The organism is Streptomyces sp. NPDC048257, assembly GCF_043201855.1.
Lineage (GTDB): Bacteria > Actinomycetota > Actinomycetes > Streptomycetales > Streptomycetaceae > Streptomyces.
In genome coordinates, this window is sequence record NZ_JBICZI010000033.1 from 1 (window position 1) to 56,810 (window position 56,810).

The window sequence follows — 56,810 nt, forward strand, 5'->3', positions numbered from 1 at the left end:
CGCAACCCAGGCCGCACGGCTGGACCACCGCCAAGTGCGCGAGCCGAGGAGACCCTCGTGCGGGGCCCCGACCCACCCATCGAGCCCCGCCGGCGTTTGAGGCGCCCGCTCAGGGAAGGGGAAGCCGCGCCGGGCACCGCCGAGCCGCCCGCAGGGCACCCGGCCCCGCCGGCGTTTGAGGCGCCCACCCAGCGAAGGGGAAGCCGCGCCGGGCACCGCCGAGCCGCCCGCAGGGCACACCCCGAGCCGGGAACGGCTGAGCACGTAGGGGACCGCACCGCACACCGCCGAGCCGTCCGCAGGGATCAGGGCCGGTGGACCACCTCGCCCGCCACCACGACCGTCTCGGCGACCGTGCCCGGGATCTCGTCCGCCGGGACGGTGAGGATGTCCCGGGACAGGATCACGAAGTCCGCCGCCTTGCCCACCGTGAGGGAACCGCGCTCCCGTTCCAGGAAGTTGGCGTGGGCGGAGCCCATCGTGTAGCCGTACACGGCCGTCTCCACGTCCACCGTCTCGGCGGGCTGCCAGGCCGGGCCGTCGCCGGACAGCGGGCGGCGCGTCACCGCCGTGTAGATGCCGACCATCGGGTCCATCTCCGCCACGTTCCAGTCGCTGGAGAACGCCAGCACCGCCCCCGCCTCGTGCAGGCTCCGCATCGGCCAGGCCTTGTGCCAGCGGCCCTCGCCCACGTTCTCCGCCCAGTCCTGGCCGGGGCCCGCGATCTCCGGCGCGCAGTGCCGCGGCTGCATGCACGCGATCACCCCGAGTTCCGCGAAGCGCGGTACGTCCGCCGGGTCCAGGCACTCCACGTGGACCACCTGGTGGCGGGCGTCGCGCGGGCCGTTCAGCGTCCGCGCGTGTTCCACCGCGTCCAGGACGGTCCGGATGCCCCGGTCGCCGGTCGCGTGCACGAAGCACTGGAAGCCGCGCGCGTCCAGCTTCGCCAGCAGCTCCGCGAACTCCTCCGCCGGGTAGAAGGTCTCGCCCCGGTGCGCGCCGCATCCGGTGTACGGCTCCAGCAGCGCGGCCGTACGCGGTTCCACCACGTCGTCGATGTACAGCTTGAGCGGGCCGACGCGCAGCCGGTCACCGGCGAACCTCCTTGCGGCGTCGGCGAATTCGTCCAGATCGGCGTCGCCGGTGCCGCGCGGGTGGAACAGCGCCGCGACGATCCGCGAGCGCAACCGCCCTTCCGAGCGGGCCCGTTCGAAGAGCTCGAGGTCGTCGAGGGAGTTCTGCGGCTCGACCACCGTGGTGATGCCGAAGCCGATGGCGGCGTCGAGGCTCTTGGCGAGCCGCCCGTACTGCCGGTCCGGCGAGGCCCACGGTACGCCCAGCTCGTGCAGCGCCCGGTGGCCGTCGCGGGAGAGTCCCTTGATGGCGAAGTCCTTGACGAATCCGGTGGGTTCGCCGGTCTCCGGGTCCACCGCCGCCGTCCCGAAGGGGAGGTCGGTGCGGTCCCGCGAGACCCCGAGCCGCCGCATGGCGGCCGTGTTCAGCCAGGCCGTGTGGACGTCGTACGAGAGGACGATCGCCGGGGTGTGCCCGGTGACCGGGTCCAGGTCGGCGGCGCACGGCATCCGCCCGCCGGGGATGGCGGAGTAGTCGAAGGCCTCGGCCTCGATCCACCCGGCGTCCGGGTTGGCCTCCCGCCAGGCCAGGATCCGCTCGTGGATGCCCTCGATGCTGCGCACCCCGGCCAGCTGGACGCAGTCCGCGTCGGAGCCGAGCCGGACGTGGTTGTGGGCGTCGATGAAGCCGGGCAGGACCAGCCTGCCGCCCGCGTCGATCCGCTCGGTGTCCGGTCCGGCCCAGGCGGCGGCCCCGTCGTCCGGGCCGACCCAGACGATCCGCCCGTCGTGGACGGCGAGGGCCTCGGCCTCGGGCAGGTCGGGGTCGACGGTGTGGATCCGGGCTCCGGTGAGCAGCAGGTCGGCGGGGAAGGGGTGGCGTGCCATGTGAGGGGGCTCCATTACGTGTGGCGGTGTCGTTCAGGCGGCCGGGGCGTACGCCGCGACCCGGCGGCGGGTGAGGGCCCAGTAGGTGAGGCCGGAGACGACCGAGCCGAGCAGGGTGAGGTCGGCGCCGCCGAGCGGGGCGACCAGCGGCCCGGTCCACAGCTCGGAGTCGCAGGTCAGGGCGGCGAAGGCCATTCCGGCGAGGAGGGCGGTGACGCCTGCGCAGTGGTAGCCCGAGCGGTACCAGTAGGCGCCCGCGCTCCCGGCGTGCAGCGCGTCGGCGTCGTAGTGGCAGCGACGCAGCAGCATGTCGGCCAGGAAGACCCCGCCCCAGGGGGCGAACACGATGATCAGCAGGGAGAGGAAGGAGAGCAGGGAGGTGGTGAAGTCGGTGAGGAAGAGCGCGGCGAGCGAGCCGAGGGCGGTGACGGCGGCGCTGATGACGATGGCCCGGGCGCGGCTCCACGGGATGCCGAGGACCTGGAGGTTCAGGCTGGAGGAGTAGAGCGTGATGATCGAGTTGGTGACCGAGCCGCCGAGTACGAGGGCCAGGAAGAGCGGCTGGAACCAGCCGGGCAGCAGGCTCTCGGCCCCGGCGACCGCGTCGGTCATGTCGGTCTGGGTGGCGGCGGCCACGCCCGCGACGCCGAGGGCCACGGAGGAGACGAATCCGCCGAGGGCTCCCATCCAGGTGATGGACTTCAGCGAGGTGGTCCGGGGCAGGTAGCGGGTGTAGTCGGCGGGCATCGGCAGGTACGAGAACGGTCCGGCGAACATGACGACGAAGGCCAGGCTCCAGCCGGAGAGCCCGGGCCCGGCGGCCGCGGCGGCGGTGTCGGTGTCGGTGCCGGGCAGGACGAAGAGCAGCAGGACGCCGAAGCCGGCGGCGAGGACGTAGGCCATCCAGCGCTCGGCGAACTGCACGGTGGCGTGCCCCCACATGGCGACGGCGAAGGTCAGCGCGAGGGTGACCAGCAAGGCAACGGCGCGGCCGGCCGTGCCGCTCTGCCAGCCGATCTCGGCGAAGAAGACCTCCAGCGCGAGGGTGCCCACCACGGTGTTGACGATGGTGTAGCCGATGCTCACGACCCAGTTGAGGACGCCGGCCGGGAAGTTCCCGCGTACGCCGAAGGCGGCGCGGGAGATGACCAGGGTGGCGGTGCCGGTGCGGATGCCGCTGAGTCCGGCGGCGCTGATGGCGAAGAAGGACAGCCCGCCGATGACGACCACGGCGGTGGCCTGCCAGAAGGAGAGCCCGAAGGCGACGGCGAGGGCGCCGTTGATCACGTAGGTGAAGGTGAGGTTGGAGCCGAACCAGAGCCAGAAGAGATCCTTGGCGCCGCCGTGGCGTTCGGCGTCGGGAATGGGGTCGATCCCATGGGTTTCGACCCGGAACACCTCGTCGACGTCGGCTGTCTCCTGCTGCCCCATGGTGGACCCCTGACCTTGAACGATCTTGAATGACGTTCTAATTTCTTGAATGGCATTCAAGATGAAGGCTGGACCTCGACCTCGTCAAGACCCTGTCCGGGATAAGGTCGGCCCGCGAAGATCCGGAGGGCGGGAGCGGTGGCGGGAGCAGCACGGCGGCGCGATGGGCAGATCGCCCAGGAGCGGATGCTGGAAGAGGCCATGACGGCCATCGCCCAGGACGGACTGGCCGCACTCACCATGTCCGCGCTGGCCGAGCGGCTGGGCACCAGCGGCGGCCACATCCTGTACTACTTCGGCAGCAAGGACCGGCTTCTGCTGGAGGCCCTGCGCTGGAGCGAGGACCAGCTCACCGGGGAGCGCCGGGCGCTGCTGGGCCGCCGGGTGACGGCGGCGCGCAAGCTGGACCAGTTCCTGGAGCTCTACCTCCCCGAGGGGCCCCGCGACCCGCGCTGGACGCTGTGGATCGAGCTGTGGGCCCGTACCGCCTCCAACCAGCCGCTCAAGGCCGCCCAGGAGGAGATCGACGACAGCTGGCAGCGGGACCTGGAGGCGCTCCTGGCCAAGGGCGTGGACCAGGGCCGCTTCGCGCCCATGGACGTGTCCGCGCGGGCCTCGGAGCTGCTCGCCCTGCTGGACGGCCTGAGCACCCGGGTCGTCCTGGGCCAGCGCGGCGCGGACCGGGCCCGGGCTCTGGAGCAGGCCCGCTCGGCGGCGGCGCTGCTCGTCCCCCGCGCGGTGCCGTAGCGGACCCGGCGCCCGGACTGCCCGGCCCGCCCGGACTGCCCGAGCAGCCGGAGCAGCCGGAGCAGCCCGAGCAGCCGGAACTTCTCCCTTTCACACCCGGCCCGAACCGCCGGCCGGCCTTTTCCCCACGGCCCGGTCCGCCGCCCCAATTCGCCGCCCGAAAACGGAAGCCACCGCGCCTAAATCCCCTCCGAGGCGCCGCGAAGGGCCGTTCACACCTGTTCACGCCCCCCAGTGCGCCCCCTTGACCAGGGCATATGCAGAGACATCGAAGGCGTTCTCATTCTTGTGAAGCCATTCACAAGAATTCCGCTCGAAGTGCGCCCTACCGCGCTCCTCCCCCAGCGAGCACAATCGCCGTGACGACTCGCATCGATCGTGAAGGAGGGAGCGCGTGCGCCATCAGGTGCGCACAGCGGACGGGCGCGCTCTGACCGTGGAGCGCTGGGGAGACCCCGACGGCAAACCCGTCTTCCTGCTGCACGGCATGCCCGGCAGCCGCCTCGGCCCGGCCCCCCGGGGCATGGTCCTCTACCAGCGCCGAATGCAGCTCATCGCCTACGACAGACCCGGCTACGGCGGCTCCGACCGCCATGTCGGCCGCACCGTCGCCGACGTGGCCGAAGACGTGGCCGCCGTCGCCGACGCCCTCGGACTGGACACCTTCGCGGTCGCCGGACGCTCCGGCGGCGCCGCCGGAGCACTGGCCTGCGCCGCCCTCCTCCCGGACCGGGTCACCCGGACGGCGGCCATGGTGGGCCTCGCCCCCCGGGACGCGGAGGACCTGGACTGGTTCGCCGGGATGGCCGCGTCGAACGTACGGGAGTACACCACCGCCACCGCCGACCCGGAGGAGCTGGCGGCCCGGCTGATCCCGCGCGCCGACGGCATCCGCAAGGACCCCGGACGGCTCCTGGACGAACTGCGCCGGGAGCTCACCGCCAACGACCGCATGATCGTCTCGGACGCCGGCCTGCGGTCGATGCTCCTGCGCAACTACCGCGAGGGGCTGCGCCATTCGGCGTACGGATGGATCGACGACGTCCTCGCCTTCAGCCGGCCCTGGGGCTTCGACCCGGCCGGCATCCGCTGCCCGGTGCTGATCTGGCACGGGGAGCTCGACGTGTTCTCCCCCGTGGGCCACTCCCGCTGGCTCGCCCGCCGCATCCCGGGGGCCACCACCAACATCGTCCCCGCCGCCGCGCACTTCGCCGCCCTGCGCGCGCTGCCCGACGTACTGAACTGGCTGCTGCGCGACCTCCCGGCACCGGATCTCAACGAACAACAGCCCGCGTAGGGGGCGTTGACCCGATCCACCTTCGAAACCGACCTGAAAGGACGTCTCCCGCACTCCGGTTGCCGACGGCGTTCAGCCGAGTAAAGTCCCGGCGCTGAGCCCGCGTCCACTCGACGGAGCGGGCCCCGGAGCCGTGGAGGCCGTCCCATGACCCTGCACATCGACGACGTCGGCCTGGTGATCCTCGCCGTCGGGCTCCTCGTCGGCCACGCCGTCTACAAGCACACCAAGTCCACCGCCGGTGCGGCCTCCAAGGGGGACGTCGTGGGCGCGATCGGCGCCGCCGCCGCGGTGATCACCGCACTGTTCCTGCTCTTCGGCGGGGGCGGCTCGCCGCCGGCCGCGCCGGACTCCCGGCCGGCGGGACACGGCCTCGCATCGACCCAGGTCAGCGAGGTGCGGCCGACGTAGGGCCGGTCCGGCCGGGCAAACGCCGGACCACTGCCCGGACCACCGCCCGGAATGCCGCCCGGACCGCCGTCGGGGCGGCCTCGATGAAATGGATCTTTCCGTCCGGCAAACGGCCGAATCCACCGCCTCGGGAAATCCGCCACCCTTCACATAGAACGCTTGACCAGGCGTCATGTCTCGGTTGCCATTGGGGTGTGGCCGAGTAAAGTCCTCGCTTGACAGCAGCGCGCCGCTGGTGTCATTCACATGCCCATTCCACATGGCTTCCCCAAGGACGGTGCCGTGAACACATCAGCATCCCCCGCGACCAGCCCGGTCAAGGCCCACCGGGTCCCGCTCACCAAGATCGACGTCCACACCGCGTCCGCGGCGTCGACGCTCGGTCGCGTGCTGCCGGCCGAATCCGCTCGTCCGGTTCAGGCACCGATCTTCAACTCCGCGCTCTGACACCGAACCAAGCGCTCTAGACTGGTGGAATGACCGGCCTGATCGCATTTCGTGAGATCGTCCTGAAAGTCCACAGCAGATGCGATCTCGCTTGTGATCATTGCTATGTCTACGAACACGCAGATCAGAGCTGGCGGGCCCGGCCGAAAGTGATCTCCCCCGAGGTTATTTCGCTTACGGCCTCACGACTCGCCGAACATGCCCGTGACCATGCACTCCCCTCCGTCACGGTGATTCTCCATGGAGGGGAACCCCTGTTGGCGGGCACCGCCCGGCTCCGCCTCGTGTGCGAGGAGTTCAGCCGGGCCCTCAGCGGGATCGCCTCCCTCGACCTGCGGATCCACACCAACGGGCTCCAGCTCAGCACCCGTTACCTCGACCTCTTCGACGAGTTCGGCGTCCGGGTCGGCATCTCCCTCGACGGGGACCGCGCCGCCAACGACCGCCACCGCCGCTTCGCGGACGGCCGTACGAGCCACCCGCTGGTCCTGGCCGCCGTCGCGCTGCTCCGCTCGGAGCCGTACCGCCACCTGTACCAGGGTCTGCTCTGCACCGTGGACGTGGCCAACGACCCCGTCGCCGTACTCGACGCGCTGGTCGAACTCGAGCCCCCGCGCGTGGACTTCCTCCTCCCGCACGCCACCTGGGAGACGCCCCCGGCCCGCCCCGACGGCGCCCCCGACGCGTACGCGCGCTGGCTCCTGCGGATCTTCGACCACTGGGACCGGCTGGGGCGCCCGGTGCCCGTGCGGCTCTTCGAGTCCCTGCTCTCCACCCTGCGCGGCGGACCCAGCCTCACCGAGTCGCTCGGCCTCGCGCCCACCGACCTCGTCGTCGTCGAGACCGACGGGAGCCTGGAACAGGTGGACTCGCTCAAGAGCGCCTTCGAGGGGGCCGCCGCCACCGGGTTCAACGTCTTCGACCACGCCTTCGACCAGGTCGCCGCCCACCCCGGGGTCCGCGCCCGGCAGCTGGGCCTCGCGGGCGTCAGCGACTCGTGCCGGCGCTGCCCCGTCGTACGTTCGTGCGGCGGCGGCCTCTACACCCATCGCTACCGCGACCGGAACGGCTTCGACAACCCTTCCGTCTACTGCACCGACCTGCGCGAGCTCGTGGACGGGGTCGAGGGCCGCACCGCGCCGCGGGAGACCGCGCCGCAGCTCTCCGACCCGGCCGAACTCGCCCGGTCCCAGGAGGAGCTGACCCGGATCCTGCTGGCCCGGCTGCACGTGGACCTCGCCGCCGACCCCGCCTGGGCGAGCGCCTGGGAGGTGCTCTCCGCCGTGGAACGGGCCGGGGAGGCGGGTGCGGACGCCCTGGACGCCGTACTCGACCACCCCTTCACCCGGACCTGGGTACTGGCGGCCCTGGACGCCGCCCGCGACGGCAGGCAGGACGCCCCGGAGGCGGCCCGCAGGCTGACCGCGCTGGCCGCCGCGGCCGTACTGCGCGGCGGGCTGGACCTGCCCGCCGAGGTGGCCTACCGGGACGGCGAGGTGTACCTGCCGACGCTGGGGCTGCTGCGGCTGGGCGAGCCCGGTACGGAGGGCCGGGCCGCACTGCACGTCACCGACGAGGGGTACGCGGTACGGGACGGCCGCGCCGAGCACCGCTTCGGGCCCGCGGCGGGTGACGCCCGCTGGCAGCCCGTACGCACCTGGTCGCCCGGGCCGGACGCGGCTCCGGTGGCCCTGGAGGACCTCGACCCGTACCGCAACTGCTTCGCCCGCCCGCCCAGGCTCCGCCTCGGCACGGGCGAGGCCGAGGAGTGGCGGGGCAGGCTGGACCGGGCGTGGGCGCTGCTGCACCAGGCGGTGCCGGAGTTCGCGCGGGCGGCGGCCACCGGCCTGACCACGCTGACCCCGCTCGCGGGCGGCCCGCGGGCGGGCGGCTGGGGCGAGGCCGGCCGGCACGGGCCGGGGGCGCTCGGCGTGCCGTACGCGGCGGGGGTGCGGGAGACCGCGCTCGCGCTGCTGACCGGGCGGCGGCGGACCCGGCTGCGGGCGCTGACCGAGGTGGCCGACCTGTACGCGCTGGACGGGGAGTGGCAGCACCGCTCGCCGTGGCGGGAGCGGCCCGTCCCGGTCTCCCGGCTGCTGGCCGACGTGCACGAGCGGGTGGCGGTGGAGGCGTACCGGAGGGCCACGGCGGCGCCCGAGCCGGGTGGCTCGGACCGTATCCACCAGGCCCTTGACCGCCTGTCGGAGGCGGCGGAACTGACGGTCACCGGCAAGCGGCTGGTCGCGGAGCTCCGCTACGAACTGAAGACGGTCGACGCGTGACCGCCGCCGCACCCTCCCCCGCCTCACCCACCGCCGGGAGGCTCCGGCTGGCCCTGCAGTTACGGCTGCTCGGGGTCCGCCCCGGCATGCGGCTCATGGTGCACGCCTCGCTGGGCGGGACCGGGCTGCGCGCGGAGCAGCTGCGCGACGCGCTGATCGGCGTCCTCGGGCCGCGCGGCACCCTGGTGGTCCCCGCGTTCACCCCGGAGAACTCCAAGACCTCCAGCGCCCATCTGGAGCGGATCGGCGGCCTGGACGAGGCCGGGGTGCGGGCCTTCCGCGACCGGATGCCCGCCTTCGACCCGGCGATCACCCCGAGCCAGGGCATGGGCTCCCTCGCCGAGGCCGTCCGCACCGCGCCGGGCGCCGCGCGCAGCGCCCATCCGCAGACCTCCTTCGCGGCCCTCGGCGCCGACGCGCAGCGGCTCTGCTCCGGCCATCGCCTCGCCTGCCATCTGGGGGAAGAGTCGCCCCTGGGCAAACTGTGCTGGGAGGGCGGGCAGGTACTCATGATCAATGTGGGGTTTTCGGTCTGCACCGCGTTCCATCTCGCGGAGTACCGAAATCCGAAGCCCCCCTTGCGCATGTACGAGTGTGTGGTGAAGGTGAACCTTCCGGGGCCGCAAAGGCACCGGCAGGAGGGGGAGTGGACCGCGTACGAGGACGTCGCGCTGGACGACAGCGATTTCGCGGAGATCGGTGACGCGTTCCCGGATTCCCGGGTGCGCAGGGGGCGGGTGGGAGGCGCGTCGACCATGCTCTTCTCCCTCCCGGAGGCCGTCGATCACGCCCTTGAGTGGATGACCGAAAACAGACGCTGATTGACTGAACGATGAGGGGATGTGGCGAAGCAGCTCCGGAATGATGTTTCTTCGCTCGCATCTTCGGGACGGGGGTCGTGTGCCCGCATCAGGGGAGCCGTACTTTTTTCTCAGTTACGCACATACGCCGAGGTTCGGGGCCGGGGGACCCGACCCCGACATGTGGGTCGAGCGCCTTTTCCGCGATCTCTGCGGGCACGTCATGGCGCTGACGGATCTGCGTGCCGGGTACGACGTCGGGTTCATGGACCGCGAGATACGCAGCGGTGAGGGCTGGTCCGAACGGCTCGCCCGGGCACTCGCCAACTGCCGTGTCTTCGTTCCCCTGTTCTCGCCGCGCTACTTCGCCAGCGAGATGTGCGGGAAGGAGTGGTTCGCCTTCGCGCAGCGCGCCGTCCAGCACGGCGCGGTCAGCAACAAACAGACCGAGGCCATCGTGCCCGCGTTATGGGTGCCGGTGCCACCCGAGCAACTCCCCGGCCCGGCCGAGCGGTTGCAGTTCAACCACAACACCTTCGGCGAGCGCTACGTCACCGACGGCCTGTACGGGCTGATCAAACTGCGCGGATACGCCGAGCAGTACGAGCAGGCGGTGTACGAGCTCGCCCGGCGCATCGTCCAGGTCGCCGAGACCGCCCACCTGGACCCCATCCGCCCGCTGGACTACCGGAACGTGCCGAGTGCCTTCGGCTCCAGCGGCAGCCCCGCCCGCACCCTGCACGTGACCGTGGCCGCCGCCTCCCGGCACGATCTGCCGGAGGGCCGCACCCCCGAGTACTACGGGGACAGCGCCCTGGAGTGGAACCCGTACCACCCGGTCGCCCTGCGGCCCATCGCCTACGTCGCCGAGGACCTGGTCAAGAACCTCAACTACCAGACCACCATGTCCTCCTTCGACGACGAGGCCGGACACCTCGACGGCAAGCAGCTGCCGACCCGGCCGGAGATCCTGATCGTCGACCGCTGGGCGGTGGAGGACGAGCAGCGGCGCCAGCGCCTGGCCGCCTTCGACCGGGATCCCCGGCCCTGGGTCAACGTGGTCGTGCCGTGGAACCGCTACGACCACCAGAGCCGGTCGAAGGAGACCGAGCTGGCCGAGCGGCTGGAGAGCACCATGCCCAGGACGATGGGCCAGGGCCGGGCCGCCTGCCGGGCCGCCGCCAACGGGGTGGCCAACGTGGAGACCCTCGGCCAGATCCTGCCGCAGGTGGTCGAGGCCGCCGCCCAGCAGTTCCTCAGACACGCCCAGCCGTATCCGCCGAAGGGCGACACGTCCATCGAACGGCCCCGGCTCCTCGGGCCGATGGGGATGAACGGGCCGCCCGGGCCGCCTTCGCCCCGTGTCCCCTTCCCGCCCGACACCGACCGGTACCGGACCGGGCCGGCGGGCGCCGGCCTCCACGACAACGACGACAACGACACCGACCGGGGGGACGCGGATGACAGCGAGCAGTGACAGCGGCAGCGACAGCCGTGACGGACGCATCGTCACCTTCTACTCGTACAAGGGCGGCACGGGGCGCACCATGGCGCTGGCCAACACCGCCTGGATTCTGGCCGCCAACGGCAAGAAGGTCCTCGCCGTGGACTGGGACCTGGAGGCGCCGGGCCTGCACCGCTTCTTCCACCCCTTCCTGGACCCCTCCACGCTCGGGGCCACCACCGGGGTCATCGACCTGATCAGCGAGTACGCCTGGGCCGCGACGAGCCCGGCGCAGCGCCCCGACGACTGGCACAAGGACTACGCGCGGATAGAGCCGCACGCCGTCTCGCTCACCCCGGAGACCCACGGCTGGCAGTTCCCGGACGGCGGCACCCTGGACTTCGTCTCGGCGGGCCTGCAGAACCGCGAGTACTCGGCGACCGTGTCCACCTTCGACTGGGACAACTTCTACGACCGCCTCGGCGGCGGGCTCTTCTTCGACGCGTTACGCGCCGACATGAAGAGGAACTACGACTACGTCCTGATCGACAGCCGCACCGGCCTGTCCGACATCGCGGACATCTGCACGGTCCACCTCCCGGACGTCCTCGTGGACTGCTTCACCCTGTCCGACCAGTCCATCGACGGCGCCGCCTCCGTCGCCCGCCAGATCGACGAGCGGTTCAACGACCGCGGCATCAAGATCTACCCGGTGCCGATGCGCATCGACGAGGGCGAAAAGGAGAAGGCCGACGCAGGCCGGGCGCTGGCCCGGATCAAGTTCGACCGCTTCCCCAACGGCCTGGTCGGGGACGAGCTCACCTCCTACTGGGGCGCGGTGGAGATCCCGTACCGCCCCTACTACGCCTACGAGGAGACGCTCGCCACCTTCGGCGACGAGGCCGGGGTCACCAACTCGCTGCTCTCCGCCTTCGAGCGGCTCACCGCGGTGGTCACCGAGGGCCACATCACCTCCATGCCGGTCATCGGGGAGGAGGTCCGGCTGCGCATCAGGGACGCCTTCACCCGGCGCCGCCCGGCGCTGCCGGCCGACCTGTTCCTGTCCTACGTCGCCGAGAACCGGATGTGGGCCGACTGGATCGAGTCGGTGCTCACCCGGGCCGGCTTCCGGGTCGTGCCGAAGGACGTCTCGGCCGAGCGGGCCCCGGGGGCGACCGTCGGCGACACCCTCGGCGGCGCGGGCATCAGCATCGACACCGCCGCCCGGACCGTGGTGCTGCTGTCCTCGGCCTACCTCAAGTCCGCGCGGGCCGTGGACGTGTGGGAGCGCGCGGCCGCCGAGGACCCGACCGGGGGCCGGCGCCAGCTGGTGCCGCTGAGGGTGGGTGACGTACGGCTCTCCACTCCGTACATCGACCGCAATCCGGTGGACCTCTTCCGGCTCGACGAGGTGCACGCCACCACCGCCCTGCTGCGTGCGGTGGAGCGGCCCATGGCGCTGCCCGACAGCGTCAACAGCACCTCCCAGCCCGGCCCCCGCTTCCCGGGGACCGTCCCGAAGATCTGGAACGCGCCGCCCCGCAACCCCGGGTTCACCGGGCGCAGCATCGTGCTGGAGCGGATGCGCGACCAGCTCGGCGGCGGCATGGCCGTGGTGCTGCCGCAGCCGCAGACCCTCTTCGGGCTCGGTGGCGTCGGCAAGACCCAGGTGGCGCTGGAGTACGTGCACCGGTTCATGGCCGACTACGACCTGGTGTGGTGGATCTCCTCGGAGCAGACCGACGACGTGGTCGCGGCCCTCGCGGAGCTGGCGGTACGGCTGGGCGCGCAGACCGGCGAGGACATGGCGGCCGCCTCCCAGGAGGCGATCGACCTGCTGCGGCGCGGGGTGCCCTCCTCCCGCTGGCTGCTGGTCTTCGACAACGCGGACGATCCGGAGACGCTCAAGCGGTTCTTCCCGCCGGGTGGCCCGGGCCATGTCCTGGTGACCTCCCGCAACCAGTCCTGGTCGCAGTACGGTGACGCGCTGCCGGTGGACGTGTTCCTGCGCGAGGAGTCCATCGAGCACCTCCAGCGCCGGGCCCCGGGGCTGAGCAAGGACGACGCCGAGCAGGTGGCGGTGGCGGTGGGCGACCTGCCGCTGGCCGTCGAGCAGGCGGGGGCCTGGATCGCGGAGACGGCGACGCCGGTGTCCGCGTACATCGAGCAGCTGGCCCAGCAGGCGGCCCGGGTCCTGGCCCTGAACCAGCCGCCCGGCTACCCGGAGCCGGTGGCCGCCACCTGGAACATCTCCATCGAGCGGCTGCAGTCCCGCTCCCCCGCGGCCGTCCGGCTGCTCCAGCTCTGCGCCTTCCTCGCTCCCGAGCCGATCTCCGCGAACCTGCTCTACAGCAAGGAGATGATCGACGCCCTCAAGCCGTACGACTCCTCGCTGCAGGAGAAGCTGGTGCTGGGCCGGGTGATCCGGGAGATCGGCCGGTTCGCGCTGGCCAAGGTCGACCAGGTCAGCAACAGCATCCAGGTGCACCGGCTGGTGCAGGCCGTGATCCGGGCCCAGCTGACCGAGGAGGAGCAGCGGGAGGCCCGGCACGCGGTCCACCGGATCCTGGCGGGCGCCCGGCCGGACGACGACGAGCCGATCGACAACCCGGAGACGTGGCCGCGGTTCAACACGATCTGGTCCCACCTGACCCCGTCCGAGGCCCGGTTCTGCAAGGAGCCGGAAACGCGCCGGCTGCTGATCGACCGGGTGCGCTACCTGTGGAAGCGCGGCGACTTCAAGGCCGCGTACGCGCTCGGCGAGGAGCTGCGGGAGTCCTGGAAGGAGATGCTGGGCAACGACGACCTGCAGTACCTGTACCTGCGCTTCCACCTGTCGAACATCCTGCGCTCGCAGGGGCGGTTCGTGGAGGCGAAGGAGCTGGACGAGGTCACGCTGGAGCGGCAGCGCGCCGTGCTCGGTCCCTCGCACCCGCACACGTACATGACCATGAGCGGTCTGGCCAACACCCTGGGCGCGCTGGGCCAGTACGGCCAGGCGATGGAGCTGGCGACCGACGCGCACGAGGGCTTCAGCCAGATCTTCCACGAGGCGCACCCGCGCACGCTGGCCGCCGCGAACAACCTGGCGCTGAACCTGCGGCTGGTGGGTCAGTACACCAGGGCCCGTGAGATCGACCAGGAGGTGCACGACCTGCGCACGGAGGTGCTCGGGCCGGAGCACCCGTACACCCTGTCCTCCGCGCAGAACCTCGCCCGCGACCTGCGCGAGGTGGGCCGGTACGAGGACTCGGTGCAGCTGCTCAGCCGGACGTACGAGACCTACAAGCGGACGCTGGGGCGGGCCTTCCCCGGCACCCTGTCGGCCGCGAAGAACCTGGCCGTGTCGCTGCGCCGGGCCGGTCAGCTGGAGGACGCCTTCCGGCTGACCACGGCCACCCGGGCCCGCTACCGGGCCAAGTACACCTCCGTCAATCCGGACCTGCTGTCCTGCGAGCTGAACCTGGCCTCGGACCTGTTCGCGACCGGGGACGCGGGCGGGGCGCGGGACCTGGCGCAGGAGGTGGTGGACGAGTACGTGAAGGTGCCGGGCGAGCGGCACCCGTACACGCTGGCGGCCGTGAACAACCTGGCGGTCTTCCACTGGGGCACGGGCGCGGCCGAGACGGCGGAGGCGATGCTGCGCCAGACCATACGGGGGATGCGGGACGTGCTCGGCGACCACCACCCGCACACGGTCTTCGCCCATCTCAACCTGGCCAACACCCGGGCCGATCTGGGTGATCCGGAGGGCGCCCTGGAGCTGGAGCGGCTCGCGGTGATGCGGCTGCGCGAGGCGCTCGGGGCGCACCATCCCGAGACCCTGGCGGGCAGCTCCAACATGTCGATCAGCCTGGACTCGATGGGACGCAAGGAGGAGGCGGCCCGGCTGCGGTCCGAGGCGGTGTCCGAGCTGACCCGGCTGCTCGGCGAGGAGCACAGTCTGGCCCGTTACGCGCGCGACGAGCGACGGGTCCACCGTGACCTGGAGCCTCTCGCCGTCTGATCCGACGGAGGGCGGCGGGGGCTCCGCGACCGCGGGTCTCCCGCCGCCCGCCACCCGACAGCAGGGGGGCGCTGTGACCGACAGCATGACTTTCCGAAACGAGGACCTGCCGGCCCTCTTCCACCACACCGACCAGGCGGCGATCTCCCGGCAGCGGGAATCCACCCAGGCCACCCGCGCCCAGCTGCTGCTGCTGGTCGCGGCCGCGGGAGCCGCCGCGCTGCCCGCCGGGCCGAAGCTGGGTTCGATGTACCTCTTCGGGCTGCTGAGCGTGCTCGCGTACGCGGGGGTGCTGGGCGTGGGCATCCGGGCGACACGGCGCCGGGCCCGCCCGCAGTGGCAGCTCAACCGCAGTGCGGCGGAGTTCATCAAGTCCCTGGCCTGGCGGTACGCGGTGCACGGGGCGCCGTTCGGCAGCGAGGTCGCCGAGCCCGAGGCGGCGTACCGTACCCGGTTGGAGGCGGGGCTGGCCGAGCTGCGGAAGATGGGCTGGGACGATCCGCGGGCCGCCGCCGGGACGGTGCCGCAGGGCGGGGAGATCACCGGCGCGATGCAGCGGTTGCGCGGGATGGACTACCACGTGCGGCGCGAGACGTATGTGCGGGACCGGCTGATCGAGCAGCGCAACTGGTACCGGCGGCGGACGGAGGTGTCCCGGCGGGCGACGAACCTGTGGTCGTGGACGATCGTGCTGCTGACCTGTCTGGCGCTGCTGTTCGCGCTGCTGGGGTCGTTCGGGTCGGGTCCGGGGCCGAGGCTGACCGCGCTGCTGAGCGCGGCGGCGGCGGCCGGTATCGCCTGGAACGAGGTGCGCCGCCACCATCCGCTGATCGAGGCGCACACCCTGATCGAGCAGGATCTGGCGGCGATGATGGTCGTGATGCAGACGACCATCACCGAGTCCCAGTGGCCTTCGTCGGTGTACGAGACGGAGCGGTACGTGTCCCCGCAGCACACGGACTGGCTTGCGCGGCACAGTAGTTGAGGTGTGCTGCGGCAGAGGGCGGGGGCGTGGCTCAGTCCCGGGTCACGCCCTCGCGCCAGATGACGGTGACGGGCTTGCCGAGCGCCCGCGCGTAGGCGACGATCTCGCCGGTGCCGCCGTGCCCGCGGGCGGGCTGCCCGTCCCAGACGGCGACGAGCCGGTCGCAGGAGTCGGCGATGTAGGTGCCGGCGGCGTAGTAGGCCTCGTCCGTGGAGCGGGCGAAGTCCATCCGGACCTCCTGGGTGGCCCGGACCTTGAGCCCCCGGTAGCGGGCGAGGGCCTCGGCGTCCTCGAAGGCGTCCTCGTAGTCCCCGCTGGGGATCACCACGGTGAGGCCGGCGCCGTATTCGAGCGCGATGGCGGCGAACAGCTGGTCCGCGCCCTCGGCGAGGCTGGAGAAGGCCTCCATCGGCCCCTCGTGGCCGCCCAGTACGGCCCGCAGGCCGTCCTCCACATGGCCGAGCACCGAGTCCGGAATGGCTCGGTGCCCGGTCACGCCGATGCGTTTCATGCAGAAACCAGCCTCCCCCGTGGACACGGCCGCCCCGAACATCCTCCCAGAAGGCGGGAGGACGTCCAGGGGTGCGACGGGGGCGCGTGAGTCACCGTCAGTAGACGCTGACTCCGTATGCGTTGAGGGCTTCGACGACCGGCTGGAAGAAGGTCGTCCCGCCCGAGGAGCAGTTGCCGCTGCCGCCGGAGGTGAGGCCGACGGCGCGGGTGCCCGAGTAGAGCGGGCCGCCGCTGTCGCCGGGTTCGGCGCAGACGTTGGTGCGGATCATGCCGTAGACGACGTCGCCGCCGCCGTAGTTGACGGTGGCGTTGAGCCCGGTGACCCGGCCGCTGTGGATACCGGTGGTGGATCCGCGCCTGGTCACCGACATGTTGACGGTGGCGTTCACGGCGCTGGTGATGTCCTGGCTGCCGACGGTCCCGGGCGGCACCGGCGAGTTGCTCGCGTACTTGATGAGGCCGTAGTCGTTCGTCGGGAAGCTGGAGCCGACCGTGGAGCCCACGACGGTGGTGCGGGCGGAGTTGCTCCACCAGGTGCCCGCGCCGTCGGTGCAGTGGCCCGCGGTCAGGGCGTAGTACGTGCTGCCGCTGCGTACGTTGAAGCCGAGCGAGCACCGCCAGCTCGTGGCGTAGATGGCGTCTCCGCCGGAGACCAGCTTGGAGAGCTTGCCGGGGATGCGTTCGATGCGCAGGGCTCCGACGTCGGCTCCGGCCTCGCGCTTGATTCTCGCGATACCGGCCGCGGAGACGGTGGAGTCGGCGGAGACCACGAGGGTTCCGGTGGCGGGGTCGGTGTGCCAGGCGGTGCCCGCCACGTCGGCACGCAGGACGGATGCGCCGGCCGAGGCGAGCCGGTCGGCGCTGAAGCCGCCGTCCTGGGCGTCCGCACTCGCGGCCGTGGGGACGGCGAGCGCCGCGGCGGCGGCCAGGCCGGTGGCAGCCGCGAGCAGCCTGGTACGGGTCATGCGCTTGATCCTCACTTCTCGTCCTCCTGGAGAGGGTCGGGGGCCCGGCGGTTGTGGGGGTGCCAGAGCCCGTGAGGCGCAGCCGGGGGCACGGCGGGCGCATGAACTTTGGCCGTGCCCCTGACAAGCGCTGTCGGGAGTGTCCTGGCGTCAGATACCGGTCGCAAGAGCGGCTTTCAGCCTCCGCTCGCCCGCCGCCACCTCGAAGGGGAGCGTGTTCCCGGGCGGCGGGAAGGGGCAGATGAAATGGTCCGCGAAGGCGCAGGGAGGCAGCAGGGACCGGTTGAAATCCACCGTGATCGCGCCTCGCGCGTCGGGTATGCCGGGCTTCAGGAAGCGGAAGCGGTAGCTGGAGCGTCCGCCGGTGGCATCGCCGAAGACGGCCCAGAGGCTGCCGTCGTCCGGTTCGACGGCGACCTGGAGGGTGTGCTCGGCGCCCGCGTAGGGGAAGACCAGCTCCCCGCCGAGGCCGAGGCCGCGGGCCCGCCCGTCGGCGTTCTCCACCTGGACGCTCCGGTCCTCGGCGTACGGCCGAAATCGCCCCGGCAGCGCGAAGGCGGGGTCGTAGGGGGTGACCTCGACGCCGGCGAAGGCCCGGCGGGTCTCGGAGCCGGGGTCGAAGACGCGTACGCCCCACTCCCCCTCGCGCCGGATCACGACGATCCGCAGCTCCCGGGCGGAGAGCCGCGCGTGCGCGGGCGGGGCCTCGTCGGCGCCCAGTGCGACGTCACCCGTGAAGGGCTCGCCGTCGAGGTGGCAGGAGTCCTCGGGGGCGACGGTCAGTGCCACACCGGCCTCCGTGGCGCGCCAGTGCCCCGGAACGGCCGGAATTCGACCTTCCGGGTAGTCGGCGAGCCAGTGCGTGGCGGTCAGCGCGAGGGGACCGTACGGCGCGGACACGGCCGCGTCCCTGCGCTCGTGCCATGCCCGCCACGCGGCGTGCGGATCGTCTGCGTCGTCTGCGTCGTCGCTCATCCCGCTCACCCCTTCCACACGGGTCCGGACGGGAACCCCCGCGTACGCCGTCCGGACCTGTGAAATCCGAAAGAGGCTCAGCAGCCGGGCTCAGCAGCCGTCGCAGGGGCAGCAGCAGCAGTCGCTGCATCCGCAGTTGCTGCAGCAGTCGCAGCCGTCGCAGCAGTCCTCGCCGTCACACAGCGGCTCGCGCCGCTCCCGCGACCACGGGCCCTCGTACTCGGTGCAGCACATCTGGCAGGTGCAGAACAGCCCGATGGCCACCGCGCAGCCCGCGAGCAGTCCGCGGCGCGGCCGCTGCGGGGGCAGGCCGCCGCCACCGCCGCCACCACCGGGCCCCATGGGCGGCGGCAGGCCCGGCCCGCCGGGGGTCTGGGAAGCGTTCGGGGCGTAGGGGTTGCCGCCGTATGGATTCCCGCCGTAGGGATTCGCGCCGTACGGGGTGTCCGCCGCCTGCGGGCCGCCCGCGTACGGGTTGCCGCCCTGCCCGGTGGAGGCCGCCGCCGTGTGGCCGCAGCTGCTGGTGCCGAAGGCCCGGTCCACCGAGGTGCGCAGCTCGTGCACGAGCAGCCGGTGGGCGAGGCCCGCGTCCGTGAACTCGATCTCGCGCAGCGCCAGCCTGATGCCGTGCAGGGCATCGTCGCAGAGCCTGCGGGCCTCGACGAGCGAGGTCCCGGTGGCGGTGAGCGGGTTCCAGGCGCCCGCGACGGCGTCGGCGCCCTGGTCCTCCACCGCGTCCAGCAGGTGCGCGAGCCGGCCGAAGTACCGGCCCGCCTCGGCCAGCGCGGGGGCGTTGCCTGGCCGTCCGGCCAGCTGCGCGGTATGGGCGAAGGCGGCGGCGGTCGCGGTCTCCGTCGGCTCGGTCACCACGAGCACGGGCGTGCCCGGTCCCGCCAGTGTCTCGATGCCCGCCTGCCGGTCCACGGCGTCGACGAGCACCGCGGTGTCGAAGCCGAGCGAGGCTCCGGTGCGTGCTCCGGCCCTGTCCCAGCCGCGGGCCACCTTGCGCGCGGCCAGGGCGATGGGGGCACGGGCCAACAGCCCGTCCCGGTCGGCCACGTGGTCGCGCACCTTCGCGGAGGCGAGGACGAGCGAGACGGCGGCGGCGAGCCGCGCACCCTCGCCCTGGGCGACGGAGGCGGTGCGCATCCCGCGCAGTGGACAGGGCCCCGCGGTGCGCCGGGCACCGGGCGCCGGACCCGACTGAGCCTCCGTCAGAACGGAGACCAGCAGCCCGTCGTAGTTCGTCACGATCCGGGCGAACTGTCCGTGATCTCCCCTAAGTGCCAGGCACAGCCCGCACAGATGAGCCATCCACTCCGCCTTGAACCGCTCTCCCAACCGGTGCGTGCAAGGTCTCACGATGCCGAACAAGCTGCTTCCCCCGTGTGTCGTACGCGTGCTTGCCGGGCATCGTATCGACCCGCGGCTTTCACCCGTACGTCCGCGTCGCTCACCCGTACGGCGGCGGCGGTCGTATTTTCACTCAGTCAGCAGTGGTAGCCACCAGGATCCTTGACCGTGCAACGGATGTTCTGCACCAGTACCGTCACGAAACCCCTGCGCGGCGACTATCCACTTGGCGCGTTGTCAGCATCATGGACGAGCATAGGGGCAGCTGAGAGAAGACAGACTGACCGCGGTGAAAGGAGGCAGTCCATGGGTTCGGTGCGCAAGGCGAGTGCCTGGCTGGGTCTCGTGGAGGACAGCGACGACGAGCGCTACTACGACGACGACTACGCGCAGGCCCCCCAGGGTTCGGTGGCCGGCCCCGGCGAGCAGTGGGTCACCGACCCCCGGGTCCGGGTGGCCTCCGAGTCGGCCGTGGAGCACGGCCGTCGCATCGCGACGGTCACCCCGGACGGTTTCCGTGACGCGCGGGGGATCGGCGAGCTGTTCCGCGACGGGGTGCCGGTGATCGTCAACCTGTCCTCGATGGAACCGGGTGACGCGAAGCGCGTCGTCGACTTCGCGGCCGGACTGACCTTCGGGCTGCGCGGTTCGATCGAGCGGGTGGCGACCAGGGTCTTCCTCCTGACCCCGGCCGACACCCAGATCGTCAGCGGCGAAGCGGGCGGCCGCTCGCGCGACTTCTTCAACCAGAGCTGAGCAGGGCCCTCACCGGAAGGCGTCCAGGCCGGTGAGCGCCTTGCCCAGCACCAGCTGGTGCATCTCGACGGTGCCCTCGTAGGTGAGGACCGATTCGAGGTTGGTGGCGTGCCGCATGACGGGATATTCGAGGGAGATCCCGTTGGCACCGAGGATGGTCCGCGCGGTGCGGCAGATCTCGATGGCCTCGCGGACGTTGTTGAGCTTGCCGAAGCTGATCTGCTCCGGCCGCAGGGTGCCCGCGTCCATCCGCCGGCCCAGGTGGTGGGCGAGCAGGATGCCCTTGTGGAGTTCCAGGGCCATGTCCGCCAGTTTGGCCTGGGTGAGCTGGAAACCACCGATCGGCTTGCCGAACTGCTCCCGCGTCCTCGCGTAGCCGAGCGCGGACTCGAAGCTGGCCCGCGCCGCGCCCATGGACCCCCAGATGATCCCGTACCGCGCGTGGCTGAGGCAGCCGAGCGGCCCCTTGAGCCCGGTGACCAGCGGCAGCACCGCGTCCGCGGGCAGCCGTACGTCGTCCATCACCAGCTCGCTCGTGACGCTGGCCCGCAGCGACCACTTGTGCTTGATCTCCGGCGCGGAGAACCCGGGGGTGTCGGTGGGCACCGCGAACCCGCGGATCCCCTCGTCGGTCTGCGCCCACACCACGGCGACGGAGGCCACCGACCCGTTGGTGATCCACATCTTGCGCCCGTTCAGCACCCAGTCGGTGCCGTCGCGCTTGGCGTGGGTCCGCATCGCGGCGGGGTCCGATCCCACGTCGGGCTCGGTCAGCCCGAAGCAGCCGATCAGCTCGCCCGCGGCCATGCCGGGCAGCCAGCGCTGCTTCTGCTCCTCGGAGCCGTACTTCCAGATCGCGTACATGGCGAGCGAGCCCTGCACCGACACGAGGGACCGGATCCCGGAGTCGGCGGCCTCCAGCTCGAGGCAGGCGAGCCCGTACTGCACGGCACTGGCACCGGCACAGCCGTAGCCGTCGAGGGACATCCCGAGCGCCCCGATCCCGCCGAGCTCGCGCGCCAGGTCCCGGATCCCGGGCAGCTCGCCGCTCTCGTACCACTGCGCGATGTTCGGCAGCACCCGGTCGGCGGCCCAGGCACGCACGGTGTCCCGGACGGCGAGGTCCTCGGGCCCGAGGAGCTCGTCGAGCCCGAGCGGATCAAGGGGCAGGAACGCGGACACGTGGGCCTCCCGGCGGCGTGGCGGCCTGGCGGCCGCGTGATGCCGGGGGCCGCGGCGCCCACCGGCAGAACCTAGCAGCGCAAGTTTTGCGCTCGCCCGACGCTATTGGCCCGGGCCCCGCAAATCCAGCCCCGCCCGCGGAAGAGGCGCGGGGTCCGGAGCCGAACCACGGCAACGGCGCCGCGCCGACGGACCGGACGGTGTCAGCCCGCCTGCTCGACCGGGGTCGGCCGCGCCTCCGCCTTCGCCTTCGCCTGCGCGGGCAACCGCACCGCCTCGCCGCCGGGCAGCGGCTCCACCGCCCCGCAATCCATCGCCCTCGGCAGCTTCAGCGCCATCACGGCCCCCGCCACCAGCAACCCCGCACTCACCAACAACGTCACATGCAGCCCGTGCACGAACGACTGCCGCGCGGCGGCGTACAGCGACGCCCCCGCCGGCCCCCCGAGGTGCGCCGCGATCTGGTAGGCCTCGCCCAGAGAATTCGCCGCGCCCGTCGAATCCGCCGCCGAAACCCCCGGCACCCCCACGAGCCCCGGCCGGTACGCCGCGTTCATCACGCTGCCCAGCAGCGCGATGCCCATGCCCGCGCCCAGCTGGTACGAGGTCTCGCCGATCGACGCCGCGCCGCCCGCGGTGGCCGCCGGCGCCTCGCTCAGCATCGACTCGTACGCGGCGAACAGCGTGGTCTGCAGCCCGAAGCCGAGCAGGATGAAGCCGATGGTCAGCAGCAGCGGCCGGTCCTGCTGGCCCATGAGCGTCAGCAGCAGCACCGCGAAGGCGGTCAGGACGAAGCCCAGCGACACCATCGTGCGCGGCCCGATCCGGCCCAGGGTGTACGAGCCGGTCGCGCCCGCGGCCATGGCGGCGAAGGTCAGCGGCAGCAGCCGCAGGCCGGTCTCCAGCGGGCTGAGGTGCAGCACCAGCTGGAGGTACTGCACCGCGATCAGCTCCAGGCCGACCAGCGCCAGCATCGCCAGCACGATGCAGGCGACCGACGTGGAGAAGGCGGCCCGCGAGAACATCCGCATGTCGATCAGCGGGTGCTCGCGCCGCTTCTGCCGCCGTACGAACAGCAGGAGCAGCACCACACCGATCAGCAGCGGGATCAGCGCCTCGGCGTCGAGGAGCCGGCGTTCGGCGCCCAGCCGCTTGATCCCGAGTACCGCGCCCAGCACACCGGCGGCGGCCATCAGCGCGCCGAGCACGTCCCACGGCCCGTCGGCGGCGCCGCGCGACTCCGGCAGCAGCCAGCGTCCGAGCGGCAGGATCAGTGCCATCAGCGGGATGTTGATGAGGAAGACCGAGCCCCACCAGAAGTGCTGGACGAGGAAGCCGCCGAGCACCGGGCCGCTGGCCGCGCCGATGGCGGCGACGGCGGTCCAGATGCCGATGGCGAGCGCCCGCTCGCGCCGGTCGGGAAAGACCTGCCGCAGGATCGACAGGGTGGCGGGCATGATCATCGCGCCGCCGATGCCGAGCAGGGCGCGCGCGGCGATGAGGACCTGGGCGCTGTCGGCGAGGGCCGCTATCGCGGAGGCCGCGCCGAAGAGTCCGTAGCCGAGGAGGAGGATGCGGCGGCGGCCGACGCGGTCACCGAGGGTGCCGAAGAGGATGAGCAGGGAGGCGCAGACCAGCGGGTAGGCGTCGACGATCCAGAGGAGCTCGATCGGGCCGGGGCGCAGGTCCTCGGTGACGGAGGGGACGGCGACGTGCAGGATCGTCGCGTCGAGCGCGACGAGGACCAGGCTGATGCAGAGAACCCCCAGGACGACCCAGCGGTTGGCCCCGCCGGAGGCGGCGCTCAGCCGCTGCCAGGGGGTAGGGGTCCCGGCCCCGGCCGCGTTCGTCCCCGACATGCATGTACCTCCCAGGTGATCCCTCGCGCTCGGCGGACCAGCGTCTTGCGGAGCCACGGGGGTGGTGCGCTGTGCGGCGTCCAACGGGGTCCGGCATCGACACGCGAGTGAACGGTCAGCGTACGCGAGTTCGCCTGACCGGCACGTGGTCAAGCTCTCATCCCGGCGGCGGCCCCGCTGTGGCGTACGCCACTCCCACGGCCCTGACCCTTCCCCCGTGTGCACGGGCGCTCACGTCCCGTGGTTCTCCGGCCCGGCTCCGTCCCGGCTCCGCGCCGGCCATGAGGGGGTGCGCCGCCGGCGCCACCGATAATCATGCCCGTGGAAGATCTTGGATTTCGCCGGGCCGCACCCGCACTGGCCGTCTTCGCGGCGGTCCGGCTGCTGGGGCTGACCGTGCTCGCGGTGTGGGGCGCGGTGGTCGGCAGCAGCCCGCACACGCTGCTGTCGGCGCGCTGGGACTCGCTCTGGTACGCCCGCATCGCCGCGGAGGGGTACGGGTACGAGGTGCTCCTCCCGAACGGGGACGTCCACTCGAACCTGGCGTTCTTCCCGCTGCTCCCATGGCTGGAACGGGCGGTGTCGGCCGCGACCGGACTCCCGTACGGCTCCGCGGGCCTGGTGGTGTCGGCGGTCGCGGGGCTCGCCGCGGCCTGGGGGATCTTCGCGGTGGCCGAGCAGGTCCACGGCCGCCGGGCCGGGGTGTTCGCGGTCGCGGTGTGGGCCGCGCTGCCGGTCGGGATCGTGCAGTCGATGGCGTACAGCGAGTCGCTGTTCACCGCGCTGGCCGCCTGGGCTCTCTACGGGGCCCTGCGCGGCCGGTGGCTGACGGCCGGGCTGCTCGCGGCCGGGGCCGGGCTGACCCGCCCGGTCGGTGCGGCGGTGGTCGCGGCGGTGTGGGTGGCCGCCGCGATGGCCTGGCGGCGCGGGGAGCGGTCCTGGCGGACGGTCGCGGGCGCGCTGCTGGCCCCGGCGGGCGCGGCGGCGTACGTGCTGTGGGTCGGTGCGCGGACCGGGGACGGACTGCTGGGCTACCTGGACGTGCAGGGCGGCTGGGGCAACGGCTTCGACGGGGGCTGGGCGTTCGCCGGGTTCATCGGGGCGAAGCTGGCCTCGTCCGCGTTCCTCGCCGGGGCGGGACTGATCGCGGGGGTCGTCCTGGTGCTCTGGCTGTACGGGAAGTGCGTGCAGCAGCGGCAGCCGGTCCCGCTGCTGGTGTACTGCGGGATCGTGGTGGCGCTGGCGCTGTGCGCCTCCGGTTACTTCGGCTCCAAGCCCCGGCTGCTGCTGCCGGCCTTCCCGCTGCTGTTGCCGCCGGCGGTGGCGCTGGCGCGGTGGCGGACCCGGCGGGCGGTGCTGGTGGTGGGCGCGCTGGCGCTGGCCTCGGCGGTCTACGGGGCGTTCTGGCTGAACGGCTCGGGACCTCCATAGAGCCCCCACATCACGGAATGGATCATTCCGATCCATCTTTCAGCAAAAGAAATGCCCTCCACGGCAATAAAATCCGGATAAGCGGCCGAAACAAATCCCGGAGCAGTGGATCAAGAAGCGTCCAACCTCTGTCGAAATACCGGGAATTAAGTCCCGCGTGAGACCAACTCCACATCACATGGTCATCACAAAGCCTGCGATTCGCCCGGGCCGACCATCGACGCGCGGTAACGTCGATTGAGTGCGTACCGACCAAATCCTGACCCGTCTGGAGCGGGTGTTCGCCCGGCTGGACCGGGAACCAGAGCGACCGGCTCATCTGCAAACCCCGCAGATGAGCCGGCACCGCGTCGTGCTCCTCGGATCGACCCTCGCCTTCTATCTCGCAATCGTGGTTGCCGTACTGACCACTTCCTGGCTGGTCCGCCTGGACTGGCAGGTGATGTTCTTCCGGCCCTACGAGCAGTGGCCGCAGCTGCACGCCTTCCTCGACTACCTCGTCGTGCTCGGCCAGCGCGGACCCACCGCGGTCATGGTCGCCGCCTGGCTCGGCTGGCGCTCCTGGCGGCAGCACACCCTGCGCCCGCTGATCACCCTCGGCGTGGCGCTGCTGCTGCTCAACGTCACCGTCGGGGCCGTGAAGCTCGGCCTGGGCCGGCTCGGCCCGCACTACGCCACCGAGATCGGATCGGCCGAACTCTTCGCCGGTGGCGATATATTCCCTTCCGGCCACACCGCCAACGCCGTTGTGACCTGGGGAATCCTGGCCTACCTGGCTTCCACGGGGGTCACCCGGCGGGTGCTGTCCGTCGTGTCCGCCGTGGTCTCGCTGAGCGTCGGCGCCACCACCGTCTACCTCGGCACCCACTGGGTCAGCGATGTCCTGCTCGGGTGGTCCGCGGGCCTGCTGATCCTGCTGGCCCTCCCCTGGTTCGAGCCGCTCATCGCCCGCGCCGAGGCCTACGTCTTCGACCTGCGCGAGCTGCTGCGCCGCCGCGCCGAGACCGGACGGATGCCCGCGCCGGTCGTCTCCGCCCTCACCCCGCTGCTCTCGGCGGGCGGCAAGTGGCGGCTGCGGCCCGTCGCCGACCCCGCCATGGAGCCGGTCCCGCAGCCCGTACCGGTCACCGTGGTCGCGGCGTCCGTCGCGTCCGCCACGGCAACTGGCGGCGCCACGGCCCCCGTCGCCGCGCACTCCCCGGCACCCCGGCCCGCCGTGCACCCGGCCGGCCGGCCGCACGTGATCCGCTCCGAGCGGACCCCGGTCACCCCGGTCGGCAGCCGTCGCCCGGCGCACACCGAACGGGCCCCCTCCCGAGGGGCCGCGGCCCGTCCGGTCGCCGGCGGCTGACGTCCCACTGCGGGGGCGGTACGCACCACTTCTCCCCGCGACATCGAGGCGGGCCGGGTCTTCGGACCCGGCCCGCCTTCGCCGTTCGTCAGCGCCGCGCCCGGACGTTCGTCCGTCCCGGGTCACGCTTGTGTCACAGAATATCTACAGCCGCAAATTGTTTACCGACCCGCGACACGCCCGGGGTGCGGAGGGTTTGGAATTTGCGGCGAACACCGTGGAATTCATGTCCGGGATTGCCCTCATCCCCCCTGGACCAGACCAGCTGAATCCCCCTCAGGACCGCTACATTTCCTTCACTTCTCCGGCCGCCACGGCCTTCCCCAGCAGATCCCGCGCGGCCCTGATCCGATCCGTCAGCTCGGGCGGCTCGACCACTTCGAACTCACAGCCGAGCAGCATGATGTGAATCACCAGTACGTCCAGGTTCACCGCCCCGGTGCGCAGCAGGCAGCTCTGCCCGTCGACCGGTTCCAGGGCCCCGTCGCTCGGCCCGATGATCCGCGCCGCGTCCTGCGCCGACACCTTCAGCCGCACCACCGCGCGGGCCGCGTACACCCGCTGCGAAACGCCCTCGGAGACGTAGGCGGCGAGGTCCTCGGCGGGCGGCGGGCGCGGGGTGAACCGGGGTCCGTGGGGCGGCCGGGGCTCGATCCGGTCCGCGCGGAAGGTCCGCCACGCCTCCCGGTCCAGGTCCCAGGCGACCAGGTACCAGCGCCGCTCGGTGCACACCAGCCGGTGCGGTTCGACGGTGCGGCGGCTGACGTTGCCCTCGTGGTCGCGGTAACCGAAGCGCAGCCGCTCACCGTCCCGGCAGACGGAGGCCAGCTCGGTCAGCACCGAGGCGTCCACGGTGGACCGCTGGGGCCCGCGCAGCATCGGCACGGTGAACTCGTTCAGCGCGGACACCCTGCGCCGCAGCCGCGACGGGAGCACCTGCTCCAGCTTGGCCAGGGCCCGTACGGAGGCCTCCCCGATGCCCTCGACCCCGTTCCCGGCGGCGGTCCGCAGGCCCACGGCGACGGCCACGGCCTCGTCGTCGTCCAGCAGCAGCGGGGGCAGCTCGGCCCCGGCCCCCAACTGGTAGCCGCCACCCGTCCCGGGGCTGGCGTTCACCGGATACCCGAGCTCGCGCAACCGGTCCACGTCGCGCCGGACCGTCCGCGCGGTGACCCCGAGTCGGTCCGCGAGATCGGCCCCGGTCCATTCCCGGTGGGCCTGCAACAGGGACAGCAGCCGCAGCAGTCGTGCGGAGGTATCGAGCATTCCCCGAGTCTGCCAGCGCCCCGCGATCAGCCGGGTCTCAGCACAGCAGCGGGGGCGCCTCGGCGCCGCCGGCCTCGATGAGGTCGCAGACGGTCTTGATCGAGACCTTCCAGACACCGTCCTCGAGGACCACGGCACCCTTGCTGCCGGGCAGCTCCGTTTCGTCGCCGACGCTCAGGTCGTACGTCACCGTGCCCTCGGTGGGCGAGCTGAAGGTGACGTCCGTGACCTTGACGGAGGTCTTGGCCGCTTCGGCACCGGCCGAAAAACCGTCCAGCAGCAGCTCGAGCATGTCGCCGTGCTGCAGCAGCTTCGCCTTCTCCTCGGTCGGGGTCTTCGGGTCGAAGAAGGCGGTCCAGTTCTTCTCGACCTGCGCCTTGGCCGCCTCCGGGTCCGCGGGTCCGTCCGCGGCCGGCACGATCAGGACCACGGCGGACGGTGGCCCCGCGGCCTGCGCGCCCGAGGACCACCCCACGGCGGCCGGGACGGCCAGCAGGACCGCGGCCGCCGTGCAGGCCGCGGCACGGGAGCGTGCGCGTGGGTGTCTGCTCTGGACCATCTGGCTCACCACCGGAGTCCGGGCGAGCCGTTCGGCCCGCTGCTTCCAGGGTCAGCGCCTTCCCGGCATCGCGCAACGCGCGGACGGTCCCGACGGGCCGGTCAGGGACGCGGGGAGGGTGGCCGTGCGGCCGGTGCCGTCCCGGCCGGAACGGGTGCCGGGGCCGCCGGGACCGGCTCCGGGGTGGGGGGCTTCGGGGCCGGGGCAGCGGGTTCCGGGCTGGGGACGACCAGCAGCATGCCCACCGCGATGGCCTCCGGCCGCGGCCCGATCAGCTCCCGGTTCGCCTCGTGGAGCGCCCGCCACCCGCCCCGGACCCGGTGCCTGCCGGCGATCGACACCAGCGTCTCCCCCTCCCGCACCGTGTGCATCCGCCCGGCCAGCCCGTACCGCTTGGAGCACACCGGCCACGCGTTCCAGCCCTGCGTGCCGAGGACGTCCTGCGCGACCCGGATCTGCTGTCCACGGGTGGCCAGGTCGGCCCGCTTCGCGAACGCCGGGCCGCCGTACTCCTCCCACGTCGGCTGCCAGAACTGCAGCCCTCCGTAGAAGCCGTTGCCGGTGTTCACCGCCCAGCGCCCGCCGCTCTCGCAGTCGGCGACGCAGTCCCAGGGCCACTCCCCGCCCGGTCCGCAGTCCCCCGGCCCGCTCCCGATCACCCCCGGCGAGCCGGGGTACGCCGTCCCGGCCGGCCCGGGCGCCGGTGGCGGCGGAGCCTGCACCGCGGCCGCGGCACCGCGGGGCGGTGCGAGCGCCAGCACGGAGGCGAGAACGACGGCGGCGCCGGCGGCGGCCCGACGGGTCCGGAGGTGGGGCATCGGGTCACGCTATGCAGCCGTCCCCGGCCCCCTTCGGCCCGCCACGCGGCAGGTCACCACACCCCACCCGGTCGGCCGACCGCCACCCCAGCCCCAAACGACCACACCCGACCATCAACTGCGCACAACCAGAAAACAGTTGGCATGAAAACAAAGCCCCGGTCGGACGGTTCACCCTTCCGGGGGCCCGGTTCGAATTCGTTCCCTCAAATGGCGTGACCCCGGCCGCCGCTGCGGCGTTGAGCCCGGCGAGCCGGGAGCCTCCCGGACCCGCACCTATGCCGAGGAGTCACCCCGTGCCGCGCATGCTCGACGTCAGTGATGAGGTACGTGCCGAGATCGGTGACGAAGAAGCCGACAGGCTGCTCGTCGGCGAGGACGCGCCGCGCAGTTACGACTGCACCTCCTGCCGTACCCCGGGCGACCCCGAGAACGACCGCACCAGCACGGTGCTGTTCGTCGGCGAGGAGACCGCCGTCCTCGCCTTCGCCCACGCCACCTGCATCCCCTCGCAGGTCGTCTCCGTCTCCGAGGAGCAGCTCCAGGGCGCCGTCCGCAGCATCACCGGCGACAGCCCGGCCGGTGGCGCCGGCGCCGCCCCGCAGAACGTGTCCGGCGGCCAGGCCGTCCTCGGCATCACCAGCGGCCTGATCCTGATCGCCGGGGAGCTGCACCCCGCCCTGGTCGTCGAGCCGACCGCGCCGATCGCCCGCCCCGGCAGCGACGGCCCCGGCGACGACTTCCTGCCGCTCCTCATCGAGCAGGGCTTCATCCCGGTCACCGACACCGCCGAGGTCCCCACCGTCCTCGGCGGCTGGTCGGTCCTGCTCGCCGCGGGCCAGCTGCACGCCGTACTGCAGCCGGGCAGCGACGGCGGCCAGGTCGCCTGGTGGCAGGCGCACCAGGCGCTGTCGGTCACGGACGGCTGGCGGGCCGCCGTCAACAAGACCCAGCGCGTACTCATCTACGCCGCCCCGGTCGGCTCCATCGGCCAGCAGCCGCGTGAGGACCTGCTGCGCGACGCGCTGGACAAGGCCGCCGCCTCGGGCAAGCTCGTGGCCGCCGCGATGCCGCTGGCGGGTACGCCCGGCGCCTGATTCCCAGCCGGGATCCGAACGGCCGCCCAGCTCCCTGCCGAGGGGGCCGGGCGGCGTGCGCCGGGGGTGTGCGGTCCGTCCCGCACACCCCCGGCGATCTGTGTTTCCTCCCCCGTCACCCCGCATCCGCAGAGCGCCGCTTTCGTTGGCTGATACGTGCATCCATACGACTCCTCCCGCGCCCCGTCCTATTCGAGCACCGTCCCCGCGATGCGTCCTTCGCGGGACCGGGACAGCTCCCCGGCCGTCTCGCACACCCCGATCTACGACACGCTGTACTCGGAGTACCTGCGCGCCTTCAGGGCGCTGCCGGGCGACCGCACGGGCGAGGAGGACCACGGGTTCACGGCCTTCTCGTACGGGGGCTCGTACACGAGCGGCAGCTCGTACGGCAGCGGCTGGAACGGGTCCGCGTGGCAGCGGGTCGACGGCTGGCAGCCCTCGTACACCCCGCCCCCACAGCCGGCGTACTCGTACGCGGGCAGCCCCGGATACGCCGACGGGCGGCAGCACCAGACCGGGATGACACACGTCCCGGCGGCCCTGCCGCCCGCTCCACGCCGCGGTTACTGACCCCTCGGAGTGTCCCGCCCGGCTACTTCTTCTTCTTGGTCTTACCGTCCCGCCCTTCCACCAGGGGGCGCTCCCCCGTGCACCGGCCTGACCTGCTGCCGAGCGGGCGCTGTTGGTGGACCTTGGTCAACGCTGACTACCGGAGACAGCGAAAGGGGGTGTCACCCGCATGCGGGCGACACCCCCTCGTCGCGCGTCCTACACGGAGGAGTCGTCGAACGGGTTGTGCATCACGGCAGAGGCCTCGCAGCTCGCGATCACGCCGCTGCTGGCGCCGATCTTGCAGACCTCGAAGTAGGCGTTGTCGATCCAGCCGGCCTGCAAGTACGTGCTCCACGAGGCGCTCGTCTGGCCGCTGGGCACGGTCCGCATCGCCCAGACCCTGTGGCCGTTCTCGCCGTTGGTGACGAGGCGGATGCCGACGACGTAGCCGTCGGTCGCGCGGTCCTGGGCGATGATCTGGATCGGGTCGAGACGGTAGGGGTTCAGCCGCCAGCCGATGACCATCCGCCCGTAGTACGAGTTGGTCGAGACCGTTGCCTCGGTGCCGGACGCCGCGGCCGCGGGGCTGGCGAGGAGCGGAATGACGACGGTGGCCAGAGCCGCGGCGGTGGCGACGAGGCTGCTCTTGAGGCGCAAGGGTCCCCCAGGGAAAATGTGTTGGCTGGAAATGCCTACTCTAGCTCGAATCCGATCATGCCTGACCATGCCTCAACTTGCCTCATCCAGGGGGCGTTCGCCCTTCCGCGGGCTTCTCGCCGGCAACCGGCACGCCCACAGACGGGCCGGGGCAAGAGTCAAGCCCCCCACCTGCGGAGAAGGTGCAGGTGGGGGGCTTGATCAGAGGGGGGACTACTTCTTCTTCTTGTACTGCGCGCCGCGCTTCTCGCGCACCCGCACCGAGATGTGGATCGGGGTGCCCTCGAAGCCGAACTCCTCGCGCAGCCGGCGCTCGATGAAGCGCCGGTAGCCGTGCTCCAGGAAGCCGGAGGCGAAGAGGACGAACCGCGGCGGCTTGCTGCCCGCCTGGGTACCGAACAGGATGCGGGGCTGCTTGCCGCCACGGATCGGGTGCGGGTGGGCGGCGACGACCTCACCGAGGAAGGCGTTCAGCCGACCGGTGGGGACGCGCGTCTCCCAGCCTGCGAGGGCCGTCTCGATCGCCGGGACCAGCTTCTCCATGTGACGGCCGGTGAGCGCCGAGACGTTCACCCGGGGCGCCCAGGCGACCTGCTGCATCTCGGTCTCGATCTCGCGCTCGAGGTAGTAGCGGCGTTCCTCGTCGAGCTCGTCCCACTTGTTGTAGGCGATCACGATCGCGCGGCCCGCCTCGACGGCCATCGTGATGATGCGCTGGTCCTGGACGCTGATGGTCTCGGTGGTGTCGATGAGGATCACCGCGACCTCCGCCTTCTCGACGGCGGCGGCCGTGCGCAGGGAGGCGTAGTAGTCGGCGCCCTGCTGGAGGTGGACCTTCTTGCGGATACCGGCGGTGTCGACGAACTTCCAGGTGATGCCGCCGAGCTCGATCAGCTCGTCGACCGGGTCGCGGGTGGTGCCGGCCAGCTCGTTGACGACGACGCGGTCCTCCTTCGCCACCTTGTTCAGCAGCGAGGACTTGCCGACGTTCGGGCGGCCGATCAGCGCGATGCGGCGCGGGCCGCCGGGGGCGGCGCCACCGAAGGTCTGCTCGGGGGCCTCCGGCAGGGCTTCCAGGACGGCGTCGAGCATGTCGCCGGTGCCGCGGCCGTGGAGCGAGGAGACCGGGTGCGGCATGCCGAGGCCCAGCGACCACAGGGAGGCCGCGTCGGACTCGCCGCTCTGGCCGTCGACCTTGTTGGCGCACAGGACCACGGGCTTGCCCGCCTTGCGCAGCAGGCGGACGACGGCCTCGTCGGTGTCGGTGGCGCCGACCTTGGCGTCGACGACGAAGACGACCGCGTCGGCCGCCTCGATGGCGTACTCGGCCTGGGCGGCGACGGAGGCGTCGATGCCGAGGACGTCCTGCTCCCAGCCACCGGTGTCGACGACCTTGAAGCGGCGGCCGGCCCATTCGGCCTCGTACGTGACGCGGTCGCGGGTGACGCCGGGCTTGTCCTCGACGACCGCCTCGCGCCGGCCGATGATCCGGTTCACCAGGGTCGACTTGCCGACGTTCGGGCGGCCGACGACGGCGAGGACGGGCAGCGGGCCGTGGCCGGCCTCCTCGATCGCGCCTTCGACCTCTTCGATGTCGAAGCCCTCTTCCGCGGCGAGCTCCATGAACTCCGCGTACTCGGCGTCGCCAAGTGCTCCGTGGTCGTGCTGGTCGTTCATGAAGTCCGTTCCTCGTCGTTCGTGGTGGTCGGTGGTACCCGCGCAGCGCGGTTCCACTACTAGGTCAAGTCTCACTCAGCGCCCGGTGAGGCGCTTGGCGTCGGCCAGGTGGGCGGTCAGCCGGTCCTGGATGCGTACGGTGGCCTCGTCCAGCGCGGTACGCGTACGGCGGCCACTGCCGTCCCCCGCGTCGAAGGCCGAGCCGAAGACGACGTCGACCCGGCTCTTGAGGGCCGGCAGGCCCTTCACGACCCGCCCCGGGGTGTCCCCGCTGCCGAGGACGGCGACGGGCACGATGGGTGCGCCGCTGCGGACCGCGAAGTACGCGAGGCCCGCGCGCAGCGAGGCGAAGTCGCCCTCGCCCCGGGTGCCCTCGGGAAATATCCCCAGGGCCCCTCCATTGTCGAGCACCCCGAGGGCACGGCCTATCGCCGCCCGGTCGGGGCCGCCGCGGTCGACCTTGACCTGCCCGATCCCTTCGAGGAAGGGGCCGAGCGGGCCCACGTACGCTTCCTTCTTGATCAGGAAGTGCAGGGGTCGCGGCGCGGTGCCCATCACCATGGGGCCGTCGATGTTGTGCGAGTGGTTCACGGCCAGGATGACGGGGCCCGAGGCGGGCACTTTCCAGGCCCCCAGTACGCGCGGCTTCCAGAGCCCGTACATGAGCCCGATGCCGATGCGCCTGCCGACCGCCGCACCCTTGAGGGAGGGCGCTGGGCTCACTTGCGGCCCGCCCGCTTCTCTTCCACCAGCGTGACCACGCACTCGATCACCTGGTCCAGTGTGAGGTCGGTGGTGTCGACCTCGGCGGCGTCGTCGGCCTTGGCCAGGGGGGAGGTCTTGCGGCCGGAGTCGGCCGCGTCGCGCTTGATCAGCGCCTCCTTGGTGGCCGCGAGGTCGGCGGCCTCCTTGCCGCGGAGCTCTCCGCTGCGCCGGGCGGCGCGCGCCTCGGCGGAGGCGGTCAGGAAGATCTTGAGGTCGGCGTCGGGCAGGACGGTGGTGCCGATGTCCCGGCCCTCGACGACGATCCCCTCGGCCTCCTGGGCCGCCTCGGCGGCGATGGAGCGCTGCAGGTCGGTGATCAGGGTGCGCACCTCGGGGACGGCGCTGACGGCGCTGACCTTGGAGGTGACCTCCTGGGTCCGGATGGGACCGGCCGCGTCGAGGCCGTCCACGGTGATGGTGGGGGCGGCCGGGTCGGTGCCGGACACGATCGTGGGCTTGCCGGCGGCGATCGCGACGGCCTGCGGGTCGTCGGTGTCGACGCCGTTGGTGATCATCCACCAGGTGATGGCCCGGTACTGGGCGCCGGTGTCCAGGTAGCGCAGCCCGAGCTTGGCGGCCACGGCCTTGGAGGTGCTGGACTTGCCCGTGCCGGAGGGACCGTCGATGGCGACGATCACGGCGGACGGAGCTGCGGTTTCCACGGTGCGGGCACCTTCCTGGTTGCGCGTACGTGTCCGGGCGCGGCAAAGCGCCCCTCCCCAAGGTTACCGGCCCCGGACGGCCCCCGTCCCCGCCCCGTATTCCGGGGGCCGGCAGCCCCTGCTCCCCTGCCTGCTCCCTGGTCCCTGCTTTCCCGGCTCCTCCCTACTGCTGCCGCAGTGCCCAGCCGCGCTCGCGCAGCTCAGCGGTGAGGCCGGCCACCGCCCGCGGTTCCACCATGAGCTGGACGAGGCCGGCCTGCTGGCCCGTCGCGTGCTCGATCCGTACGTCCTCGATGTTGACTCCGGCCCGCCCCGCGTCGGCGAAGATCCGCGCCAGCTCTCCGGGCTGGTCGCTGATGAGCACGGCCACCGTCTCGTAGACCGTGGGCGCCGCGCCGTGCTTGCCCGGTACCCGGACCCGGCCCGCGTTGCCGCGCCGCAGCACGTCCTCGATGCCCGCGGCGCCGCCGCGCCGCTTCTCCAGGTCCGCGGACTGCAGGCCCCGCAGTGCCTCCACGGTCTCCTCCAGGTCGGCGGCGATCCCGGCGAGGACGTCGGCCACCGGTCCCGGGTTGGCCGACAGGATCTCCACCCACATCCGCGGATCGGAGGCCGCGATCCGGGTCACGTCACGGATGCCCTGCCCGCACAGCCGCACCGCCGTCTCGTCGGCCTCCTCCAGCCGGGCGGCGACCATGCTGGAGACCAGCTGCGGGGTGTGCGAGACGAGCGCCACCGCCCGGTCGTGGGCGTCGGCGTCCATCACCACCGGTACGGCCCGGGACAGGGCCACCAGCTCCAGTGCGAGGTTGAGCACCTCGTGGTCGGTGTCCCGGGCGGGGGTCAGCACCCACGGGCGGCCCTCGAAGAGGTCCGCGGTGGCGGCGAGCGGCCCCGACTGCTCCTTGCCGGCCATCGGGTGCGTCCCGATGTACGCGGTGACGTCCACGCCGAGCGCCGCCAGCTCCCGCCGCGGTCCGCCCTTGACGCTGGCCACGTCCACGTACGCCCGGGCGACGCCGCGCCCGATCAGGTCGGCCAGGGTGGTGGCCACGTGGGCCGGCGGTACGGCGACGATCGCGAGGTCGACCTGCTCCTGCGGGGCCTCGTCGGTGCCGGCTCCGAGGGCGGCCGCCGTACGGGCCTGGGCCGGGTCGTGATCGGCGAGGTGGACGGTGATCCCCCTGGCTGACAGGGCGAGCGCCGCGGAGGTGCCGATCAGTCCGGTTCCGATGACGACGGCGGTTCTCACGAGGCACTCCAGGGTGGCGAAAAGGGCGAGCTGACGGGCTGTCCGGCCAGGGTAACCAGCCCGCGCGGCACGAGGACCCGACCGCCCATCCCGTGGGACGGCGGCCGGGCCCAGGTCCGTGCGGCGTTCGAGCCGTCAGAACTTCTGCTGGCGGATGATGTCCTCCAGCGAACCGGTCGGAAGCTGTCCTTCCGGGCTCAGTTTGTCGACGGCCGTCGGCAGCGTCCGGGCGATCTGGTCGGCCGCCTCCTGCGGGCTGACGCCCGCCTGGGCCGCCGCCTTCTGCAGTGCCTCGTCGGGCAGTGCCTCGGCGATCTGGGCGCCGCTGACCGCCTGGTTGTGGCCGGTGCCGATCCAGGACTGGGCCTGGTCGGCCAGGCCCGACTTGGTCAGCATGTCCATCAGCCCGCCGAGCGGGTTGTTCCCGCCGCCCTGGGCGCCGCTCGCGCCGCCGCCGCCCGTGAGCGCGCCGAGCAGCGCACCGAGGATGTTGCCGCCACCGCCGCCACCGCCGCCACCGCCGCCACCGCTCCCGCCCTGGCCTCCGCTTCCGCTTCCGCCCAGGAGGCCGCCGAGAAGAGAGCCGAGGTCGTTACCCGCCATCGTCATGCCTTTCGAAGAGGGACCGGGCCGCGCGGACAGCGGCGTACCCGGCTTCGAGACACGCACAATGTGACCCGAACCGGAGCATGCCGCCACCTGGCGCACACCGCTTCGGCCACTGCGGTAGAACGATCGGCATGATCTTCCACATCGTCCCGCTCACCGACTGGACGGCCGCGCCCGAGCTCCCGTACGCCCCGCCCTCGCTGGAGGCCGAAGGGTTCGTCCACTGCTCGGCGGACCGTCCCACCGCGCTCGCGATCGCCGACGCGCACTACCGGGCGGTACCCGGGATCCTGCTCGCGGTGGAGCTCGACGAGGACGCACTGACCGCAGAGGTCCGCCAGGCGGGTGATTCCGGCGGCCGCTACCCGCATGTCCACGGTCCGCTGAACCGGGAAGCCGTGGTTCACGTGTGGGAGGTCGTACGCACACCCGGCACACCCATCTCACTGGCCCCATGGGAACCGGGGCGATGAACCGGCGCGGCAGGCTTCACCTGAGGCCCGCCGCAGGCCAGGATGCTGCACGCCATCCGGCCACGAAGCGAGGAGAGACTCATGAGCGACCTCACGCACACCGCCCGGCGCACGGTACTGACCATCGGCGCGGCCGCCCTGACCGGCGGTGCGATCACCGCCTGCGGTGGTGGCAGCGGCGAGAAGGCCTCCCAAGGGGAACCGAACGCCGCGGCCACCCCGCCCGCCGCGGCGGCCCCCGCCACCTCGGACGCGGCGGGCCAGGCCCTCACCAAGAAGGCGGACGTGCCGGTGGGCGGCGGCAAGGTCTTCAAGGAGGAGAAGGTCGTGGTCACCCAGCCCAAGGCCGGCACCTTCAAGTGCTTCACTGCGGTCTGCCCCCACCAGGGCTGCCTGGTGAACAAGGTGGAGGACGGCAGCATCGACTGCCCCTGCCACGGCAGCAAGTTCGCGATCGCGGACGGCGCGGTGACCAAGGGACCGGCCACCAAGGGGCTGGCCGAGAAGAAGATCAAGGTCGCGGCGGACGGGAATATCTCGCTCGCATAGCGGCAGGTCAGACGCCTACGCTCCGCGGATGGACGATCTGACGCTGGTGCGGGACCACACGGTCTACCGATGTGTGATGGGCTCCCGGGCGTTCGGGCTGGCGACGGAGGCGAGCGACACCGACCTGCGCGGTGTCTACCTCGCCCCCACGCCGCTGTTCTGGCGGTTCGAGAAGCCCCCCACGCACGTGGAGGGCCCGCGGGACGAGGAGTTCTCCTGGGAGCTGGAGCGCTTCTGCGAACTCGCCCTGCGGGCCAACCCGAACATCCTGGAGTGCCTGCACTCCCCCCTGGTGGAAGTGGTCACCCCGGTCGGCGAGGAGCTGCTCTCGCTGCGCGAAGCCTTCCTCTCCCGCCGGGCCCACACCAGCTTCAGCCGGTACGCGGCCTCCCAGCGCGGCAAACTCCTTGCGGACCTCCGCGTCCACGGCGCCCCGCGCTGGAAGCACGCCATGCACCTGCTGCGCCTGCTGCTGTCCTGCCGGGACCTGCTGCGCACCGGCCGGCTGGCCATCGACGCCGGACCGCACCGCGACCGTCTCCTCGCGGTCCGCCGCGGGGAGCTCGCCTGGGACGAGGTCGACGCCTGGATGGCCCGCCTCCAGGAGGAGACGGAGGCGGCCCTGGCCACCACCGTCCTGCCCGCGGAGCCCGACCACCCCCGGGTGCAGGACTTCCTGGTCCGCACCCGCCGCGCGTCAGCCGCGTAGCGAGCGGCGCCGTACGACGAAGGCGTCGAGCGCGTCGTACGCCGACCCCTGCTCGGGCAGCGCGGAGCCGTCCCGGGCCGCGTCCAGCACCGCGTGCAGGGCCTCGAAGTCCTTCCGCACCTCGCCCACGGCCGGGCCCTCGTAGCCCCCGTGCTCGGCGGCCACCTTGGCCTCGATCAGGGCGGCGAGGTACGGGGGCGCCTCCGGCACCTCGGCCAGCAGGGTCGGCAGGTGCGCCTGCACCTCGGCCGAGCGCATGAGGTGGATGCCGGTGAGCAGCGCCCGGAACGCGTAGAGCAGCGGCTTGAGTTCGGCGGCCTTCTCGAAGAGCCGCCACTGGGTGCCCGCGAACCCCCGGTAGTGGTGGGCGTGGTGCGAGGTCAGTACGCCCGGGGCCAGCGCGATCAGCTCCTCGTGCGCCGCCGTCGTGTGGACCACGAGCGGGGAGAGCAGCTGCTCGAGGACGTAGCCGTTGTGCTTGAGCATCAGACGGACGAACTTGCGCAGGTCGTGCGTGACGAGGTCCATCTCCACGTCGTCCCGGTCCCACATGCGGGTACGGGTCTCCTCCGGCTCGCGCAGCCCCAGGAGGTCCTCCACCGGGAGCAGGTGGGCGCCGCGCAGGTCGATGTCGGAGTCCCGGGAGGGGAAGCCGTAGAGGTGGGCGCCCGACACCGTGGCGAACAGCAGCGGGTCGGGCTGTTCCGCCACGACGGGGGTCAGGTCGAGACTCAGTGCATCCAGCATGGATCAAGCATCCCAGAGGGCGCCGAAGGCGAGGAGTTCGTCCCGGTACTCGATGCGGCCCTCCCACTCGCGGGGCCAGACGTCCGCGCCGAGGTGGGCTCCGGCGAAGGCGCCGGCGAGGCAGGCGATGGAGTCCGAGTCGCCCCGCGTGCAGGCCGCGCGGCGCAGGGCCAGGAGGGGCTCGTCGGGGAAGAGCAGGAAGCACTGGAGGGCCGTGGCGAGGGCCTCCTCGGCGATCCAGCCGTCACCGGTGGTCAGGCAGGGGTCGGTCTCCGGGGAGGGGGACCGCAGGGCGGCCGCCAGCCGGTCCAGGACGGCCAGGCACTCGTCCCAGCCGCGCGCCATGAAGGACTCGGGCGAGGCGTCGCTGGCGGTCCGCATCCAGAGGTCGCCGAGCCAGCGCTCGTGGTAACGGGTGCGGTTCTCCAGGGCGTACGAGCGCAGCCGTCCGACGAGCCCGGTCACCTCGGTCCCCTCGGCCAGCAGGTACACCGCCCGCGCGGTCAGGTCGGAGGCGGCGAGCGCCGTCGGGTGCCCGTGGGTGAGGGCCGACTGGAGCTGCGCGGCGCCGGCCCGCTCCTCCTCGGTCCAGTCCGGCACGAGCCCGACCGGAACCACCCGCATGTTGGCACCGCAGCCCTTGGAGCCGATCTGGCTGGCGTCCCGCCAGTCCCGGTCCGGGGCGTCGAGCAGCCGGCAGGCCGTCATGCAGGTGCGGCCGGGGGCCCGGTTGTTCTCCGGCGAGTGGTACCAGTCGACGAACTCCTCGCGGACCGGGCGGGTCAGCCGGAGCGGGCCCACCCGGCCGCGCTCCGCCGCCGTGCGCATGCCGCGGGCCAGGGCGAGGGTCATCTGGGTGTCGTCCGTGACGATCGCGGGGCGCGGGAGGCTCATCTCGCGCCAGGGGCCCGTCTTGCCCAGGATCGTGGGCACGTCGTTGAACTCGGTGGGGAAGCCGAGGGCGTCTCCCAGGGCCAGGCCGATCATGGCGCCCGTCGCGGCTCGCTTGGTCATCGGGTGGATCCTTCCGGTCGCAGGAGCGGGGGGTGGAGGGTGGTCGCCGGGCCGGGCCGGTAGAGGGCGGCCGGTTTGCCGCGGCCGCCGGTCAGCCGGGCGGCGCCCGGGACGGCCTCGACGAATCCGGGGGTCGCGAGGACCTTGCGGCGGAAGTTGGGGCGGTCGAGGGTGGTGTTCCAGACGGTCTCGTAGACGGACTGCAGCTCCCCGAGGGTGAACTCGGGCGGGCAGAACCCGGTGGCCAGGCAGGTGTACTCCAGCTTGGAGCCGATCCGCTCGCGCGCGTCCGCCAGGATCACCGCGTGGTCGAAGGCCAGCTCCGAGACCTCGTCCAGCGCCAGCCAGCGGGCGTGCGCCGCGTCCCCGCCGCCCTCCGCCGCCGGCTCCGGCAGGTCGGGCACGAGGGCGGTGAAGGCCACCGACACCACCCGCATCCGGGGGTCGCGGTCCGGCTCGCTGTACGTGCGCAGCTGCTCCAGGTGGAGCGCCGCCACGAGCTGCTCCGACAGGCCGGTCTCCTCGGCCAGTTCGCGCCGGGCGGCGGTCTCGGCGGACTCCCGCGGCAGGACGAATCCGCCGGGCAGCGCCCAGGCCCCGGCGTACGGCTCCTGGCCGCGCCGGATCAGCAGCACGTGCAGGGCTCCGCCGCGCACCGTGAACACGGCCAGGTCGACGGTCACCGCGAACGGCTCGAAGGCGTACGGGTCATAGCCTGCGGTCATCGGTTCTCCGGGAGGGGGTCGGTGAAGTGCCAGCCCGCGGCCAGCAGCCCGTCCACGGCCCGGACGGCCGTTTCCAGCCGGGCCGCCCGGTCGCCGCGGACGACGAGGAAACGCCTCCCGGTGCGCTCCAGTTCCGCCCGGAACCGCTCGGTCATCCAGGGCCGCAGGTGCGGGCCGTCGCGCAGCCCGTCGTCCTCGAAGGGCACGTCGGCGTGGTCGGTCAGCAGGTACAGGTCCCGCCGGGTCCCGGCCGCGATCCGCTCGACCTCCGCATTGCGGCCTCCCATGTACCGCTCGTGCCAGACCCCGGTCGCGAAGGAGTCGGTGTCGCAGAACAGCACCGGCGAGCCGAGGCGGGCCGCGTGCTCCTCGTCCGCGTCCTGGCGGCGGGCGATGACCGGGAACTCCGCCGAGGTGAAGGTCACCTCCGCCCAGGAGGCCGCCGGGTCGGCCGCGCGGGCGGCCGCCAGCTTCTCCTCGCTGTAGCGGCGCCCGTACTCGGCGACCCAGCCCGTCTTGGCCCAGACGCCGCCGCGCCGGCGGTAGTGGTCCGCCAGGGCCCGCGACAGGGTGGTCGTGCCGGTGGACTCCGCGCCGAGGACGACGATCCGCCGGGTCAGGGCAGCCCGTACGGCCGGCCCGAGGAACTCCCAGGAGCCGACCGGGTCCTTGCGTACGGCCGTCCCGGACACCGGGAACAGCGTCCGCTGCCGGTCCACCAGGACCTCCTCGGCGCCGAACCGCCGGGCGAGCTCGCTGCCGTACTCCTCCGAGGTGAACACGGCGTCCACCCGCCCGGGGACCGCGCTGCGGAAGAGCGCCATGTGCGCCTCCCAGATCTCCGGGTCGTGCAGGTCGACGGGGATGTCGTCCACCGCGCCGACGACCCGGGCCCCGGGGTGCGCCTCGCGCATCCAGGCGACCCGGTCGGCGAGCGGGACCGACTCCACCGAGGCCGCGCACACCAGTACGGTCAGCCGCTCGCACTGGTCCTGGGCGGTGCGTACGAGGTGGTGGTGCCCGGCGTGCGGCGGGTAGAACTTGCCGAGGACCAGACCGTGCCCGTGGCGTCTCATGCCGTCGCCTCCGCGGCCGAACGGGCCACCCGCTCGGGCAGGGTGCGCCGCCAGCCGAGGAGTCCGACCACGCACAGGGCGAGGAAGCCCACGTAGAGCGCGGAGGTCAGGTAGAGCCCCTTGTGCACGTAGAGCGGGATGTAGACGAGGTCGGCGGCGATCCACAGCCACCAGGACTCCACGAGCTTGCGGCACTGCCCGTAGGTGGCGGCGAGCGAGAGCCCGGTGGTGAGCGCGTCCCAGAACGGGACGGTGGAGTCGGTGGCCCGGCTCAGCAGCAGGGTGAGCGCGAGCACCCCCACCGCCCCCGCCGCCGCGAGCCCGGCCCATTCGGTGCGCGTGGTGCGGCGCACCGGCAGGGCCTCGGCGGATCCTGGTCCACCCCCGTGGGTCCAGGACCACCAGCCGTATGCGGCGAGGGCGATGAAGACGATCTGGAGCCCGGCGTCGGCGTAGAGGCCGGCCTGGGCGAAGAGCACGATGAAGAAGACGTTGTTGGCGATGCCGATCGGCCAGTTGGCGACGTGCTGCCGGGCGACCAGCCAGACGCACAGGGCGCCGGTGGCGAAGCCGAGCACCTCGGTCCAGCTCATGGTCCAGCTCATGCCGACCCCCCTCACTCTGTTTAATGGTCAGGTTGACTATAAACAGGAACGAGGGTCCCCGGCAAGCAGAAAACCCGCGGCGCCCTGGGGCACCGCGGGTTTTCTGCGAACGGGCCGGCCGCCTGGGGGCGGCCGGCCCGTGTACTCCTGCGTATTAGAGACCGACCTCGCGCATCAGCATGCCGACCTCGGTGTTGGTCAGACGGCGCAGCCAGCCGGACTTCTGGTCGCCCAGCTCGATCGGACCGAAGGAGGTCCGGACGAGCTTCTCGACCGGGAAGCCGGCCTCCGCCATCATGCGGCGGACGATGTGCTTGCGGCCCTCGTGGAGGGTGACCTCGACCAGGTAGTTCTTGCCGACCTGGTCGACGACGCGGAAGTGGTCGGCGCGGGCGTAGCCGTCCTCCAGCTCGATGCCGTCCTTGAGCCGCTTGCCGATCTCGCGCGGCAGCGGGCCGGTGATGGCGGCCACGTAGGTCTTCTTCACGCCGTACTTCGGGTGCGTGAGGCGGTGGGCCAGCTCACCGTGGTTGGTGAGCAGGATGATGCCCTCGGTCTCGGTGTCGAGCCGGCCGACGTGGAAGAGACGGGTCTCACGGTTGGTGACGTAGTCACCGAGGCACTGGCGGCCGTCCGGGTCCTCCATCGTGGAGACGACGCCGGCGGGCTTGTTCAGCGCGAAGAACAGGTACGACTGGGTGGCGACGGTCAGGCCGTCCACCTTGATCTCGTCCTTCGGCAGGACGCGCTTGCCCTGCTCCAGCACGATCTCGCCGTTGACCTCGACACGGGCCTGCTCGATGAGCTCCTCGCAGGCGCGGCGCGAACCCATGCCGGCGCGGGCGAGCACCTTCTGCAGACGCTCACCCTCCTCCTCGGCACCCGGGAAGGTCTTCGGGGTCTTGATCACGGGCTTGTCGGCGTACCGGTCGCGCACGCGCTCCTCGATCCGCGCGTCCAGCTCACGCGGGCGGGACTGGCCGCTGCGGCTGCCCGGGCCGCTGCGCGGGCCGCCGGCGCCGCCGATGCCGGGGGTCCTGGAGGTCCGGGGACCGCCCTTGGCGCCACCGCGCGCGGCAGCACCGCGGGCACCGCCGCCGCCCGCCTTGGGACCGCTGCGGCCGCTGCGCTCGCCCTCGGGGCCCACGTCGTAGCGGCGCTCCTCGGGACGCGGGTTGCGGATGCGGGGGGCCGGCTGGTCGCGGTCGCGCGAGTCGGAGCCGCCACCCTGATAGCCGCCGCCGCCCTGGTAGCCGCCGCCGGAGCTGCCGCCACGGGAGCCACCGCCCTGGTAGCCGCCGCCGGAGCTGCCGCCACGGGAGCCGCCGCCCGAGCTACCGCCGCGGGAGCCGCCCTGGTAGCCGCCCCCGGAGCTACCGCCACGGGAGCCGCCGGAGCCGCCGGAGCTGCCGCCGCGGGAGCCGCCGCCGGAGCTGCCGCCTCGCGAGCCGCCGCTACCGCCGGAGCCGCTCCCGCGGTAGCCACCGCCGCCGCTGGAGGAGCCGCCGCGGGAGCTACCGCGCCCGCCGCCACCGCCGCCGCCGCTGTTCCTGTTGCCGCCACCGTTGCCGTTGCCGCTGCTTCGCATCAAAGTTCCGTCGTCTTGTCGTCTTCATCGGTGTCCGGTGCGTCCGGATCGAACGACGGCACACCTTCTTGCGTCTCGGCTTCGATCGCGTCCGCCTCGGGGAGGAAGGGCGCGAGCTCCGGGAGCTCGTCCAGGCCACGCAGGCCCATCCGCTCCAGAAAGTAGTTCGTCGTCCTGTATAGGATCGCACCTGTTTCGGGTTCCGTCCCCGCCTCCTCCACCAGACCCCGCTGGAGGAGGGTCCGCATGACCCCGTCGCAGTTGACCCCGCGCACGGCCGAGACCCGCGATCTGCTCACCGGCTGCCGGTACGCGACGACCGCCAGGGTCTCCAGCGCCGCCTGGGTGAGCCGGGCCTGCTGGCCGTCCAGTACGAAGCCCTCCACGGCCGGGGCGTACTCGGCCCGGGTGTAGAAGCGCCAGCCCCCGGCGACGAGCCGCAGCTCGAATCCCCTGCGTGCGGCCGTGTACTCGTCGGCGAGCTCCCGCAGCGCCTGCGCGACCTCGCGCGGGGTGCGCTCCAGCACCTTCGCCAGGTGTGCCTCGGTCGCCGGCTCGTCCACGACCATGAGTACGGCCTCCAGGGCCGGCTTCAGCTCCAGCGCGGCCACCGCGCTCACGTCGCTGCTCAATCCTTCGCCTCCACGATCTGGTCGAACTCGTCGGTCACGGTCGGCATCCCGTCGCCGTCCCCGCCGCTCCAGCGCACGGTGAGGGTCTGCAGGGCCTCCTCCTGGTCGAGGACGACCGCCTTCTCCCGGTAGAGCTCCAGCAGGGCCAGGAAGCGCGCGACGACGGTGAGGGTGTCCCCGGCGTCCTCGGTGAGCTCCTGGAAGGTGGCCTCCCCGCGCGCCTTCAGCATCCGCACCACGAGCCCGGCCTGCTCGCGCACGCTGACGAGGGGGGCGTGGATGTGGTCCACGTACACCTGGGGCTTGGCCTTGGGCTGCATCGCCTTCACGGCGAGCCGGGCGAAGCCCTCCGGTCCGATGCTGATGACGACCTCGGGCAGCAGGTCTGCGTGGTGCGGCTCCAGCCCGACCGTCCGCGGGTACCGCCTGCCCTCGGCCTCCGCGCGCCGCTCGAAGATCTCGGCGATCTGCTTGTACGCGCGGTACTGGAGCAGGCGCGCGAAGAGCAGGTCCCTGGCCTCCAGCAGGGCCAGGTCCGCCTCGTCCTCGACCTCGGCGGCCGGCAGCAGCCGGGCGGCCTTCAGGTCGAGCAGGGTGGCGGCGACGACGAGGAACTCGGTGGTCTGGTCGAGGTCCCAGTCGGGGCCCATGGCCCGGATGTGCGCCATGAACTCGTCGGTGACCTGGGAGAGCGCGACCTCCGTGACGTCCAGCTTGTGCCGCGAGATCAGCTGGAGCAGCAGGTCGAAGGGGCCCTCGAAGTTGGCGAGCCGCAGGGTGAACCGTCCGTCGCCGCCCGCGGGGCCCGCGGCGCTCGTGGCGCCCGCGGCGTCCGTGCTGACGGCCGGGCCGGTGGCGGCCGCCTCCCGGGCCGGCGTCACATTCGCCGGTGGGACATCAGCCAGCGGGACATCGGCCTGCGGAGCGCCGGCCTCCGGGGCCGGACCGGGCTCCGGGTCCTCCTGTCGGCCGCCTGAGGGCTCCGGGGCCTCCCCGGGCTCCGTCCCGCCCTCGGCCGGCGCGGGCCGCGCAGCGGGCGCCTCAGGGCCTGCGCCGGGGCCGCGCCCCAGTACGCGCCGGGTCGGTCGGCCGGATTCGGCGGGGAGGGGCATCGCGGTCCAGGAGGTGCAGGGAGGCGGCGTGGAGGGCCGGCCGTCGTGGCCACGGCCATCAGCAGCCTACGGGCTCCCCCGCGCTCCCCGGTGGATCGGCAGCGGGACCGGACCGCGATCCTCCGCCCGGGCCACGGGACGGGCCCGCGCCCGCGGGCGGGGAGTCTCGGGGAAAGCGGGCCGCAGGCCGGTCAGCGGCCGCGCAGGCGCCGTACGAGGATGCTCGCGTCGCCGCGGGATTCGAGGTCGGCGAGCACGACCGCCACCGCCTCGCGGACGATGCGGCCCCGGTCCACCGCCAGCCCGTGCTCCCCGCGCAGCACCAGCCGCGCGTGTTCCAGGTCCATGAGCTCCTCGGCGGAGACGTAGACCGTGATCTTCTCGTCGTGCCGCTCGCGGCCGCTGGGGCGCCGGTTCGCGCCCCGGCCCTGCCCCTTGCCCCGGCGGCCCGCGCCGGCCGGGCCGGACGCCACGCCGCCGGCCGGACCGACAGAACCTTCCTGCGGGCGCCTGGGCTGCCCCACGACGGGCCCGCCGGTCTCCGCGGCGGCCGCGGCCTCCCGGCTGCGGCCCTCACTCGCCGTGCCCTCGGCCGAGGTGGCCGAGTGTTCCGCGGCGGGCGTCTCGTCGACCCCGCGCCGCGGCGATGACGACTGGAGCGCCATCCCCCCGGTGGTACGGAACAGTTCGTCGGCTCCGGGCAGACTCACTCGGCGTGACACCGGGCGAGCACCTCCCTGGCCAGCTGGCGGTAGGCGGCGGCGCCGACGGAGTTGGAGGCGTACGTCGTGATCGGCTCACCGGCGACCGTGGTCTCCGGGAAGCGCACCGTACGGCCGATGACCGTGTGGTAGACGTGGTCGTCGAAGGCCTCGACGACGCGCGCCAGCACCTCACGGCTGTGCACCGTGCGGGAGTCGTACATCGTGGCGAGGATGCCGTCGAGCTCCAGCTCGGGGTTGAGCCGCTCCTGCACCTTCTCGATGGTCTCGGTCAGCAGCGCCACGCCGCGCAGTGCGAAGAACTCGCACTCCAGCGGGACGATGACCTTGTGAGCCGCCGTCAGGGCGTTCACGGTCAGCAGACCGAGCGAGGGCTGACAGTCGATCACGATGTAGTCGTAGTCGGCCATCAGGGGCTTCAGGGCCCGCTGCAGGGTGGACTCGCGCGCGACCTCGCTGACCAACTGCACTTCGGCGGCGGACAGGTCGATGTTGCTCGGCAGCAGGTCCATGTTGGGGACCGCCGTCTTGAGCAGCACCTCGTCGGCCGACATGCCCCGCTCCATGAGCAGGTTGTAGACCGTCAGGTCGAGTTCCATCGGGTTCACGCCGAGACCCACGGACAGTGCGCCCTGCGGGTCGAAGTCGACGAGCAGCACGCGGCGCCCGTACTCGGCGAGCGCGGCACCCAGGTTGATGGTCGACGTGGTCTTGCCCACGCCGCCCTTCTGGTTGCACATCGCGATGATCTTCGCCGGACCGTGGTCGGTCAGCGGACCGGGGATCGGGAAGTACGGAAGCGGGCGTCCGGTCGGGCCGATCCGCTCACGGCGCTGACGGGCAGCGTCGGGGGCGAGAGTGGCCGCGTACTCGGGGTCCGGTTCGTACTCCGCGTCGGGGTCGTAGAAGTGCCCCTCGGGCACATTGTCGTAGTCGGCGAAACCCACGGGCTTTTCGCCGCTCGGGTCGCCGGCCCTGGAGTTCACGTCTAGGCCGTCCATGCTCTTTTGGGGCGTCGTCATGTGCTGGTGGTTCGCGAAGGTGCGTACTGCGACGGAGCCGACGGCTTCGAGCCCGGTAGGGCCCTGGCCCCGCTCAGGCATCCCTGCTCGACCACCCCCAGGAGCAAATGTCGACTCATTCACAAGTCGTCTTACCTCCTCGGACGTGACCAGGACACTTATCGATAGGTCAGCGTGGCACCATGCCGACGGTTGGCGACTCTATGGCGTGTCACCACTCAGCGGCAACACAATCCGCCGGACCCGGCACGATGTGTCGGCAACCGAACACCACTCTGTCAAGGGCGCACGAGCTGTCGCTGCGAAGTTTCGCGGGTGCGCGAAAGGGTTAAAGGGTTACCTTCGAGGCGAGTTGAGCGGGGGTTCGGGGCCTCGGGCAAACGCGTCCGGCCGGACCTTGCGGGCAAGGTCCGGCCGGATACGTGAGATTGACGTCAGTCGTTGACGTGTCAGCCGAGCAGCGTGCTCAGCTCGAGGGTCTCGAGGCCGTGGGCCTCGGCAACCGGACCGTAAACGACCTGGCCGTCATGGGTGTTGAGGCCCAGCGCGAGCGCGGCGTCACGGCGCAGCGCCTCGGCCCAGCCGAGGTTGGCGAGCTGCACGATGTAGGGCAGCGTGGCGTTGGTCAGCGCGTAGGTGGAGGTGTTCGGCACCGCGCCCGGCATGTTGGCGACGCAGTAGAAGACCGAGTTGTGGACCTGGAAGGTCGGCTCGGCGTGGGTGGTCGGACGGGAGTCCTCGAAGCAGCCGCCCTGGTCGATCGCAATGTCGACAAGGACACTTCCGGGCTTCATCTTGGCGACGAGCTCGTTGGTGACCAGCTTCGGGGCCTTCGCACCCGGGATCAGCACCGCGCCGATGACGAGGTCGGCCTCGACGACGGCCTTCTCCAGCTCGAAGGCGTTGGAGACGATCGTCTTGATCTTCGTGCCGAAGACCTTGTCGGCCTCGCGGAGCTTGTTGATGTCGCGGTCCAGCAGGGTCACGTGGAAGCCCATGCCGATGGCGATCTGCGCGGCGTTCCAGCCGGAGACGCCGCCGCCGATGACGACGCACTCGCCGGCGTGGGTGCCGGGGACGCCGCCCGGGAGGACGCCACGGCCGCCGGCCGAGCGCATCAGGTGGTAGGCGCCGACCTGCGGGGCCAGGCGGCCCGCGACCTCGGACATCGGGGCGAGCAGCGGGAGCGCGCGGTTGGCGAGCTCGACCGTCTCGTACGCAATGGCGGTGGTGCCGGACTCCAGCAGGGCGTCCGTGCACTCGCGGGAGGCCGCCAGGTGCAGGTAGGTGAAGAGCGTCTGGTCCTTGCGGAGGCGGTGGTACTCCTCCGCGATGGGCTCCTTGACCTTGAGCAGCAGGTCGGCGATGGCCCAGACCTCGTCGGCGGAACCGAGGATCTCGGCGCCGGCCGAGACGTACTCGGCGTCCGTGATCGAGGAGCCCACACCGGCGTTCTGCTCGACGAAGACCTGGTGGCCGTTGCGGACCAGCTCATGCACGCCGGCGGGCGTGATGGCGACCCGGAACTCGTTGTTCTTGACCTCGCGGGGGATGCCGACCTTCATCGTCGATCACGGTCCTTGGCTCAGGGGATTTACGGGGGCACTTCCATACATACCCGCCCACAAGAACGCGCAACGGGATGCACCACAGGATGACGTGGTGAAGCCAGTCTAATGAAGGATGAGGCGCTGTCTAGCCTTGCAAAGCAATAATCTCAGTCGGAATCGCTGCGGATTTCGCAGGCTGCGGGGTCATCTCCCAGCAATCTGTCGGCTGCGGAACGGTGCAGCCTGGCGGCCGCGGGGTCTCCCAGCCGGTCCAGCGTGTCGGCCAGCCGGACCTGCAGCGCGGCCTGAAGTCGCTGGTCGCCCGCCCTGCGCGCCAGCTCCACCGCCTCACGGCAGGTGTGCAGCGATTCCTCGGGCCGGCCGGCGTACTCCTGGACCCGCGCCATCTCGCTCAACGCCTTTGCCTGGCCGGGCACATCGGCCAGCTTCCGGTAGCCCGCGGCGGCCGCCCGCCAGCTGCGCAGCGCGTCCCCGTACCGGCCCGCGTAGGTGTGGACGTTCCCGAGCCGCCCGTACAGCCGGGCCTCGTCCGCCCGCTCGCCCCGCGCGAGGGCCTGGGAGAGCGCCCGGCCGAACCAGTCGGAGGCCCGGTGCCAGTCCTCCAGCTCGAGGTACGCCCCTCCTACGGATTCCATCGCGCGCAGGGTCGCGTACGGATCGCCCGCCGCCCGTCCGGCGTCCAGCGCGGCCCGGTAGCGCTCCAGCGCCTCCTGGGTCCGGCCGGTCGCGGCGTCCAGGTCGGCCAGGTTCAGCAGTGCGGCGGCCTGCTCCCGGTGCAGGTTGCGGCGCTCGGCCACGTCCAGGACCAGGCGGTGCAGCCCGTACAGCTCGGGGGCGGCCTCGGCCGTACCCCGGTGGTCCGCCAGCGCCCGGACGAGGGCCGCGACCAGCCGGCGCGCCAGGGTGTCCAGCCCCCCGTCGGCCACGGCCAGGGAGGCTGCCGCGCAGAGCGCGGGCAGCCGGGTGTCCAGCCAGGTGGCGGCGGCCCGCCGGTCGGGGAAGCGCAGGGTGCGCGGCAGGCCGTCCAGCAGCTCCCGCAGGCCGTCGTCGACGGCGGCGTCCACCCCGGGCTCCTCGGGCTCGGCCATGACCCGGCAGGAGTGCAGCAGCCGTACGGTGCGCTCCAGCATCCGGGCCCGGGCCAGCTGGACCTCGGCGGGGCGCTCCTTGGCCTCCAGCAGGGCCTGGAGCATCGGTACGAGGCTGCCGGGCAGCAGGAACAGGCCGTCGCGGGAGGAGTGGAGCAGGCCCAGACCGGCGAAGTCGTCGAGCGTGGACTGGGCGGCGGCCACGGAGCAGCCGGCGAGGGCGGAGGCGGTGTGCGAGTCGACGATGCCGGCCGGGGCCAGCGGCAGCAGCCGCAGGGTCCGCTGGGCGGGCTGCGGCAGGGCCTCGTAGACGAGCCGGAAGCCCCGGGCCAGCGGGCCGCCGGTGGTGGCGGGCATGTCGTGCAGCTGCTTGGCCACGTCGGCGACGGAGGCCTTGGGGTGGGCGGCGAGCCACCCGCCGACGAGGACGAGGGCGGCGGGCTGGCCCCCGCACTCCTCGGCGAGGGCCTCGGCGGCCCGGGGATCGGCGGTGACACGGGTGTCGCCGATGCGCTGCGCGAGCAGCTCCACGGCGGAGGGCGTGTCGAGCCCGCCGAGGGTGCAGGGCCGGACGTCGGGGATGCCGGTGAGCGGCCCCTCGGCGGTGACCACGACGAGGCACTCGGGGGTGTCCGGCAGCAGGGCGTCCACCTGCTGCGGGTCGGCGGCGTCGTCGACCAGGATGATCACCCGCCGCCCGTCGAGGGCGGTGCGCAGGGCGGAGCTCAGGTCGTCCTCCCCGGCCCCGGGCGGGGTGGGCCTGCCCAGCCCCTCCAGCAGGTTCCGGACGGCTCGCTCGGTGGCCACGGGCCCCCCGCCGGGGGCGGTGAGCCGGGTGCGGAGCACCCCGTCGGGGTACTCCTCGGCCACCTCGCGCACGAAGGCCTCGGCGAGGGCCGTGCGTCCGGACCCCGGCCGCCCGGCGACGAGCAGCACCCGGGCCCGGGGCGCCTTGGCCTTGCGGCCGGAGAGGGTGTCGAGCCCGGTCCGTGCGATGTCCTCGCGCAGCTCCTTGAGCTCACGCCGCCGCCCGACGAAATCCGCCACGGATCCGCTCCTCTCGCTGCCACCGGATTGCGAGCGTAGTTCACGCAGAGCGACGGCCCGGGTGGAGCGCGGCGGGCAAATCCCCCAATCGGATCAGCAGATGGACCTATTTTTCACGTACGGCCCGCACGGCCCGGCCGCACGGGCGCGGTCACGCCCCGTACGGGCGGGCCGGCCAGGGGGCCTGGGCCGGGCGGAGGGTCTCGATGCCGCCCTCCGAGGCGAGGGCCGCGGTCAGGGCCAGCACGCCGGTCACCAGCCCCGGATTGCCCAGCTCGCCCGCCAGGACCCCGCGGACCAGGTCCGCGAGCGGCACCCGGGCGATCTCCATGTCCGCCTCCTCCTCGGAGACGGCGTACCGCGCCCCCTCGGCCTCCGCGAGGTCCCGCGCGAGGAAGACCCGTACGGCCTCGTCGGATCCGCCGGGCGAGCTGAAGAAGTCGGCCAGCACCCGCCAGTCGCCCGCCTTCGCGTGCGCCTCCTCGTACAGCTCCCGCTGGGCCGCGTGCAGTGGGTTCTCGCCGGGGACGTCCAGCAGCCCGGCCGGGAGCTCCCACAGCCGGTGGCGCACCGGGTGCCGGAACTGCCTGAGGACCAGCACCCGCTGCTCCTCGTCGAGGGCGAGGACGCACACCGAGCCCGGGTGCACCTGGTAGTCGCGGCGCACCACCGCACGGTCGGGCATCCGTACCTGGTCCGAGCGGACGGACGTCTTCGCGCCCTCGAACGGGGTCCGTGAGGCGACGACCTCCCACGACTCCGGTGTGTCCACGATGTCGTTGCCCATGGCCATGGCCGATACCTTCCCCGAGAACGCGACAGCCGGGGCACGATCCGTGCCCCGGCTGTCTACGTTATGCGGTCAGGCGCTCACTTCGCGGACTGCTGCCGCTCCACGGCCGCCTTGACCAGGCCCGCGAACAGCGGGTGCGGGCGCGTCGGGCGCGAGCGCAGCTCCGGGTGGGCCTGGGTGGCCACCAGGTAGGGGTGCACCTCGCGCGGGTACTCGACGTACTCGACGAGCTTGTTGTCCGGGGAGGTACCGGAGAAGACGAGGCCCGCCTTCTTCTCCAGCTCGCCGCGGTAGGCGTTGTTGACCTCGTAGCGGTGGCGGTGGCGCTCGTCCACGTACGCCTGGTCGCCGTAGACCTCGCGCACGATCGAGCCCTCGGCGAGCTTCGCCGGGTACATGCCCAGACGCATGGTGCCGCCCAGGTCGCCCGCGCCCTCGACGAAGGCCAGCTGCTCCTCCATCGTCGAGATGACCGGGTTCGCGGTCGAGGCGTCGAACTCGGTGGAGTTCGCGTCGGCGATCCCCGCGAGGTTGCGCGCGGCCTCGATGACCACGCACTGCAGACCCAGGCACAGGCCCAGCAGCGGGATCTTGTTCTCGCGGGCGTAGGTGATCGCGCCGACCTTGCCGTTGACACCGCGGTCGCCGAAGCCGCCGGGCACGCAGATCGCGTCCACGTCGGACAGCTGCGCCGCGGCTTCCGCCGGGGTCTTGCAGTCGTCGGAGGTGACCCACTTGATCTGGACCCGGGCCTTGTTGGCGAACCCGCCGGCGCGCAGCGCCTCGGTCACCGACAGGTAGGCGTCGGGCAGGTCGATGTACTTGCCGACGAGCGCGACCTTGACCTCGTGGTCGGGGTTGTGGACCCGGTCGAGCAGGTCCTCCCACACCGTCCAGTCCACGTCGCGGAACGGCAGGTCGAGCTTGCGCACGACGTACGCGTCCAGGCCCTCGGTGTGAAGCACCTTCGGGATGTCGTAGATCGACTTGGCGTCGATCGCCGCGACCACGGCCGCCTCGTCCACGTCGCACATCAGCGAGATCTTGCGCTTGATGGAGGTGGGGACCTCACGGTCGGCGCGCAGCACGATGGCGTCGGGCTGGATGCCGATGTTGCGCAGGGCCGCGACCGAGTGCTGGGTCGGCTTGGTCTTGAGCTCACCGGAGGGGCCGATGTAGGGGAGCAGCGAGATGTGCACGACGAAGACGTTGTCGCGGCCGACCTCGTGGCGGACCTGGCGGACGGTCTCCAGGAACGGCAGCGACTCGATGTCGCCGACGGTGCCGCCGACCTCGGTGATGACGACGTCGACGTCCTCGGTCGCCATGCGGCGGATGCGGTGCTTGATCTCGTTGGTGATGTGCGGGATGACCTGCACGGTGTCACCGAGGTACTCGCCGCGGCGCTCCTTGGCGATGACGGTGTTGTAGACCTGGCCGGTGGTGACGTTGGCCGAGCCGTCGAGGTCGACGTCGAGGAAGCGCTCGTAGTGGCCGATGTCCAGGTCGGTCTCGGCGCCGTCGTTGGTGACGAACACCTCGCCGTGCTGGAACGGGTTCATCGTGCCGGGGTCGACGTTCAGGTACGGGTCGAGCTTCTGCATCGTGACCCGCAGACCGCGCGCCTTCAGCAGCGCACCCAGGCTGGAGGCCGTCAGGCCCTTGCCGAGGGAGGAAGCGACACCCCCGGTGACGAAGATGTGCTTGGTCGTCATGGATTTGGGCGGCATCGCCAAGAGGGGGCTCCCGTGGTCGCGAAGTGAGGTGCGTCCGGCGCCGGCCACCGTCGATCCGGAAGGGTCTCAGGGGGCGCCGAAGCTGCGGTTTCGGGGCTCCTGATTCGCACAGGCAGACCACCGGTCCACGGGGTACCAGCCTATCAGCGCCCGGAGCGGTCCGCCTCCGGGCGCGCGGCGCGCGCGCCCCGGCCGGGGGCGGCCGACTGCGCCGGGGCGACATTCCCGCTGCTCACCCGTTCGGCCCAACCGCATTCTTCCCGCGCTCACGGAGATCACTAGGGTGCCGTCATATCCTGCTCGGATATTGCACACAGCGCCGCCGAGCAGTCCGTCGGACGGCCTAACCGGGCCGGCATGCGGAATCATGGGGCTCACGCGGCACTCTCTGCACACAGGAGACCGCTCAACAGCGCAATGCAAGCGCCCCCTCGGGGGCGGACGTGGCCGTTCGACTGGAGATGCACGTGTCCGGGCGCATCGAGGATTACGCACTGATCGGGGACATGCAGACCGCGGCGCTGGTCTGCCGGGACGGGGCGGTGGACTGGCTGTGCCTCCCACGCTTCGACTCGCACGCCGTGTTCGCGAGCATTCTCGGCACCGAGGATCACGGGTTCTGGCGGATCGGCCCGTCGTTCCCGGCGGGCACCGAGGCCCCGCAGGCGACCCGCCGCCGCTACCGCGGTGACTCGCTGGTGCTGGAGTCGGAGTGGGACACCCCGCGCGGCAGGGTCCGCGTGATCGACTTCATGCCGCCCCGCGAGGACCACGCGCCGCAGCTGATCCGCATCGTGGAGGGCATCAGCGGGCGCGTTCCGATGCGCTCGGCCCTGCGCATGCGTTTCAGCTACGGGCGGGTCGTGCCCTGGGTGCACAAGGTCGACGGGCGCACCGTGGCCGTCGCGGGCCCCGACTCCGTCTGGCTGGACGCCGACGCGCAGACCTACGGCAAGGACCTGACGACGTACTCCGACTTCACCGTCGGTCCCGGCGACCGGAAGGCCTTCAGCATCACCTGGCAGGCCTCGCACCGCGACGCGCCCGAGACGCCCGACGCCGAGGCGGCCCTGGAGTCGACCACCGACTTCTGGCGCGACTGGGTCGACCAGTGCACCTACCACGGGCCCTACCGGGAGGCCGTGATCCGCTCCCTGATCACCCTCAAGGCCCTTACGTACGGCCCCACGGGCGGGATCGTCGCCGCGCCCACCACCTCCCTCCCGGAGGAGATCGGCGGCGTCCGGAACTGGGACTACCGCTACACCTGGCTGCGGGACGCGGCGATCACCCTCTCCTCGCTGCTGCGCACCGGCTACCGCGAGGAGGCCCGCGCCTGGCGCGAGTGGCTGCTGCGCGCGGTCGCCGGCGACCCGGAGAACCTCCAGATCATGTACGGGATCGCGGGCGAGCGGGAGCTCGGCGAGACCGAGCTGGACTGGTTGCCCGGCTACGAGAACTCGCGCCCGGTCCGCGTCGGCAACGGCGCCGCGGGCCAGCTCCAGCTCGACGTGTACGGCGAGGTCACCGAGGCCCTGCACCTGGGCCACATGACCGGCCTGGCGCGCAGCGACTACGCCTCGCTGCTCCAGCTGAAGCTGATCCGCTACCTGGAGACCCACTGGGACCAGCCGGACGAGGGCATCTGGGAGGTGCGCGGCCCGCGCCGCCACTTCGTCCACTCGAAGGTGATGGCCTGGGTGGCCGTGGACCGCACGATCAAGCTGATCGAGAGCGGGGACGCGGACGGCCCGCTGGAGCGGTGGCGCGAGCTGCGCGACGAGATCCACCAGGACGTGTGCGAGAAGGGCTACGACAAGGAGCGCAACACCTTCACCCAGTCGTACGGGTCGAAGGAGCTGGACGCCTCCCTGCTGCTGATTCCGCAGATGGGCTTCCTGCCGCCGGACGACAAGCGCGTCATCGGCACCATCGAGGCGATCCAGCGCGAGCTGTCCACGGCCGACGGCTTCATCCTGCGCTACCCGACGGCGGGCGAGGAGGCCGGTGTGGACGGCCTCGAGGGCGACGAGGGGGCCTTCCTCGCCTGCTCGTTCTGGATGGCCGACGACCTGGCGATGATCGGCCGGGTGGACGAGGCGCGGCGGCTCTTCGAGCGGCTGCTGTCCCTCCGCAACGACCTGGGTCTGCTGGCCGAGGAGTGGGACCCGCGGCTCCAGCGGCAGGTCGGAAACTTCCCGCAGGCCTTCAGCCACGTTCCGCTGATCGACACGGCCCTGCGGCTGACGGCCAGCGGGGCGTACGGGGGCTAAGGACTGTCCCGCAATCCCCGGCGGGCGCACGACGCCAGCTACGGCGCCTCGCTGCGTTGTCGGAACGCCCGGATACGCCCAGTATGCGGACGTCCCTCCGCCTTGCCATGCACCGCATCTGACGCCCTTCGCCGGTCCACCGGGGATTGCGGGACAGCCCTTAGGGGGTGTCTTGCCGGGCCCGGCGCGCCGGGGCTGCGGATCTTCTCGCCGCGCCCCGGTGATCGTCTGCGCCTACGCTGGAAGGGTCCTATGCCCTCCCTCCGCTGGAAGGGGGCAGCCATGGCTCCCCTGTCGAAGGCGGGCGCGGCCCTGACCGCGCTCCGCGAGGATCTGTCCGGTGACGTCTTCGCTCCGGAGGATCCGGGGTACGACGAGGCCCGGACCGTCTTCAACGCGATGATCGACCGCATGCCCGCCGTCATCGCCCAGTGCGAGAGCACGGCGGACGTGGTGACCGCCGTGCGTTTCGCCAGGGACCTGGACCTGAACATCGCCGTGCGCGGCGGCGGGCACAGCGTGGCCGGGATGTCCCTCAACGACGGCGGCCTCGTCGTGGACCTGCGGCGGATGCACGAGGTGACGGTCCATCCGGCGGCCGCAGCCGCGCACATCGAGGGCGGGGCCACGATGAGCCACCTGGACCGGGCCTGCGAGCCGTACGGGCTGGCGACCACCGGCGGGCGGGCCTCCACCACCGGCGTCGGCGGCTACGTCCTGGGCGGCGGCAGCGGCTGGCTCGACCGGAAGTTCGGCCTGGCCGTGGACAACCTGCTGGGCGTGGAAGTGGTCACCGCCGAGGGCGAGCTCGTCCACGCGACGGCCGAGGAGCACCCGGAGCTGTTCTGGGGGCTGCACGGCGGCGGCGGGAACTTCGGCATCGCCACCTCGCTGACCCTGCGGCTGTACGAACTGCCCGCCATGTCGATCGCGTTCCTGCTGTACCTGCCGGAGCACGGGCCCGAGGTGGTCCGTACGTACCGGGACGTCATCGAGAACGCACCGCCCGAGGCCTCGGGCGCCGCCCTCTACCTGACCGGCCCGCCCGAGGAGTTCGTGCCGCCGCACCTGATCGGCCGGCTGCTGGCCGGGGCGCTGCTGACGTACGCGGGCCCCGAGGAGGAGATGCGCAAGCTGGCCGAGCCGCTGCTGGCGATCCCCCACGAGTCCGAGATCGTCACGGCCATCCCGTACGCCGACCTCCAGTGCATGATC

Annotated in this window: 50 protein-coding genes (1 of these 50 running past the window's edge); 19 read left to right on the forward strand and 31 right to left on the reverse strand. The window is 72.3% G+C overall.

Going from position 1 to position 56,810, the window contains the following annotated elements; translation table 11 throughout:
• Window positions 1-305: 305 nt before the first annotated feature.
• Window positions 306-1,961 carry an amidohydrolase gene (locus ACGFZK_RS34725; RefSeq protein WP_393852806.1) on the reverse strand — a complete coding sequence of 552 codons (1,656 nt, stop codon included), beginning with the start codon at window positions 1,959-1,961 and terminating at the stop codon, window positions 306-308.
• A 33-nt stretch (window positions 1,962-1,994) separates the two neighbouring features.
• Window positions 1,995-3,392 carry a purine-cytosine permease family protein gene (locus ACGFZK_RS34730; protein WP_393852807.1) on the reverse strand — a complete coding sequence of 466 codons (1,398 nt, stop codon included), beginning with the start codon at window positions 3,390-3,392 and terminating at the stop codon, window positions 1,995-1,997.
• A gap of 138 nt (window positions 3,393-3,530) precedes the next feature.
• On the opposite strand from ACGFZK_RS34730, the gene ACGFZK_RS34735 reads away from it, so the two are divergent.
• The 9 genes from ACGFZK_RS34735 (at window position 3,531) to ACGFZK_RS34775 (ending at window position 15,811) form a co-directional block, all read left to right on the forward strand.
• Window positions 3,531-4,139 carry a TetR/AcrR family transcriptional regulator gene (locus ACGFZK_RS34735; protein WP_393852808.1) on the forward strand — a complete coding sequence of 203 codons (609 nt, stop codon included), beginning with the start codon at window positions 3,531-3,533 and terminating at the stop codon, window positions 4,137-4,139.
• 394 nt (window positions 4,140-4,533) lie between these two features.
• Window positions 4,534-5,436, forward strand: coding sequence for an alpha/beta fold hydrolase (locus ACGFZK_RS34740; protein ID WP_393852809.1), 903 nt, complete (start codon window positions 4,534-4,536; stop codon window positions 5,434-5,436).
• A 147-nt stretch (window positions 5,437-5,583) separates the two neighbouring features.
• Complete coding sequence (locus tag ACGFZK_RS34745; RefSeq protein WP_393852810.1) at window positions 5,584-5,847, forward strand: hypothetical protein; 264 nt, start codon at window positions 5,584-5,586, stop codon at window positions 5,845-5,847.
• Between the two features lie 282 nt (window positions 5,848-6,129).
• Window positions 6,130-6,294, forward strand: coding sequence for an FxSxx-COOH cyclophane-containing RiPP peptide (gene fxsA, locus ACGFZK_RS34750; protein ID WP_393852811.1), 165 nt, complete (start codon window positions 6,130-6,132; stop codon window positions 6,292-6,294).
• 29 nt (window positions 6,295-6,323) lie between these two features.
• A complete protein-coding gene (fxsBH, locus tag ACGFZK_RS34755) occupies window positions 6,324-8,576 on the forward strand; it encodes a radical SAM/SPASM protein FxsBH, inactivated beta-hydroxylase extension form (RefSeq protein WP_393852812.1) in 2,253 nt (750 codons plus the stop codon).
• A gap of 86 nt (window positions 8,577-8,662) precedes the next feature.
• Complete coding sequence (locus ACGFZK_RS34760; protein WP_393852861.1) at window positions 8,663-9,397, forward strand: aminoglycoside N(3)-acetyltransferase; 735 nt, start codon at window positions 8,663-8,665, stop codon at window positions 9,395-9,397.
• A 43-nt stretch (window positions 9,398-9,440) separates the two neighbouring features.
• Window positions 9,441-10,853 carry a TIR-like protein FxsC gene (locus tag ACGFZK_RS34765; RefSeq protein ID WP_393852862.1) on the forward strand — a complete coding sequence of 471 codons (1,413 nt, stop codon included), beginning with the start codon at window positions 9,441-9,443 and terminating at the stop codon, window positions 10,851-10,853.
• Window positions 10,837-14,826: an FxSxx-COOH system tetratricopeptide repeat protein gene (fxsT, locus tag ACGFZK_RS34770; protein ID WP_393852813.1), complete on the forward strand. Its 3,990-nt coding sequence runs from the start codon at window positions 10,837-10,839 to the stop codon at window positions 14,824-14,826. Before ACGFZK_RS34765 ends, fxsT begins: the two co-directional genes overlap by 17 nt.
• Window positions 14,827-14,911: 85 nt before the next feature.
• Entirely contained in the window at window positions 14,912-15,811 is a 900-nt protein-coding gene (locus ACGFZK_RS34775; RefSeq protein ID WP_393852814.1) for a DUF4231 domain-containing protein, read from the forward strand.
• A gap of 31 nt (window positions 15,812-15,842) precedes the next feature.
• On the opposite strand, the gene ACGFZK_RS34780 is transcribed toward ACGFZK_RS34775, so the two are convergent.
• From ACGFZK_RS34780 to ACGFZK_RS34795, 4 genes are all read right to left on the reverse strand, one after another.
• Window positions 15,843-16,322: a hypothetical protein gene (locus ACGFZK_RS34780; protein WP_393852815.1), complete on the reverse strand. Its 480-nt coding sequence runs from the start codon at window positions 16,320-16,322 to the stop codon at window positions 15,843-15,845.
• Between the two features lie 97 nt (window positions 16,323-16,419).
• Window positions 16,420-17,304 carry a S1 family peptidase gene (locus tag ACGFZK_RS34785; RefSeq protein WP_393852816.1) on the reverse strand — a complete coding sequence of 295 codons (885 nt, stop codon included), beginning with the start codon at window positions 17,302-17,304 and terminating at the stop codon, window positions 16,420-16,422.
• 135 nt (window positions 17,305-17,439) lie between these two features.
• Window positions 17,440-18,264, reverse strand: a complete 825-nt coding sequence (locus ACGFZK_RS34790) for a DUF1684 domain-containing protein (protein ID WP_393852817.1) — start codon at window positions 18,262-18,264, stop codon at window positions 17,440-17,442.
• Between the two features lie 90 nt (window positions 18,265-18,354).
• A complete protein-coding gene (locus ACGFZK_RS34795) occupies window positions 18,355-19,638 on the reverse strand; it encodes a DUF5685 family protein (RefSeq protein ID WP_393852818.1) in 1,284 nt (427 codons plus the stop codon).
• Between the two features lie 285 nt (window positions 19,639-19,923).
• Between ACGFZK_RS34795 and ACGFZK_RS34800 the strand changes: the two genes are divergently transcribed.
• Window positions 19,924-20,373, forward strand: coding sequence for a cell division protein SepF (locus ACGFZK_RS34800; protein ID WP_393852819.1), 450 nt, complete (start codon window positions 19,924-19,926; stop codon window positions 20,371-20,373).
• A gap of 9 nt (window positions 20,374-20,382) precedes the next feature.
• Here the strand turns inward: ACGFZK_RS34800 and ACGFZK_RS34805 are convergent, their stop codons facing one another.
• Window positions 20,383-21,555 (reverse strand): acyl-CoA dehydrogenase family protein, encoded by a 1,173-nt coding sequence (locus ACGFZK_RS34805; RefSeq protein ID WP_393852820.1) that lies wholly within the window; start codon window positions 21,553-21,555, stop codon window positions 20,383-20,385.
• A 203-nt stretch (window positions 21,556-21,758) separates the two neighbouring features.
• Window positions 21,759-23,414, reverse strand: coding sequence for an MFS transporter (locus ACGFZK_RS34810; RefSeq protein ID WP_393852821.1), 1,656 nt, complete (start codon window positions 23,412-23,414; stop codon window positions 21,759-21,761).
• Between the two features lie 315 nt (window positions 23,415-23,729).
• Between ACGFZK_RS34810 and ACGFZK_RS34815 the strand changes: the two genes are divergently transcribed.
• Window positions 23,730-24,845, forward strand: coding sequence for a hypothetical protein (locus tag ACGFZK_RS34815; RefSeq protein WP_393852822.1), 1,116 nt, complete (start codon window positions 23,730-23,732; stop codon window positions 24,843-24,845).
• Window positions 24,846-25,086: 241 nt separating this feature from the next.
• Window positions 25,087-26,196, forward strand: coding sequence for a phosphatase PAP2 family protein (locus tag ACGFZK_RS34820; protein ID WP_393852823.1), 1,110 nt, complete (start codon window positions 25,087-25,089; stop codon window positions 26,194-26,196).
• A 285-nt stretch (window positions 26,197-26,481) separates the two neighbouring features.
• Here ACGFZK_RS34820 and ACGFZK_RS34825 read toward each other — a convergent pair whose 3' ends face one another.
• From ACGFZK_RS34825 to ACGFZK_RS34835, 3 genes are all read right to left on the reverse strand, one after another.
• Window positions 26,482-27,462: a helix-turn-helix transcriptional regulator gene (locus ACGFZK_RS34825; protein ID WP_393852824.1), complete on the reverse strand. Its 981-nt coding sequence runs from the start codon at window positions 27,460-27,462 to the stop codon at window positions 26,482-26,484.
• Window positions 27,463-27,499: 37 nt separating this feature from the next.
• Window positions 27,500-28,021: a hypothetical protein gene (locus ACGFZK_RS34830; RefSeq protein ID WP_393852825.1), complete on the reverse strand. Its 522-nt coding sequence runs from the start codon at window positions 28,019-28,021 to the stop codon at window positions 27,500-27,502.
• A gap of 101 nt (window positions 28,022-28,122) precedes the next feature.
• Window positions 28,123-28,839: a transglycosylase family protein gene (locus ACGFZK_RS34835; RefSeq protein ID WP_393852826.1), complete on the reverse strand. Its 717-nt coding sequence runs from the start codon at window positions 28,837-28,839 to the stop codon at window positions 28,123-28,125.
• A gap of 296 nt (window positions 28,840-29,135) precedes the next feature.
• Here ACGFZK_RS34835 and ACGFZK_RS34840 point away from each other — a divergent pair, with 296 nt between their 5' ends.
• Window positions 29,136-29,936 carry a hypothetical protein gene (locus ACGFZK_RS34840; protein ID WP_393852827.1) on the forward strand — a complete coding sequence of 267 codons (801 nt, stop codon included), beginning with the start codon at window positions 29,136-29,138 and terminating at the stop codon, window positions 29,934-29,936.
• A 156-nt stretch (window positions 29,937-30,092) separates the two neighbouring features.
• On the forward strand, window positions 30,093-30,509 hold the full coding sequence (locus tag ACGFZK_RS34845) for a hypothetical protein (RefSeq protein WP_393852828.1): 417 nt from the start codon (window positions 30,093-30,095) through the stop codon (window positions 30,507-30,509).
• Window positions 30,510-30,707: 198 nt separating this feature from the next.
• Here ACGFZK_RS34845 and ACGFZK_RS34850 read toward each other — a convergent pair whose 3' ends face one another.
• From ACGFZK_RS34850 to ACGFZK_RS34875, 6 genes are all read right to left on the reverse strand, one after another.
• Complete coding sequence (locus ACGFZK_RS34850) at window positions 30,708-31,148, reverse strand: hypothetical protein (protein WP_393852829.1); 441 nt, start codon at window positions 31,146-31,148, stop codon at window positions 30,708-30,710.
• Window positions 31,149-31,361: 213 nt separating this feature from the next.
• Window positions 31,362-32,825 carry a ribosome biogenesis GTPase Der gene (gene der / locus ACGFZK_RS34855; RefSeq protein WP_393852830.1) on the reverse strand — a complete coding sequence of 488 codons (1,464 nt, stop codon included), beginning with the start codon at window positions 32,823-32,825 and terminating at the stop codon, window positions 31,362-31,364.
• A gap of 75 nt (window positions 32,826-32,900) precedes the next feature.
• Entirely contained in the window at window positions 32,901-33,488 is a 588-nt protein-coding gene (locus tag ACGFZK_RS34860; protein ID WP_393852863.1) for a lysophospholipid acyltransferase family protein, read from the reverse strand.
• Window positions 33,489-33,544: 56 nt separating this feature from the next.
• Window positions 33,545-34,252, reverse strand: a complete 708-nt coding sequence (gene cmk / locus ACGFZK_RS34865) for a (d)CMP kinase (RefSeq protein ID WP_393852831.1) — start codon at window positions 34,250-34,252, stop codon at window positions 33,545-33,547.
• Between the two features lie 163 nt (window positions 34,253-34,415).
• Entirely contained in the window at window positions 34,416-35,504 is a 1,089-nt protein-coding gene (locus tag ACGFZK_RS34870) for a prephenate dehydrogenase (RefSeq protein WP_393852832.1), read from the reverse strand.
• Between the two features lie 135 nt (window positions 35,505-35,639).
• Complete coding sequence (locus tag ACGFZK_RS34875; protein ID WP_393852833.1) at window positions 35,640-36,107, reverse strand: YidB family protein; 468 nt, start codon at window positions 36,105-36,107, stop codon at window positions 35,640-35,642.
• A 137-nt stretch (window positions 36,108-36,244) separates the two neighbouring features.
• On the opposite strand from ACGFZK_RS34875, the gene ACGFZK_RS34880 reads away from it, so the two are divergent.
• The 3 genes from ACGFZK_RS34880 to ACGFZK_RS34890 all read left to right on the forward strand — a co-directional run bounded on the left by ACGFZK_RS34880 (window position 36,245) and on the right by ACGFZK_RS34890 (window position 37,844).
• A complete protein-coding gene (locus tag ACGFZK_RS34880) occupies window positions 36,245-36,586 on the forward strand; it encodes a DUF952 domain-containing protein (protein ID WP_393852834.1) in 342 nt (113 codons plus the stop codon).
• A gap of 81 nt (window positions 36,587-36,667) precedes the next feature.
• On the forward strand, window positions 36,668-37,135 hold the full coding sequence (locus ACGFZK_RS34885; protein ID WP_393852835.1) for a Rieske (2Fe-2S) protein: 468 nt from the start codon (window positions 36,668-36,670) through the stop codon (window positions 37,133-37,135).
• Window positions 37,136-37,163: 28 nt separating this feature from the next.
• The gene (locus ACGFZK_RS34890) at window positions 37,164-37,844 is read left to right on the forward strand and encodes a DNA polymerase beta superfamily protein (protein WP_393852836.1); all 681 of its coding nucleotides are present in this window, start codon (window positions 37,164-37,166) and stop codon (window positions 37,842-37,844) included.
• Here the strand turns inward: ACGFZK_RS34890 and ACGFZK_RS34895 are convergent.
• From ACGFZK_RS34895 to ACGFZK_RS34960, 14 genes are all read right to left on the reverse strand, one after another.
• Window positions 37,833-38,591, reverse strand: coding sequence for a DNA polymerase beta superfamily protein (locus tag ACGFZK_RS34895; protein WP_393852837.1), 759 nt, complete (start codon window positions 38,589-38,591; stop codon window positions 37,833-37,835). The genes ACGFZK_RS34890 and ACGFZK_RS34895 overlap by 12 nt on opposite strands.
• A gap of 3 nt (window positions 38,592-38,594) precedes the next feature.
• Window positions 38,595-39,605: an ADP-ribosylglycohydrolase family protein gene (locus ACGFZK_RS34900; protein ID WP_393852838.1), complete on the reverse strand. Its 1,011-nt coding sequence runs from the start codon at window positions 39,603-39,605 to the stop codon at window positions 38,595-38,597.
• Entirely contained in the window at window positions 39,602-40,330 is a 729-nt protein-coding gene (locus tag ACGFZK_RS34905; protein ID WP_393852839.1) for an NUDIX domain-containing protein, read from the reverse strand. Before ACGFZK_RS34905 ends, ACGFZK_RS34900 begins: the two co-directional genes overlap by 4 nt.
• Window positions 40,327-41,406 (reverse strand): AAA family ATPase, encoded by a 1,080-nt coding sequence (locus ACGFZK_RS34910; protein WP_393852840.1) that lies wholly within the window; start codon window positions 41,404-41,406, stop codon window positions 40,327-40,329. The genes ACGFZK_RS34905 and ACGFZK_RS34910 overlap by 4 nt, the downstream gene beginning before the upstream one ends.
• The gene (pnuC, locus tag ACGFZK_RS34915) at window positions 41,403-42,011 is read right to left on the reverse strand and encodes a nicotinamide riboside transporter PnuC (protein WP_393852841.1); all 609 of its coding nucleotides are present in this window, start codon (window positions 42,009-42,011) and stop codon (window positions 41,403-41,405) included. The genes ACGFZK_RS34910 and pnuC overlap by 4 nt, the downstream gene beginning before the upstream one ends.
• A gap of 154 nt (window positions 42,012-42,165) precedes the next feature.
• Window positions 42,166-43,599 carry a pseudouridine synthase gene (locus ACGFZK_RS34920; RefSeq protein WP_393852842.1) on the reverse strand — a complete coding sequence of 478 codons (1,434 nt, stop codon included), beginning with the start codon at window positions 43,597-43,599 and terminating at the stop codon, window positions 42,166-42,168.
• Window positions 43,599-44,231, reverse strand: coding sequence for an SMC-Scp complex subunit ScpB (scpB, locus tag ACGFZK_RS34925; RefSeq protein WP_030389215.1), 633 nt, complete (start codon window positions 44,229-44,231; stop codon window positions 43,599-43,601). Before scpB ends, ACGFZK_RS34920 begins: the two co-directional genes overlap by 1 nt.
• A complete protein-coding gene (locus ACGFZK_RS34930; RefSeq protein ID WP_393852843.1) occupies window positions 44,228-45,343 on the reverse strand; it encodes a segregation/condensation protein A in 1,116 nt (371 codons plus the stop codon). The genes scpB and ACGFZK_RS34930 overlap by 4 nt, the downstream gene beginning before the upstream one ends.
• Window positions 45,344-45,534: 191 nt before the next feature.
• A complete protein-coding gene (locus tag ACGFZK_RS34935) occupies window positions 45,535-46,065 on the reverse strand; it encodes a hypothetical protein (protein WP_393852844.1) in 531 nt (176 codons plus the stop codon).
• A complete protein-coding gene (locus ACGFZK_RS34940; RefSeq protein WP_393852845.1) occupies window positions 46,050-47,168 on the reverse strand; it encodes a ParA family protein in 1,119 nt (372 codons plus the stop codon). Before ACGFZK_RS34940 ends, ACGFZK_RS34935 begins: the two co-directional genes overlap by 16 nt.
• A 368-nt stretch (window positions 47,169-47,536) precedes the next feature.
• Window positions 47,537-48,652: an alanine dehydrogenase gene (gene ald, locus ACGFZK_RS34945; RefSeq protein WP_393852846.1), complete on the reverse strand. Its 1,116-nt coding sequence runs from the start codon at window positions 48,650-48,652 to the stop codon at window positions 47,537-47,539.
• 152 nt (window positions 48,653-48,804) lie between these two features.
• Window positions 48,805-50,841 (reverse strand): tetratricopeptide repeat protein, encoded by a 2,037-nt coding sequence (locus ACGFZK_RS34950; RefSeq protein WP_393852864.1) that lies wholly within the window; start codon window positions 50,839-50,841, stop codon window positions 48,805-48,807.
• 103 nt (window positions 50,842-50,944) lie between these two features.
• Window positions 50,945-51,580 carry an NUDIX domain-containing protein gene (locus tag ACGFZK_RS34955; RefSeq protein WP_393852865.1) on the reverse strand — a complete coding sequence of 212 codons (636 nt, stop codon included), beginning with the start codon at window positions 51,578-51,580 and terminating at the stop codon, window positions 50,945-50,947.
• 83 nt (window positions 51,581-51,663) lie between these two features.
• Window positions 51,664-53,316: a CTP synthase gene (locus ACGFZK_RS34960; RefSeq protein ID WP_393852847.1), complete on the reverse strand. Its 1,653-nt coding sequence runs from the start codon at window positions 53,314-53,316 to the stop codon at window positions 51,664-51,666.
• 449 nt (window positions 53,317-53,765) lie between these two features.
• Between ACGFZK_RS34960 and ACGFZK_RS34965 the strand changes: the two genes are divergently transcribed.
• Window positions 53,766-55,595 (forward strand): glycoside hydrolase family 15 protein, encoded by a 1,830-nt coding sequence (locus ACGFZK_RS34965; RefSeq protein ID WP_393852848.1) that lies wholly within the window; start codon window positions 53,766-53,768, stop codon window positions 55,593-55,595.
• Window positions 55,596-55,877: 282 nt separating this feature from the next.
• On the forward strand, window positions 55,878-56,810 hold the 5' portion of the coding sequence (locus tag ACGFZK_RS34970; protein WP_393852849.1) for an FAD-binding protein. It continues 450 nt past the right edge of the window; 933 of the gene's 1,383 nt are visible here — the first part of the coding sequence; the start codon lies at window positions 55,878-55,880; the stop codon falls past the right edge of the window.

What these genes read in the sequence shown, in the direction of transcription:
- ACGFZK_RS34760 (WP_393852861.1), top strand. Translation starts at nt 8,663, where the DNA reads ATGCGGCTCATGGTGCACGCCTCGCTGGGCGGGACCGGGCTGCGCGCG.
- ald (WP_393852846.1), bottom strand. Translation starts at nt 48,652, where the DNA reads ATGAAGGTCGGCATCCCCCGCGAGGTCAAGAACAACGAGTTCCGGGTC.
- ACGFZK_RS34775 (WP_393852814.1), top strand. Translation starts at nt 14,912, where the DNA reads ATGACTTTCCGAAACGAGGACCTGCCGGCCCTCTTCCACCACACCGAC.
- ACGFZK_RS34940 (WP_393852845.1), bottom strand. Translation starts at nt 47,168, where the DNA reads ATGCCTGAGCGGGGCCAGGGCCCTACCGGGCTCGAAGCCGTCGGCTCC.
- ACGFZK_RS34875 (WP_393852833.1), bottom strand. Translation starts at nt 36,107, where the DNA reads ATGGCGGGTAACGACCTCGGCTCTCTTCTCGGCGGCCTCCTGGGCGGA.
- ACGFZK_RS34780 (WP_393852815.1), bottom strand. Translation starts at nt 16,322, where the DNA reads ATGAAACGCATCGGCGTGACCGGGCACCGAGCCATTCCGGACTCGGTG.
- der (WP_393852830.1), bottom strand. Translation starts at nt 32,825, where the DNA reads ATGAACGACCAGCACGACCACGGAGCACTTGGCGACGCCGAGTACGCG.
- ACGFZK_RS34930 (WP_393852843.1), bottom strand. Translation starts at nt 45,343, where the DNA reads ATGCCCCTCCCCGCCGAATCCGGCCGACCGACCCGGCGCGTACTGGGG.
- ACGFZK_RS34725 (WP_393852806.1), bottom strand. Translation starts at nt 1,961, where the DNA reads ATGGCACGCCACCCCTTCCCCGCCGACCTGCTGCTCACCGGAGCCCGG.
- ACGFZK_RS34905 (WP_393852839.1), bottom strand. Translation starts at nt 40,330, where the DNA reads ATGACCGCAGGCTATGACCCGTACGCCTTCGAGCCGTTCGCGGTGACC.
- ACGFZK_RS34730 (WP_393852807.1), bottom strand. Translation starts at nt 3,392, where the DNA reads ATGGGGCAGCAGGAGACAGCCGACGTCGACGAGGTGTTCCGGGTCGAA.
- ACGFZK_RS34895 (WP_393852837.1), bottom strand. Translation starts at nt 38,591, where the DNA reads ATGCTGGATGCACTGAGTCTCGACCTGACCCCCGTCGTGGCGGAACAG.
- ACGFZK_RS34910 (WP_393852840.1), bottom strand. Translation starts at nt 41,406, where the DNA reads ATGAGACGCCACGGGCACGGTCTGGTCCTCGGCAAGTTCTACCCGCCG.
- ACGFZK_RS34860 (WP_393852863.1), bottom strand. Translation starts at nt 33,488, where the DNA reads ATGTACGGGCTCTGGAAGCCGCGCGTACTGGGGGCCTGGAAAGTGCCC.
- ACGFZK_RS34810 (WP_393852821.1), bottom strand. Translation starts at nt 23,414, where the DNA reads ATGTCGGGGACGAACGCGGCCGGGGCCGGGACCCCTACCCCCTGGCAG.
- ACGFZK_RS34900 (WP_393852838.1), bottom strand. Translation starts at nt 39,605, where the DNA reads ATGACCAAGCGAGCCGCGACGGGCGCCATGATCGGCCTGGCCCTGGGA.
- ACGFZK_RS34920 (WP_393852842.1), bottom strand. Translation starts at nt 43,599, where the DNA reads ATGCGAAGCAGCGGCAACGGCAACGGTGGCGGCAACAGGAACAGCGGC.
- ACGFZK_RS34835 (WP_393852826.1), bottom strand. Translation starts at nt 28,839, where the DNA reads ATGCCCCACCTCCGGACCCGTCGGGCCGCCGCCGGCGCCGCCGTCGTT.
- ACGFZK_RS34890 (WP_393852836.1), top strand. Translation starts at nt 37,164, where the DNA reads ATGGACGATCTGACGCTGGTGCGGGACCACACGGTCTACCGATGTGTG.
- ACGFZK_RS34815 (WP_393852822.1), top strand. Translation starts at nt 23,730, where the DNA reads ATGCCCGTGGAAGATCTTGGATTTCGCCGGGCCGCACCCGCACTGGCC.
- ACGFZK_RS34885 (WP_393852835.1), top strand. Translation starts at nt 36,668, where the DNA reads ATGAGCGACCTCACGCACACCGCCCGGCGCACGGTACTGACCATCGGC.
- pnuC (WP_393852841.1), bottom strand. Translation starts at nt 42,011, where the DNA reads ATGAGCTGGACCATGAGCTGGACCGAGGTGCTCGGCTTCGCCACCGGC.
- fxsT (WP_393852813.1), top strand. Translation starts at nt 10,837, where the DNA reads ATGACAGCGAGCAGTGACAGCGGCAGCGACAGCCGTGACGGACGCATC.
- ACGFZK_RS34765 (WP_393852862.1), top strand. Translation starts at nt 9,441, where the DNA reads ATGTTTCTTCGCTCGCATCTTCGGGACGGGGGTCGTGTGCCCGCATCA.
- ACGFZK_RS34790 (WP_393852817.1), bottom strand. Translation starts at nt 18,264, where the DNA reads ATGAGCGACGACGCAGACGACGCAGACGATCCGCACGCCGCGTGGCGG.
- fxsBH (WP_393852812.1), top strand. Translation starts at nt 6,324, where the DNA reads ATGACCGGCCTGATCGCATTTCGTGAGATCGTCCTGAAAGTCCACAGC.
- ACGFZK_RS34830 (WP_393852825.1), bottom strand. Translation starts at nt 28,021, where the DNA reads ATGGTCCAGAGCAGACACCCACGCGCACGCTCCCGTGCCGCGGCCTGC.
- ACGFZK_RS34745 (WP_393852810.1), top strand. Translation starts at nt 5,584, where the DNA reads ATGACCCTGCACATCGACGACGTCGGCCTGGTGATCCTCGCCGTCGGG.
- ACGFZK_RS34955 (WP_393852865.1), bottom strand. Translation starts at nt 51,580, where the DNA reads ATGGGCAACGACATCGTGGACACACCGGAGTCGTGGGAGGTCGTCGCC.
- ACGFZK_RS34880 (WP_393852834.1), top strand. Translation starts at nt 36,245, where the DNA reads ATGATCTTCCACATCGTCCCGCTCACCGACTGGACGGCCGCGCCCGAG.
- ACGFZK_RS34960 (WP_393852847.1), bottom strand. Translation starts at nt 53,316, where the DNA reads ATGCCGCCCAAATCCATGACGACCAAGCACATCTTCGTCACCGGGGGT.
- ACGFZK_RS34800 (WP_393852819.1), top strand. Translation starts at nt 19,924, where the DNA reads ATGGGTTCGGTGCGCAAGGCGAGTGCCTGGCTGGGTCTCGTGGAGGAC.
- ACGFZK_RS34825 (WP_393852824.1), bottom strand. Translation starts at nt 27,462, where the DNA reads ATGCTCGATACCTCCGCACGACTGCTGCGGCTGCTGTCCCTGTTGCAG.